This is a genomic window from Paenibacillus selenitireducens, assembly GCF_002021565.1.
GTDB lineage: Bacteria > Bacillota > Bacilli > Paenibacillales > Paenibacillaceae > Paenibacillus_K > Paenibacillus_K selenitireducens.
Genome location: NZ_MSZX01000014.1, coordinates 114,183 through 155,309, shown reverse-complemented (window position 1 = coordinate 155,309; position 41,127 = coordinate 114,183). Strand labels below are relative to the sequence as shown.

General features: G+C 40.9%; 53 protein-coding genes and 2 pseudogenes (1 of these 55 cut by a window edge). 47 read left to right on the top strand and 8 right to left on the bottom strand.

The annotated features are described in order from the left end of the window. Positions 1-30: 30 nt before the first annotated feature. From BVG16_RS27550 to ku, 3 genes are all read right to left on the bottom strand, one after another. On the bottom strand, positions 31-894 hold the full coding sequence (locus BVG16_RS27550) for an IS3 family transposase (RefSeq protein ID WP_233146885.1): 864 nt from the start codon (positions 892-894) through the stop codon (positions 31-33). Between the two features lie 11 nt (positions 895-905). Beyond that, on the bottom strand, positions 906-1,223 hold the full coding sequence (locus BVG16_RS27545) for a transposase (RefSeq protein ID WP_078497227.1): 318 nt from the start codon (positions 1,221-1,223) through the stop codon (positions 906-908). A 454-nt stretch (positions 1,224-1,677) separates the two neighbouring features. Further along, a complete protein-coding gene (ku, locus tag BVG16_RS27540) occupies positions 1,678-2,538 on the bottom strand; it encodes a non-homologous end joining protein Ku (RefSeq protein ID WP_078502402.1) in 861 nt (286 codons plus the stop codon). A 118-nt stretch (positions 2,539-2,656) separates the two neighbouring features. On the opposite strand from ku, the gene BVG16_RS27535 reads away from it, so the two are divergent. Beyond that, positions 2,657-3,160, top strand: a complete 504-nt coding sequence (locus BVG16_RS27535) for an HAD-IIIA family hydrolase (RefSeq protein ID WP_078502401.1) — start codon at positions 2,657-2,659, stop codon at positions 3,158-3,160. Between the two features lie 59 nt (positions 3,161-3,219). On the opposite strand, the gene BVG16_RS27530 is transcribed toward BVG16_RS27535, so the two are convergent. From BVG16_RS27530 to BVG16_RS27515, 4 genes are all read right to left on the bottom strand, one after another. Next, positions 3,220-3,891, bottom strand: a complete 672-nt coding sequence (locus BVG16_RS27530) for a GNAT family acetyltransferase (RefSeq protein ID WP_078502400.1) — start codon at positions 3,889-3,891, stop codon at positions 3,220-3,222. A 17-nt stretch (positions 3,892-3,908) separates the two neighbouring features. Beyond that, on the bottom strand, positions 3,909-4,589 hold the full coding sequence (locus tag BVG16_RS27525) for a GNAT family N-acetyltransferase (RefSeq protein ID WP_078502399.1): 681 nt from the start codon (positions 4,587-4,589) through the stop codon (positions 3,909-3,911). A gap of 9 nt (positions 4,590-4,598) precedes the next feature. Further along, a complete protein-coding gene (locus tag BVG16_RS27520) occupies positions 4,599-5,453 on the bottom strand; it encodes a carbon-nitrogen hydrolase family protein (RefSeq protein ID WP_078502398.1) in 855 nt (284 codons plus the stop codon). Positions 5,454-5,624: 171 nt separating this feature from the next. Beyond that, positions 5,625-6,830 carry an MFS transporter gene (locus BVG16_RS27515; protein ID WP_078502397.1) on the bottom strand — a complete coding sequence of 402 codons (1,206 nt, stop codon included), beginning with the start codon at positions 6,828-6,830 and terminating at the stop codon, positions 5,625-5,627. Positions 6,831-7,205: 375 nt separating this feature from the next. Between BVG16_RS27515 and BVG16_RS32565 the strand changes: the two genes are divergently transcribed. The 31 genes and pseudogenes from BVG16_RS32565 (at position 7,206) to BVG16_RS27350 (ending at position 29,534) form a co-directional block, all read left to right on the top strand. Continuing rightward, positions 7,206-7,502: a hypothetical protein gene (locus BVG16_RS32565; protein ID WP_144027507.1), complete on the top strand. Its 297-nt coding sequence runs from the start codon at positions 7,206-7,208 to the stop codon at positions 7,500-7,502. Positions 7,503-7,664: 162 nt separating this feature from the next. Then, positions 7,665-7,928 carry a spore germination protein gene (locus BVG16_RS34100; RefSeq protein WP_078502395.1) on the top strand — a complete coding sequence of 88 codons (264 nt, stop codon included), beginning with the start codon at positions 7,665-7,667 and terminating at the stop codon, positions 7,926-7,928. A 193-nt stretch (positions 7,929-8,121) separates the two neighbouring features. Further along, the gene (locus BVG16_RS27500) at positions 8,122-8,418 is read left to right on the top strand and encodes an antibiotic biosynthesis monooxygenase family protein (RefSeq protein ID WP_078502394.1); all 297 of its coding nucleotides are present in this window, start codon (positions 8,122-8,124) and stop codon (positions 8,416-8,418) included. Positions 8,419-9,246: 828 nt separating this feature from the next. Beyond that, positions 9,247-9,699, top strand: a complete 453-nt coding sequence (locus BVG16_RS27495; RefSeq protein ID WP_078502393.1) for a GNAT family N-acetyltransferase — start codon at positions 9,247-9,249, stop codon at positions 9,697-9,699. A 271-nt stretch (positions 9,700-9,970) separates the two neighbouring features. Beyond that, complete coding sequence (locus tag BVG16_RS27490) at positions 9,971-10,486, top strand: GNAT family N-acetyltransferase (RefSeq protein WP_078502392.1); 516 nt, start codon at positions 9,971-9,973, stop codon at positions 10,484-10,486. A gap of 470 nt (positions 10,487-10,956) precedes the next feature. Next, positions 10,957-11,307: a VOC family protein gene (locus tag BVG16_RS27480; protein ID WP_078502390.1), complete on the top strand. Its 351-nt coding sequence runs from the start codon at positions 10,957-10,959 to the stop codon at positions 11,305-11,307. Positions 11,308-11,483: 176 nt separating this feature from the next. Beyond that, positions 11,484-11,615 (top strand): GNAT family N-acetyltransferase, encoded by a 132-nt coding sequence (locus tag BVG16_RS34095; protein ID WP_078502389.1) that lies wholly within the window; start codon positions 11,484-11,486, stop codon positions 11,613-11,615. Between the two features lie 46 nt (positions 11,616-11,661). Further along, positions 11,662-12,168, top strand: a complete 507-nt coding sequence (locus BVG16_RS27470) for a DinB family protein (protein ID WP_078502388.1) — start codon at positions 11,662-11,664, stop codon at positions 12,166-12,168. Positions 12,169-12,488: 320 nt separating this feature from the next. Beyond that, a complete protein-coding gene (locus BVG16_RS33210) occupies positions 12,489-13,247 on the top strand; it encodes a hypothetical protein (RefSeq protein ID WP_078502387.1) in 759 nt (252 codons plus the stop codon). Between the two features lie 169 nt (positions 13,248-13,416). Next, positions 13,417-14,544, top strand: coding sequence for an NAD(P)/FAD-dependent oxidoreductase (locus BVG16_RS27460; protein WP_078502386.1), 1,128 nt, complete (start codon positions 13,417-13,419; stop codon positions 14,542-14,544). Between the two features lie 20 nt (positions 14,545-14,564). Then, positions 14,565-14,669, top strand: a pseudogene (locus BVG16_RS27455) (helix-turn-helix domain-containing protein); the annotation flags it as partial. A 551-nt stretch (positions 14,670-15,220) separates the two neighbouring features. Further along, positions 15,221-16,255 (top strand): Gfo/Idh/MocA family protein, encoded by a 1,035-nt coding sequence (locus tag BVG16_RS27450; RefSeq protein WP_078502385.1) that lies wholly within the window; start codon positions 15,221-15,223, stop codon positions 16,253-16,255. Between the two features lie 409 nt (positions 16,256-16,664). Next, positions 16,665-17,195 carry a hypothetical protein gene (locus BVG16_RS27445; RefSeq protein WP_078502384.1) on the top strand — a complete coding sequence of 177 codons (531 nt, stop codon included), beginning with the start codon at positions 16,665-16,667 and terminating at the stop codon, positions 17,193-17,195. Positions 17,196-17,264: 69 nt separating this feature from the next. Further along, positions 17,265-17,771, top strand: coding sequence for a hypothetical protein (locus tag BVG16_RS27440; protein WP_078502383.1), 507 nt, complete (start codon positions 17,265-17,267; stop codon positions 17,769-17,771). A 58-nt stretch (positions 17,772-17,829) separates the two neighbouring features. Next, positions 17,830-18,396, top strand: a complete 567-nt coding sequence (locus BVG16_RS27435) for an HAD-IA family hydrolase (RefSeq protein ID WP_078502382.1) — start codon at positions 17,830-17,832, stop codon at positions 18,394-18,396. Positions 18,397-18,530: 134 nt separating this feature from the next. Next, a complete protein-coding gene (yqeK, locus tag BVG16_RS27430) occupies positions 18,531-19,160 on the top strand; it encodes a bis(5'-nucleosyl)-tetraphosphatase (symmetrical) YqeK (protein WP_078502381.1) in 630 nt (209 codons plus the stop codon). 73 nt (positions 19,161-19,233) lie between these two features. Continuing rightward, positions 19,234-20,400, top strand: coding sequence for a purple acid phosphatase family protein (locus BVG16_RS27425; protein WP_078502380.1), 1,167 nt, complete (start codon positions 19,234-19,236; stop codon positions 20,398-20,400). A gap of 12 nt (positions 20,401-20,412) precedes the next feature. Beyond that, positions 20,413-20,907, top strand: coding sequence for a GNAT family N-acetyltransferase (locus BVG16_RS27420; protein ID WP_078502379.1), 495 nt, complete (start codon positions 20,413-20,415; stop codon positions 20,905-20,907). Positions 20,908-20,920: 13 nt separating this feature from the next. Then, a complete protein-coding gene (locus BVG16_RS27415; protein ID WP_078502378.1) occupies positions 20,921-21,613 on the top strand; it encodes an HAD-IA family hydrolase in 693 nt (230 codons plus the stop codon). A gap of 38 nt (positions 21,614-21,651) precedes the next feature. Next, positions 21,652-22,149: an NUDIX domain-containing protein gene (locus BVG16_RS27410; RefSeq protein WP_078502377.1), complete on the top strand. Its 498-nt coding sequence runs from the start codon at positions 21,652-21,654 to the stop codon at positions 22,147-22,149. A gap of 38 nt (positions 22,150-22,187) precedes the next feature. Beyond that, on the top strand, positions 22,188-22,718 hold the full coding sequence (locus BVG16_RS27405) for a cysteine hydrolase family protein (protein ID WP_078502376.1): 531 nt from the start codon (positions 22,188-22,190) through the stop codon (positions 22,716-22,718). Between the two features lie 76 nt (positions 22,719-22,794). Next, positions 22,795-23,232, top strand: coding sequence for an NUDIX hydrolase (locus BVG16_RS27400; RefSeq protein WP_332888817.1), 438 nt, complete (start codon positions 22,795-22,797; stop codon positions 23,230-23,232). A 132-nt stretch (positions 23,233-23,364) separates the two neighbouring features. Next, on the top strand, positions 23,365-23,790 hold the full coding sequence (locus BVG16_RS27395) for an NUDIX hydrolase (protein ID WP_078502375.1): 426 nt from the start codon (positions 23,365-23,367) through the stop codon (positions 23,788-23,790). 57 nt (positions 23,791-23,847) lie between these two features. After that, complete coding sequence (locus BVG16_RS27390; protein ID WP_078502374.1) at positions 23,848-24,384, top strand: hypothetical protein; 537 nt, start codon at positions 23,848-23,850, stop codon at positions 24,382-24,384. A 64-nt stretch (positions 24,385-24,448) separates the two neighbouring features. Further along, positions 24,449-25,435 carry a phosphotransferase enzyme family protein gene (locus BVG16_RS27385; protein WP_078502373.1) on the top strand — a complete coding sequence of 329 codons (987 nt, stop codon included), beginning with the start codon at positions 24,449-24,451 and terminating at the stop codon, positions 25,433-25,435. A 44-nt stretch (positions 25,436-25,479) separates the two neighbouring features. After that, on the top strand, positions 25,480-26,031 hold the full coding sequence (locus BVG16_RS27380) for a DNA topology modulation protein (protein ID WP_078502372.1): 552 nt from the start codon (positions 25,480-25,482) through the stop codon (positions 26,029-26,031). A 286-nt stretch (positions 26,032-26,317) separates the two neighbouring features. Next, entirely contained in the window at positions 26,318-27,100 is a 783-nt protein-coding gene (locus tag BVG16_RS27370; protein ID WP_078502371.1) for an RCC1 domain-containing protein, read from the top strand. A gap of 141 nt (positions 27,101-27,241) precedes the next feature. After that, the gene (locus BVG16_RS27365; RefSeq protein WP_078502370.1) at positions 27,242-27,760 is read left to right on the top strand and encodes a DNA topology modulation protein; all 519 of its coding nucleotides are present in this window, start codon (positions 27,242-27,244) and stop codon (positions 27,758-27,760) included. A gap of 5 nt (positions 27,761-27,765) precedes the next feature. Then, on the top strand, positions 27,766-28,224 hold the full coding sequence (locus BVG16_RS27360; RefSeq protein WP_158081813.1) for a GNAT family N-acetyltransferase: 459 nt from the start codon (positions 27,766-27,768) through the stop codon (positions 28,222-28,224). A gap of 101 nt (positions 28,225-28,325) precedes the next feature. Then, complete coding sequence (locus BVG16_RS27355; RefSeq protein ID WP_078502368.1) at positions 28,326-28,847, top strand: GNAT family N-acetyltransferase; 522 nt, start codon at positions 28,326-28,328, stop codon at positions 28,845-28,847. 54 nt (positions 28,848-28,901) lie between these two features. Next, positions 28,902-29,534: a hypothetical protein gene (locus BVG16_RS27350; RefSeq protein WP_078502367.1), complete on the top strand. Its 633-nt coding sequence runs from the start codon at positions 28,902-28,904 to the stop codon at positions 29,532-29,534. 60 nt (positions 29,535-29,594) lie between these two features. Here BVG16_RS27350 and BVG16_RS27345 read toward each other — a convergent pair whose 3' ends face one another. Further along, entirely contained in the window at positions 29,595-30,479 is an 885-nt protein-coding gene (locus BVG16_RS27345) for a helix-turn-helix transcriptional regulator (protein WP_233147189.1), read from the bottom strand. A gap of 132 nt (positions 30,480-30,611) precedes the next feature. On the opposite strand from BVG16_RS27345, the gene BVG16_RS27340 reads away from it, so the two are divergent. From BVG16_RS27340 to BVG16_RS27275, 15 genes and pseudogenes are all read left to right on the top strand, one after another. Further along, positions 30,612-32,171, top strand: coding sequence for a HEAT repeat domain-containing protein (locus tag BVG16_RS27340; RefSeq protein ID WP_078502365.1), 1,560 nt, complete (start codon positions 30,612-30,614; stop codon positions 32,169-32,171). Between the two features lie 177 nt (positions 32,172-32,348). After that, the gene (locus BVG16_RS27335; protein ID WP_078502364.1) at positions 32,349-32,825 is read left to right on the top strand and encodes a DinB family protein; all 477 of its coding nucleotides are present in this window, start codon (positions 32,349-32,351) and stop codon (positions 32,823-32,825) included. 15 nt (positions 32,826-32,840) lie between these two features. Continuing rightward, on the top strand, positions 32,841-33,338 hold the full coding sequence (locus BVG16_RS27330) for an AAA family ATPase (protein ID WP_078502363.1): 498 nt from the start codon (positions 32,841-32,843) through the stop codon (positions 33,336-33,338). 60 nt (positions 33,339-33,398) lie between these two features. Then, complete coding sequence (locus BVG16_RS27325) at positions 33,399-33,905, top strand: DUF4188 domain-containing protein (protein WP_078502362.1); 507 nt, start codon at positions 33,399-33,401, stop codon at positions 33,903-33,905. A 34-nt stretch (positions 33,906-33,939) separates the two neighbouring features. Further along, positions 33,940-34,638, top strand: a complete 699-nt coding sequence (locus BVG16_RS27320; protein ID WP_078502361.1) for a Type 1 glutamine amidotransferase-like domain-containing protein — start codon at positions 33,940-33,942, stop codon at positions 34,636-34,638. A gap of 42 nt (positions 34,639-34,680) precedes the next feature. Next, positions 34,681-35,343, top strand: a complete 663-nt coding sequence (locus BVG16_RS27315; RefSeq protein WP_078502360.1) for an HD domain-containing protein — start codon at positions 34,681-34,683, stop codon at positions 35,341-35,343. Next, entirely contained in the window at positions 35,325-35,807 is a 483-nt protein-coding gene (locus BVG16_RS27310) for an NUDIX domain-containing protein (RefSeq protein WP_078502359.1), read from the top strand. The genes BVG16_RS27315 and BVG16_RS27310 overlap by 19 nt, the downstream gene beginning before the upstream one ends. Before the next feature lie 112 nt (positions 35,808-35,919). Then, on the top strand, positions 35,920-36,525 hold the full coding sequence (locus tag BVG16_RS27305) for a hypothetical protein (RefSeq protein ID WP_144027506.1): 606 nt from the start codon (positions 35,920-35,922) through the stop codon (positions 36,523-36,525). Between the two features lie 33 nt (positions 36,526-36,558). Then, positions 36,559-37,323 (top strand): DUF4184 family protein, encoded by a 765-nt coding sequence (locus tag BVG16_RS27300; protein WP_158081812.1) that lies wholly within the window; start codon positions 36,559-36,561, stop codon positions 37,321-37,323. Positions 37,324-37,354: 31 nt separating this feature from the next. Continuing rightward, entirely contained in the window at positions 37,355-37,813 is a 459-nt protein-coding gene (locus tag BVG16_RS27295) for an NUDIX domain-containing protein (RefSeq protein ID WP_078502356.1), read from the top strand. Between the two features lie 267 nt (positions 37,814-38,080). Beyond that, a complete protein-coding gene (locus tag BVG16_RS27290) occupies positions 38,081-38,647 on the top strand; it encodes a pyridoxamine 5'-phosphate oxidase family protein (RefSeq protein WP_078502355.1) in 567 nt (188 codons plus the stop codon). Positions 38,648-38,681: 34 nt separating this feature from the next. Beyond that, positions 38,682-39,545: an alpha/beta hydrolase gene (locus BVG16_RS27285; RefSeq protein WP_078502354.1), complete on the top strand. Its 864-nt coding sequence runs from the start codon at positions 38,682-38,684 to the stop codon at positions 39,543-39,545. A 38-nt stretch (positions 39,546-39,583) separates the two neighbouring features. Beyond that, positions 39,584-40,012, top strand: a pseudogene (locus tag BVG16_RS33535) (GNAT family N-acetyltransferase); the annotation flags it as partial. A gap of 66 nt (positions 40,013-40,078) precedes the next feature. Then, complete coding sequence (locus tag BVG16_RS33530; RefSeq protein WP_233147193.1) at positions 40,079-40,963, top strand: methyltransferase domain-containing protein; 885 nt, start codon at positions 40,079-40,081, stop codon at positions 40,961-40,963. A gap of 75 nt (positions 40,964-41,038) precedes the next feature. Then, positions 41,039-41,127, top strand: partial view of a type 1 glutamine amidotransferase family protein gene (locus tag BVG16_RS27275; protein ID WP_332888816.1) — the 5' portion only. It continues 250 nt past the right edge of the window; 89 of the gene's 339 nt are visible here — the first part of the coding sequence; the start codon lies at positions 41,039-41,041; its stop codon lies off the right edge, out of view.

The window sequence follows — 41,127 nt, the reverse complement described above, 5'->3', positions numbered from 1 at the left end:
TGCTCTTCTGTCAATAAAGTGGACACAAAATTAAGCTGAATTTCGCTCATAATAGAGCTGCTCGAAGCGAACCGGCGACATGTATCCCAGCGTGCTATTGGAGCGTTTCCGGTTATAAAAGAATTCTAAGTATCGATATAGTTTCTCTTGCGCTTCTTGCTTGGTTTTAAACTTTGGTTTGCAGTAGATCAACTCGCGCTTCAAAATGCTGTGAAACGCCTCAATACAAGCGTTATCGTAGCAGTTTCCTTTCCGACTCATACTGGGTTTCATATCGTACTTTTTAAGTTGTTCACGGTAATCTTTTGACGCATACTGCGAACCGCGATCAGAGTGGTGGATTAGTCCCTTTCCCGGTCTTTTCGCTGTATGGGCTTGCTTCAGCGCATCCAAAACCAAATCTGTTGTCATATAGTCGCCCAATTTCCATCCTACGATCTGTTTCGTGTACAGATCCAAGATACTGGCTAGATACAGCTTTCCTTGGCGACAAGGAATGTAAGTGATGTCCGCCACCCATTTTTCATTCGGCTTAGTTGCTGAAAAATCTTGTTGCAGCTCATTGGGTGCGATAGGTAGTTCGTGTTTGGAATCTGTCGTGCTTATTCTGAATTTACGTGACATACAGGAACGAAGCCCTTCTTCGCGCATAATGAGGCCAACCGTTCGTTCCGATACGGTCCAGCCTTCCTTCTTAAGATCCCGATGAATTCTTGGGCTTCCATAGCGTTCTTCGGAGTCATGGAAGTGCCAAATAATACGCTTTTTGAGCTTCTCCTTTCGTTGGAGCTGCTCAGAAGGCGCTGCCGTACGCCATTTGTAATAACCACTCCTGGATACGCGTAGTACGCTGCACATCTTCTCCACGCGAAACTCGGAGAGATGATCTTCAATAAATTGAAATCTTAGTTCTTTTCTTTGCTGAAGATGTGCAGCGCCTTTTTTAGAATGGCTAACTCTTCTTTTAATTCATTAATTTCACGCTCTTTACGGCGGTTCTCCTCCTCATTGTTCTTTAGCACTTGCTCGAGTTGTTTAATCTTCTCCGGATGATTGACCGCTTCCTGATCGAATTGCCGATATTGCGCGATCCATTGGTGTACGGTGCTTTTCGGAATGCTAAGTTCATCACATATTTCGGATAGAGACTTCGTTTGCTCTTGAATGTATTTCACTGTTTGCATTTTAAATTCTTCGTTATACCTTTGCCGTTGTTCCCCCACAATTGGACACCTCTTCTTTCGTTAAGTTTATTATCTTTTGTTCCTTAACGTCGTGTCCACTTTTTATTCTAGTTGCACAGGAGCCCTTATTTATGCAAAAAGCATTCAAAATGCTGGTTGAACGGACACAGGAGCCCTTATTCTCCTATAAATAGGGTATATACTCATTATTAGTATAGAATAAGGGCTCCTGTGTCCACAAAAGCCGCTAATCTGTGAGTATAGCAAAGAATAAGGTCTCTCATGTCCGCATTTGCTCCCAGATTTCTACAACAGTTGATTTGAAACACCAACTCACCTCTCCTATCGACCAACGTATAGGTTTACACAATAAAGAACCGTCGAGTGATTATCCTTGACGGTTTTTCTCATATGCACATAAAAAAACGAATTCTTTATCATAAATTCAAGGAGCTGATGAACAGCCCCTTGATTTACCTTGTACTTAAGCCTGTTAGGAAGCTGTTTCTTTGGCTTTTTTACGACCGCGAGGTTTCGGTGTTGTTGGCTTGGTCGGCTTCGTACCACTGTCAGCGGCGACGATCGGTTTGACCACGTCTAAGCTTGCTTGCAATGCGGACATGAGGTCGATAACATTCGTCTTCTGCGCCGCCGGCGCGACATTGATTTCCTCTCCTGCGATCTTATGCTCGATGGCCTCAAGTAACGCAGTGCGGTACGTATCTTTATATTTCTCGGGTTCGAAAGGTGTCGTGAGCTGGTCGATGAGCATTTTGGCCATCGTTAATTCTTTCTCATCCACGCTAAAAGGCGACTGTGGTAAGTTGGGAACTTGGCTTACGGGACGAATCTCATCGGGATAGAAGATCGTCTCCATGGCAATGCAGTTATCAATCACGCGAATCGCGGCAAGACTGCTTTTAGAACGGATGGATACCTGAGATATCCCGATTTTTTCGGATTGTTTCATGGATTCAAGCAGCAAGTTGTAGGCATGCGCACCTGTCTCAATCGGCGATAAATAGTACGTTTTCTGAAAATAAATGGGGTCGATATCGTTGAGATGCACGAAATCAAGGATTTTGATTTCTTTGGTAATTTCACCTGACAGCTTCTCAAGTTCTTCCTTCTCAAACACAACAAATTTACCCGGCTCGTACTCATATCCCCGAGTAATATCTTCCCATTCGACTTCAGCATCGCATGTTTTGCATTTTCTAACATAGGATAAGGGCGTATTGCACTTCTTATGAATGTATTTCATCGAGATATCCTTGTCTTCCGTGGCTGAGAACATCTTCACAGGGACGTTCACAAGGCCAAAGCTTATGGCACCTTTCCATACTGTATGCATGTTATCATCAACCTCCTTGAACGAATTGCGTACAAGCTTGTCGGTTGTTAGTATGGACTTGAAGCGGGAATTTTACCGCGTTGGAATAAAGAAGTAAAACGGGGGGAAGGAATGAACGATGCTTATTCTTTTTGATTTAGATGGAACATTAATCACGTCATACATGGATAATCCGGATCGAGACTATGATTCGTGGTCCGTATTGCCGCACCGTGAAGAGATGATTACTGCGCTGCGAAGTGAAGGTCATGTGATTGGGATCGTGACGAATCAGGCGGGCGTCGCATTCGGTCATGTGACAGAGAAGGAAGTACTGCAAAGAATTCAGTGCGTGCTCGAAGCATTAGACCTTCCGCATGACACTCCCGTTCAAGTTAGTTTTGGGCATCCTAAAGCTAAAATCTACCGCTATCGTAAGCAGGAAGCCATCGCACGTCGCAAACCGTCTGGTCAGATGATCCGCGATCATATCGCGAACTATCCTGAAGCTGCTGCCGAAGGCGTTGTCTATGTGGGAGATCGGCCGGAGGACGAAGCGGCGGCGAAGGATGCAGGCGTGGATTTTATCTGGGAGAAGGATTTTTTTGCCAGGGACAGCGCTACGAATAATTATTCGGAATAAATGGGAAATAAAAAAGCAGCTGAGCCTAAGCCCAACTGTTTTTTGTGTAATAATTTGAATTATAGCGGGCGTAAAGCCACGGTAGGTGTATGTTGTAAGGTATTAATCATATCAAGCCATGCTTGGGGTTTATTCGGTAATACGCGATAGTACCAAGTCAAGAAATCCACAATAAGCTGTCCTGACAGTTCTGTTAGCTCCTCATCCTTTGGCATGAAGGAGAAGTCTAAGCCGTCAACGGCTTCTCCATCATTTCCCCATGAAGGGTGAACATAAGGGAAATCTAAGCGTTGGTAGCCGATATGGGATAACACCTCACGACGAACGATCGGATTCATCGGCGCAACACCGCCGAATTCCAATTCACCGACTAGGTAAGGATTATAAATCTCAGCGAACATCCCAAGAATGTCTTGACCTGCTTCAGAAGCTAACTGATCTAGATCGCGCTCGCGGTGTTTGTATAAAAAGCGACCGATCCCTAGACCGGGTTGACCAATGATAGTGAAATCTGTCATGGCTACATTCAGCGGCTGAACGTAACGATATTCAGTAGCACCTACCACTTGACCTTCATGGACAGCGACAAAAACACGAATGTCAGGGTCTTGCAAAGGCTCGCGCCATAAATCGAAAGCAAGCACCTCTTCCGGTGGGAAAATGGATTGCATAAGCTGATGCATTTGGGTAAACAGTGGATCTTCAATGGATGTAATACGGATATATTCCATGGTGAGCAGGGCTCCTCTCAAATTGTTAATGGCATAAAGGGATTCTTCCATTCCATAAGCAAGGCATGATTGCAGGATTCTTCATCCTCTAGGTACTCTGGAACGATCGTAACTGGTAGACGTCCGCAGCGTAATAAGAATGAAATGACGGGATCACGAAGCTCTCCCTGAATCACGAGTTCAACGTACTGTTCCGGCGTTAGTCTTTCCGCGTGCAAGTGGTAACCAGGCATCCGACCTCCACCGAGCAATCGGGCTAGCTGTAAGTGTATGACAGTCTCATACATGGACTGCATGAGACATTTGCCGATGCCGAACTTGCGGTAGGTCGGACGTACGCTGATATCAACAACGTATAACGAGTCACCTTGTGGATTATGATTACGAATATAACCATGATCTGTGATTTCGGCCCATGTGTGTTGCGGATGTTCCGATTCAAAAGCGACGATCAGACCCGTCATCGATCCGATTAAACGGCCGTCATATTCTGCACAGAGGGCACCTTCAGGAAAGTTATTAATATGGTTAAGTAATTGTGCTTCATTCCACCACAATTCAGATGGAAAGGGAGGAGGGAAGCATTCCCGTTGAATATCAATTAATGCCGGAATGTCTTGCTTGGTATAATTCCGAATGGTGATTTGCTTCGGCTTATCACCTAGGAACACAAAAAAGGTTTTGCAATAGTTTGTCATAGGTCAATCTTACCAATCCGGATAAAGATCGGTGCGCCGATCACGCCAAGTGGTAACGGAACCGCTCTCACGTACTTGGTGCAGCAAAGATAGATCCAAATCCGCTGTAATGATCATATCGCTGTTCAGCTCACCTTCAGCCACGATGCCGCGCGGTGGGAACGGAATATCGTTTGGTGAAATGATTGCGGCTTGGCCGAAGTTCGCGCGCATAAAATCAACGGTTGGCAGCGAACCGATGGTGCCTGTGGTGACGACATACATTTGATTCTCAATCGTACGAGCATGACAGCTATAACGAACACGATGGAACCCGTGACGATCGTCGGTACAGGATGGACAGAAGATCACATCGGCGCCTTTCGCTCGAACCATACGTACGATCTCGGGGAATTCGATATCGTAACAGGTTAATAGACTGATGGTTCCTTTATCCGTCTCGAACACCTCGACACCTTCGCCAGCAGACATATTCCATTCAGTAACTTCCGTAGGTGTAATATGAAGTTTCGCTTGTTCAGCAACGCGGCCGTCTGGATAGAAGAGATGTGCAACGTTATATAGCTTGTTGTTGCGGCGAATGACGTGTGTACCGCCGATCAGATGCATCCCTGTTTTTTTGGCAAGTGAAGTGAAGAGACTGCAATAAGCATCCGTAAAGTCCGGCAAATCCTGAATAGATAACGCTTCACCTTTGTCATTTCCAATCGACATCAGTTGTGTTGTCATAAATTCAGGAAAGAGGACAAAGTCTGCGTTGAATTCTTCAGCCGTCTTCACGTAATGTTCGACTTGATCCGCAAATTCTTGAAATTTCGAAATGGTGTGTAAATGATATTGTACGGCAGATACCCGTAATTTCATGAGATGACCTCCCTTTATTTCCCTAACTGAAAACAATAACCCTATTATGCAGGATGGAAGCCTCTAGAACAAGACTAAGATTTGGGACAATACAATAAACGCCTACGTTGTCCTTAAAGGGATAACGTAGGCGTTTGTTCCGTCTTTTAATATCATAAGTAAGAATAGGGGCTAAGCCAGCTTGTTTAACGATTGTTGGGCACGTTTTCGGTCTTGCATGCGTATCATTACTGCGGTGATTAACAATAGAATACCGTTCAAGACGAACACGAACGGAATAGATATCACGCCACCTAATGCACCACCGGCAATTGGACCAACCATCGTACCTAACTGGTTCGCAGATTGGTTTAGACTAAACGCTCTACCGCGGAAATCGGGTGTTGTGTACTGAACAATTAATGCATTCAGAGCCGGATATACCGCTGCGAAGAATAAACCATACACGAAACGTAATATACCGAAGCCCACCAAATTATGAAAGAATATCTGCAAGATATTCCCGATTCCGCCCCCAATCAGACCAATCATGAGCGTCTTGCGATATCCGTACTTCGCACCGATCTTACCCCATTGAGGTGCGGCCAGGACGGTAGCAACACCCACGGCGGAGAAGATGATGCCCGAACTGAATGACGCATCTCCATGCGAGACACCCATATCTAAGACATATAGCGTCAAAAGAGGTTCAAGTACCATAACAGATCCGCTGACGATAAGGACGGTAATTAATTGGCTGAAGAAAGGTCGATTGCTAACCGCTTGCTTCAAATCATCTCGAACATGGGAACGTGCGTTGTTGCGATTGAATTTCTCTTCTTTAATACCGACCCAAGCGATCAGCGCAGAGATCAAGACCACAACCGCCGATAACAAGAAGGTCTCGCGATACCCGAAAAAACGGCTCATCGTTCCGCCAATCATGGGTCCTATGATGCTGCCAGCTGCGCTAGCCGTAGACATAATACCAAGGGCGTAGCCCACTTTCTTCTCGGGTGTATTCGTACCCACGAGTGCGATGGCTGCAGGAACATACCCAGCCAAGAGTCCTGAGAGGACGCGTACGGCAAGTAACTGGTATGGATTCTGTACGAACGCGGTCAGAATATAGATGGCACACAGTGCAAAGCCAGATCTTAGGAGCATAGGTTTACGCCCGTATTTATCAGCTAAGGATCCCCAGAATGGTGCTATCAGAGCACTTGCCAGAAACGTGATACCGAACGCAAGGCCTGACCAGAGGGATAAATGAGAGGTAACATGCAAGTCACTGCTAATAAAGAGCGATAGAAATGGGACAGACATTGAGAATGCTGTACTACAGAAAAAGACGCCGAGCCAGAGGACGTACAGATTTTTCTTCCATGAACTATCCATTGATTCACATCCTTTTCCATATGCAATTGTCACGTACATGGGTTTGAAAGTTCATTGTATCATGAACGTACTGCACAAGCTCCCTAGGAACCTGTGAAATGAAGCCAAATATGACCATAATCGGTGAAGAGGAGAAGTTAGAAGGATCTGAACAGACTTTCTCGGAATATTATGACTAAATAAAGCCATTAGATAGTAAGGTCGGTAATAAGAAGGAAACTCGAAGATAGGAGTCAAATGGTCGGAGTTATCAGACAATTCGAGCAATTATGACGTGTTAGGACGTATTTTCACCATAGAACTCGAAATCTGCGCTTTCCCGAGAAATATTTCTGAGGGAGGGAGCGTTGAATCGTAATCTGGAGGTTGATGAAAATGAGTAAACGAGCAAAAAATTTAGGGTTTGTCCTATGGAATGTACTGCTTGGGGTTCTTGGGACGTTCGTTTTGATCTATTGTATCTTCGGGTTCTATGGATTTATAAGTCCACCGAATTCTATCGAAAGGTTTCGCGCTGCATGCGCTCTGTTCGGGTATCTTCTATTATGGATTTTCGGGAATGTTCTGCTGATTCGTGGACGAAGCGTTCGAGAGCAAATCCTGCTGTGGTTGGGTAGTCTGTTGATTATTATTCTGGTCTTGATTCTTGTTCTGAGATTGTTGATTCGGTAACCACTTCTTCCATACAGAGGAGGTTAAATCTAGAACCAGAAGCGTCGTAAATAAGATCAAGATGATGATTTCCGAAGCATCCATGACGCGGAAGGTACCGATCATATTTATGAAGCGATTGCTTCACGGAGAATCCTCCTAATAAGTCGAGCGAGAAAGTAAATGCTGCTAATAGCACGAATAGGGTGGGTCTGTGCCGCAACGTTTGGTTTCTATGGGATTATTCTGATGCTTATCATCATTACTTCACACCTCTGCAGCTTGAGATCGTTCGGTATTCCGTATATGTCTCCATATACAACATCCATGCAATCCCCGTCTGATTATGAGATCGTACCAAGATGGATCGCTCATTTTAAACCGAAACTAATAATGAGTCCATCAACCGAAGGAGATATTCTGCCTGAAGAGTCCGTTGAAAAATAAAGGTATCAAAATGGTGGTATCGTCGATTGTGCTGCTGGCGCTAATAACGGGGTGCTGGAATAAAACATTAATCGAGAACATTGGAAAATAAGAGGGTAAGTTGCTTTCATGGGAGAAATCAGATTATCTTCGTCATCGCAAAAAGAAGGGATTTGACACGCAGAATCGAAGTACATCGTAGGAGGGGAAGCCGATGATCCTAGAAGTTGCGATGTTACATGTTAGACCTCATCTTGTTGAAGAATTTGAAGATAGCTTTAGACAAGCTTCCAAGATCATTACTCAGATGAAAGGGTATATCCAGCATCAACTGCAGAAATGTCTTGAAGAAGAGAGTAAATATATTCTCTTGGTACAGTGGGAGACACTAGAGGACCATACCGAGGGGTTTCGAGGCTCAGAGGAGTATCAGGCGTGGAAAAAGCTTTTGCACCATTATTACGATCCATTCCCTGTGGTAGAGCATTATGAGAATGTAGAGCTGGGATAATAAATAATTAGTTCATGAGATTAAATAATTAGGGACCGCTATTGTGAAGAGCAGGTCTCTTTTTTGTGCTTGGAAATAGTGGGATGTAAAAGGATTTCCCTCCTTTAGAGTTGATGAGGGAGGAATTCCTAGGTTTGGATCGAATGTTAGAATTATGTAATAGAGACGAGGTAGAGGGTGAAAAGATATAGGGGCAGGGGATCTAGGATTAAAGAGTTATATGAAAGAGATGCAGAATATTAAAATCATTAGATAAACAAATATAAATTTATGAGAACGCTTGTGCGCAGATGGAAAGATAGGTAAAATATAGATAACAATTGAATCTTGGGTGGGCATGGTTTCCCTTCGAAGGGAGGTGAAGCCATGGAAGTAAAAGATGCAATAACAAAAAGAAAAAGTAAAATCCCACCCAAAGGTTAACCGCCGAAGGTGGGATTTTATTCCTATAAGACTTAGAAGGGAATATACCATCCAAGCCAATTGTACTGACCAAGTGTTCGCCGCACTTGGTCTTTATTAAATATATAATAACACAATGGAAAACATGTATCAAAGAAGAAATTGAATAAAAATTTAATATTAAAGTGCACTGTGTATGCAAACTCGAAGAAGGCATCTCCATCATATAACACCGTTTTCCTGCTGCGTCGCGTCCGCACCTTGGTCTGTCGGAGGGTTTTTGAAGGAGTGTAATCAGGCAGACAATCCTGTGAGGACAAGTGAAGAAGCCACTCAGTCGCATTCGCTCCTTTAAGCCTCTCGGGTTCAGGAACACAACAACGTTATATGCAATTACCGATAGAACATTAGAAAGAAGGCGATCTCGTGGAAGTTTTATTAAAGGACATAGATGAAACTAACTGGCTAGAATGTATTTTTCTAACGACTGATCCTGATAAAAATCATTACCTTGTAGAGAAATTTGTAGCTTCAAATGCAGTTTCGATTGCACAATCAAAGATAGAAAAAGGATGGATAACAAAAGCGATTTATAGTGAAGATACAATGTTGGGTTTTACAATGTATGGATATTCAGAGGAGGATAATCGTTTTGAATTATGCCGTATTATGATTGACTATAAATTTCAACGTCAAGGTTTCGGTAGAAAGGCACTAAGTCTAATCATTAAAGAGATGAGTAAGAACAAGGAATGCTCAGAAATATACTTATCGTTTGATCCAGAAAACCATTCTGCAAAAAAACTATATGAAGAATTTGGATTTGGAAAAACAGGTAAAATCGTAGACGACGAAGTTCTTTATTGCTTGAAATTATAAAGGTAAATGTAGGTGAATTCGAGATGCCGGTAATTACAGACAACAAAACATTCACGCATCGGACCCTGATAGTTCCTTGGTCCGCAAGAAGCATTTTGGCAACGTGAATTCAGCGGACAACCCTGCACCGACTAAGCGCATGGCGCCCAGCCTGACGGCCTTAAGTCGGTGAGGATTCGTGAATGTACAAACGTTATATGAAAGACCTGCAAATAAAAGTAACTAATCTTTAAAACACATTAAAACACAGAGGAAAAGGATGTTGTTATAGATGAGCGTAGAGCCAATTACTACAGAAAGACTATTTTTGATACCATTTACAAGAAAGATAGCTACCGCTATTTTAGATGGAGATTTTGAAGAACTATTAAATATGGGCTTTTGTTTAGGGGAAGGATGGCCTGATGAAGATGCGATTGAGACTATTCCTAAGATACTAAGAAATTTGGATTTGGTAAAAGAACCAACAGGGTTTGAGTCGTGGATGATAATCAAGAAAGATAGAATGACTATCATTGGTGATACAGGATTTAAAGGGGTACCTAATTCGAAGGGCGAGATAGATATTGGTTATGGACTAATAGAGCAAGAACGAAAGAAAGGCTATGGAATTGAAGCAGCCCAGAGCCTAACTGACTGGGCATTTTCAAAACCTGAAGTAACAGCAATTACTGCAAAAAGTTTAATAAATAATAACGACTCCGCAAGAATATTAGAAAAAATGAAGTTTAAGGAATTATTAAGAGACGACGAAATGATTTATTGGCATTTAAGAAAGAAGATTTGAATTGATGCAAACCTAAACTCCATAAATTCATGAAAGGAACTGCAAATGCTGAATAAATCCATAAGTGCAAAGAGTATTTTGATTATAGTTTATATTATCATTTTAATAGTATTTGGTCTTTTACTTGTGCCTCACTATGAGGTGTGGGGACCAGAGAAGAATATTCATGGATACTCTTATCACACTATATTCTCATTGATAGATCATAAACAAACAGTTAATGGATTTGTGGTTATATATCAACTCGATTATGTAAAACAAATTTTCATTATTGGAGTATTGAGCGCTTTGTGTACTGCGGTTTGGTTATTACTAACTCAATGGGAAAAAGAAGATCATAGGAAATAAACATATTGTGAGAGTAACTCGAAGAAGGCTTGGACATTATATAACAAATAAAAACCATTTACACAAGAACAAACATTCGTTAATATAGGATACGTAATCCAATTTATGGGAGGTAATATAGTATGGGTAGAGTTGTTTTATTCGAAATGAATAGTCAAGATCCGAAACGTGCTGCAGAGTTCTATTCAACTGTTTTTGGGTGGAAGATTGCGGATCCAAACTGGGGGTATCAGCCTGTAACTACAGGTGATAATGATAAACCAGGAATTGATGGCGGTATTTCGATGGGACCAAGCGATTATCCACATGGAACAAGAATTCAAATAGAAGTAGAAGATATAGAACAAGCAATAAGTAAGTCTAAAGAATTAGGTGCTCAAATAGTTAGAGATAAGATGGAATTTGATGATTTTTATTTAGCATATTTAGTTGATCCTGTAGGGATAGGATTTGGATTAATTCAGAATAAATAAGGTCTGCTGTCGCAGGCCTTTTTAAGTACCTATTAATACATATCAGTCATATTGAAAGTAAATCAGAGTATTCTTTCATAGAAGAGGTCAAATGAATATTAAGTTAAGAATTACATACATACAATGATACACAAGGAAGTAACTGAGCTAAGAGAAAAGGTTAAAAAATAAGTGAAATGGATCGAAGTTTATTTCAAGCTGATGGGCGCTTTTTAGAAATATTCAATTTATGGATTGATCCAGATTACCGTAGACAAGGACTAGGAACTCTTCTTAAGAGAGGGATTGAGGATGAAGCTTATGAATGATGTTATAGGAAATAACCGCATAAAAAATTAAAGAAAGGGAGATTCCATGGAACTTCAAGATATCAATCAAAAATTAAAAGAAACAAGAGACGAATTACTAGGAATTCTTAATGGATTGAGTGGAGATCAACTAAACAAACGGAAAGACCCATCCAGTTGGAGTATTAGCCAGGTATGTCAACACTTAATTAAGACAGAAGAATTATATGTCGTAGCAATAAAGAAAGGATTAAAGAGCAAGGAAGATTCATTCATAGAGAATAAACCATTAGAATTTCTACTTGATAGAAGTAAAAAGTTAGAAGCTCCTGACATTGCTAAACCAACTGACGAAATTTTAGAATATCAAGAAATCATTGAAAAACTAAACAATTCAAGAGAGAAGTTATACGAAATATTAAACACAGTAGAAGACCCATCAGTGCTGAGTAAGAGACATTTTATACACCCAGTTTTTAAAGAGATGTTATTAATTGAATGGGTTAGATCACTGTACTTGCATGAACAAAGACATATTAAACAAATTAATGAAATTAAAGATGGATTTAAGTAAGGCTCTTTGCATATTCGAAGAGGAACAAATGATCGAAATTTTTAATGCAGCGGTGAAAAAATAAAATTTTGAGTCAGTCATAGCTCTTGTGCACAAGCCCATGCAGTAAGAATTAGGGTTCTTTTTTGACCATGATCCGCAGGCGATGCGGGTCATTTTTGCATTTAACAAATCCAATGCGGACAACCCGTTGACGAAAGAAGATCTGATTAAACTCGCGGAATCGATGATCGTAAGAAAATAATTTAATTCATGTCACAAATGCCTCGATTGATATTGTTATATAAAATGAGCACTACCCAGGAGAGGAGAAGTAATAAATGAAAACAAGAGTGAAAGTAACCATTGCTGCGTTAAGCAGTGTACTGCTGCTTGGTTCCATGAATTTTGCTGCGGAGGCGGCCCCATCCAAGTCTGTAAAAACGGTAGCCGCGAAGCCGCAGGCTGTGAATAAAGCGGAACAACTGGAGAAAGAGGAAATAGCCAGAATTAACAAATTGCTAGAGGAAAACCCGGATGATTCTTATATGGTATATGTCAGCAATGAATTGACGAAAGGAAAAGGTCTTGAAACTTTCGCTATGGGGAACATTTCCCCCGAATACACGACATATGAGGATTACTGGATTAAAGCCTCTACTTTAAAAGAACCGATACCGAAACAACCAGACGGCCTGCCTGAAGGTTATAGCTTTGCGGAGGGGAAAATTATCGGTCCAAACAGCGGCAATTATCAGAAAGAAATGAAGGCTGAGGCCAAAAAGCTCGGGAAACAGATTTATTCCAAAAAAATTAACTGGACAACCACGAACTTGATTACATTAAAATACAAGAACGGAGATAATTATATCCAATTGCAGAGCACACGACTTGATGCGAAGGATAACAAGCAAAAAGGATATACCTATCTTACCGCTGAGGAAATGAAAAAGAAAAATCCAAAAATTTCAGCGGAATTTATATCAACCACGCTTTCCTGGATCGAAAATGACAAAGCATTTGCCATCACAACCAATCCGGGAAATCCGTCGACGAAGGATGATCTGATCAAACTGGCTAAAACGGCTGTCAAAAAATAGAGCGCACTATTTAATTTATCTTATGATCCCATTATTAAGTCCAAAAAAGCCTGATTCTAAGGGCTTTTTTTATTTTCATGCGGTTCCCGCTGTCTGTAACAAGTAAATACTATAAATTCATGCTGTGTTCGCTATAATTAGGTACAGAGATTAAGAAAGGGGTGTAGTCATGAAGAAATTAATCGTCATTGGATCAGGAATTCTTGGGGCATCGACAGCATATCAGTTAGCAAAAATGGGAGCGGATGTTCTTATAATAGACCGTAAAGATAAAGGACAGGCTACAGATGCCGCTGCCGGCATTATCTGCCCCTGGCTGTCACAACGGCGCAATCAGGCATGGTACCGGCTCGCTAAGGCTGGCGCACGTTTTTACCCCGGGTTAATTGAAGAACTTCAAAGGGAAGGAGAAACCGAAACAGGTTATGCTCAAGTTGGAGCACTTAGTATTCACCATGATTTGGAGAGAATCAGAAAGATGGAGGAGCGGGCACAACTGCGAAAAGCGGATGCACCGGAAATCGGAGAAATTACCCGCCTTCATGAAAAAGAAACCCATGAGCTTTTCCCCTTGCTAGAAGAAGGTTATCAATCTGTTCGAATTAGCGGTGCCGCCCGTATAGATGGCCGCGCGCTGCGTGATGCATTGGTCCGGTCAGCACAGAGAAATGGAGCCATCCTTATCCAGGGGGATGCTTCGCTTATGTATCAGTCGAACCGCGTAACAGGAGTAACTATAGGCAGTGACACCTTCTCGGCTGACAAAACTATTGTTTGTGCAGGGGCTTGGGCAGGTCAACTGCTGCAGCCTTTAGGCATTCACTTTAACGTAAGTTTTCAAAAAGCACAAATCATGCATTTACAGGTTCATGATCGACAAGATACAGGCACCTGGCCTGTCATCATGCCGCCTTCGGATCAATACCTGCTCGCATTCGATAAGCAAAAGATTGTTATAGGAGCGACCCACGAAAACGAAATCGAAGGCTACGATACAAGGATAACAGCAGGCGGAATGCAGGAGATTTTGAATAAAGGGCTAGCCTTGGCACCTGGTTTAGCAGATAGCACTTTTCAAGAAGTAAGAGTTGGTTTCCGCCCATTTACACCCGGTTTTCTGCCGGTGATCGGTGCTGTTCCTGACTGGGAGGGTCTTATAGCGGCAAATGGGCTCGGAGCGTCCGGTTTAACGATGGGCCCTTTTATAGGGAGTCAACTTGCAAAGTTGGCACTGGGAATGAATTTAGATATCGATATCGATGATTATGACATTCGAAAAGCAATGGATGAAAGTTGATAAGCAGTTTTCGCAAACTCGTGACTTCAGTCGTGAGTAAAGCCTATAAGCTCCGAATCTACCCAACCACAAAGCGGTCAACACGCATCAATAAAACGATTGGTTGCGCAAGGTTCGTATTCAATAGCCCAGAGACTTACTTTGGAACGACTAAATCATATATCGCCATAAATGGACTTAAAAACATTAACGTTGATTTTGATCATAGTAACCACCTAAATGAATTAGATACTATTATTACATAGTGAAAAAAGGTATAATTTCCCTATAGTATAAGGTATTATACCTTTTTTACTTTAAGGAGACTTTTTCAGAATCATATTCCGTATTTATGAAAGAAAATGCCGATTCTCAAAATTTACATTTACCGGAAACGGTAGGTTGTTTAGTCAAGCACATTTCAAGGCGTGGTGAATACTGGGAATGCAGATGACAATTGCATAAAGATATCACTGGAAACCAAAAAAATACGGAATGAACAAAAAACAATTACGGTCAAAAAAAATTGAAGTACGCGGTTTGAATATTTCATGCCAGTTCCATGATCCAAATGACTATACGCAGGCGTATGCGATGCCGAACCTCATCGTATGTTGATCGACGATCCGTTCACGAAATATGAATGCCTTTAACAAGACGCTGAAAAAATAAAATCTATAAGAAACCAGGTGAAACTATGGAACCGATTGGTATTGCGGTAATCGGATGCGGTTCGATTTCCGGTGTACATTTACAGGCTATTTCAAAGATCGAATCAGCAAAACTGCTCGCGGTTGTTGACATCGACAAAAGTTTGGCTGAGAAGTCGGCACAGCTGTATGGCTGTACAGCTTATACGGACTACCATGAAGTGCTGCAGCGTGAGGATATCGAAGTAGTACATATTTGCACGGGTCATTATTTGCATGCTCCAATGGCAGTGGATGCGCTTAAAGCAGGCAAGCATGTACTGACAGAGAAGCCGATGGCCGAATCCGACGCGGCGGCGCGAATCATGCTGGAAGCGGCAGAGACTCACCCGGATGTCCAACTCGGCGTGATATTCCAGAACCGGTATAACCCGGCATCCGTCATGATGAAGAAATACGTCGATTCGGGAGAACTGGGTCGTTTGATATGCTTGAAAGGGATGGTCACCTGGTTCCGCGACCCCGATTATTACGAAACGGAATGGAAAGGCAAATGGGCGACCGAAGGCGGCGGCGTGCTGATCAACCAAGCGATTCATACGTTGGATTTGATGCAGTGGCTCGGTGGCGAGGTCGCCAGTATCAAAGGTAGCATTTCTACAGACTCACTTGAAGGTGTAATTGAGGTTGAGGATACGGCCCATGCGCATTTGGAGTTCCAGAGTGGAGCAACGGGGATTTTTTATGCGACGAATTCCTATAAGACCAACTCACCGGTAGAGCTGGAATTGATTTTTGAAAAGGGCATGATTCAGCTTAAAGGGGAACATCTTTATTTGGAGCAGGACGGGACTTTATCCCTGCTTTCCGAGCCGACGGCGAGCCACCTCGACGCGAAATCGTACTGGGGTTTAAGCCACGGCGCACAAATCGAAGATTTTTACGTTCATGTCAGGGAAGGTCGGCTTTTTTGGCTTAACGGACCTGAAGGGTACAAAGCTTTCAAGCTGGTTATGGACATTTATGAATCTTCGAGAACGGGGAAACGGATTACTTACCGCGAACCGGCTGTTAGAAATTGATGATCCGGTTACAGAATAGGGTAACTTTTAGTAAAAGTGCATAAATTGAAAAATGCTCTTCCTTAGCCGTTACAGCTTGGGAAGGGCTTTTTTTTGAAAAGGCCAGCTGATTTTTATGTGTGTATAAGGAAGAAAACGATAAAGAAAGTGGGGTTATAAGGAAAGAAATGTTGAGAATAATAAACAATCAAATACTCATTTGTGAGGAATTCTAAGAGGTTAGACGTTTTTGACAGGAATGCAGGATGCAATCCGAAAAAATAATATATAATAACATACAGGAAAAGATGTATCAAAGCAGAAATGAATTGATATGGATTTAAATAATGACAGACATTGGGCCTACATTTTGAGCGTGAACGCTTTATAGTAAATCTTCCAAATATAAAAAGAATAAGAGCGTGGTAGCATGGATAATCAGTTATTAAGAGCCAAGGAATTATTTACTTCATATCATGGAAGTACGCTGCATATGTATCGTGAAGGCGATTTAGAAGAATATAGGGAATATAACATTCCGAAAGACATGGAAATTGAATGGTTTAAGGAAATGATTGATCAATATACTCGAGAATTATCAATTAGAGATTGGAACGCCGTCGAGCATCTAGATTTAATAGCAGATCATTATCCAGACGCCAGTATTCTGAAGAATATTGAGTCTTTTGCTTCAAGAAATGTGATGAGTTCTGACAGCATTGTTAAGCTCATGTTTGCCGAAAAGATGATTGATATCATTAAAAAAACCAAAAAACATATACCGGAAGAACTTTTGATTGAAGCATATAAAACAACATATATTATTCTAAATGAGATCATGAATAAGCCGCTTATTATTGATCCAGGTCATGAATTGGAGCAATACAACTTAAAGGATAAAAAATCATTAAATAATCGAGCGAAACGAAGTATTGAAAATCTAAAGAATGAACTAAATTGACGCATTAGGACGGAAGACTTCTGAGACGTTAAGAGAAATCCTTGCAAGTGAAAATGAGAGGAGAATTCAATGCTTACTAAATTGAAGCAAGAAGATTTGTTAAAAGAAAACCTTAGCTGGTTATGTATTGAACCCATGTTACTCAGCGTTCGAGGCAAGAATTTAGAAATAAAGGCAAATCTGTATGCTCAATTAAATGAAGGACAAAGATCATTATATATGTTTTATGCTTTCCACAATCATGTACATTCGATTTTCGACTTTTATTGGTATGCAGCTTTCTATATGAATGAAATAAAAGCTTGGGATGGAGTAAAGAGAGGCGTACTTTTTTTCAAAGATCAGGAGTTATTAAATGTACTTGAACACTTGGAAATATTAATAGAACAAAAGAATAAAGGAACTAATGGGATATGGAATGAAATAACGATTTCAGATCTAGAGCAAGACCCCAGTCTACATGAATCCGTAAGTAAGCTCTTCAATGATTACCAATCCATGGCACCGATGACGATTAATCAGATGAATTTATATATTAGAAAGAATCAAGCGGAATTTTTAGAGATTGAAGTGTAACAAAACTATTGCTAAATGAAAATAATGAGATGTAACGATATAGGGAGTGAAATGATATTTGAATATATTATGGGATTTTGATGGCACGTTGTTTAATACATATCCAGCGTATACGGATATTTTATATGAAGTTTTGGGTAGTAGAGTATCTAAAGAAGAAATCTTATCTCACTTAAAAATTTCTTTCACACATGCGGTAAAACATTTTGGTATAGATGAAGAACAAGTTCAGAGAATACTTGCAAAAGAACAAGATTTACATCCTGCGAATACACCGCCATTTCCATATGTCGAGAATATATTAAAGTTCTCAGATATAAATGTAATCATGACGCATAAACCTCGTAAAGAAGTTGTGTATATTCTAGATTATTATGGTTGGATGAAATATTTCAAAGAAATAGTTGCGGGTGACGATGGGTATCCAAAGAAACCTGATCCGTCATCATATATATATCTACATAACAAATATGGAGTAGATCTAGTCATTGGAGATCGTGAAATTGATATCATGCCAGCTAAGGTCATCGGGATCAAAACATGTTTGTTTCAGAATAATACACCAGGAGCAGATATGTATTTGACGACGTATGAGGACTTTTTTAAGAACCTTATTGAGGTTTGATTCAGTCAGGCAGACACCCCTATGAGCTACGTAGCCGAGCTACTCAGTCTTTGCGTTCTCTTACCCCCTAAGGGATCGGGAATATAACAACGTTAGTTGAAATAATCAATATAAAAAAGTGAGAGTGATCAAAGATGCATCCTATTTTTGAAGACCTTACTAAACACATTGAATTTTCGAGTGACCTTCAGAGCAATATCCGATTATTTTTAAAAGCAAATAACTGTCCCCAAACGGCAGAACATTGTATGAACGTTGGAACGGAAGCGAGAAGAATCGCATTCATGTTCGATGCCAATCCGGATGCGGCAGAAATTGCAGGTTGGTTACATGATATTAGCGCTGTTTATCCTAGTCATGTAAGAATAGATATATCAAGAAAATTAAAGATCGATATATTACATGAGGAAGAGTTATTTCCGATGATCATTCACCAAAAAATATCAAAAGTGATGGCTAGAGATATTTTTAACATAGAAGATCCTGAAATTTTAGACGCGATCGGCTGCCATACGACATTAAGATCAAACGCTACATTACTTGATCAAGTGCTATTTGTAGCAGATAAGATTGCTTGGGATCAGTCAGGCGAACCTCCGTATCTTGAAGAACTCAACAGAAATATAAATATAAATAAATCATTAGTCCGCGGCGCATTTGCATATATCAATTACCTGTGGGAACGGAAAGATACTTTAAAAGTGGTTCATCCATGGTTGAGTGAAGCTTATATAGATCTAAAAGATAAGGTAAGTTCGTCTTAGATGGGCTACACAAATTCAAAAGTTGAAGCGGAAAGCAAAATCAAATCAATGAACGAAAGTGAGGGATGGGAATATGCTTACGATCGTGAAGGGGCCCTACTTGCAATGGCCCACGACGGATTCGATGACGATCATGTGGGAGACTTCGGAGCCAGCTTCTTCAAAAGTGCAAGTATTGGTAGCAGAGCGAATACATAGTGGGTATCAAGGGAATTACAAGAAACCGGATCAAATACATTCAACCTATTCCCAAGAAGGATATTCGACGATTCATCAACTTACGGTGAGAGATTTGGACGCTAGTACGATATATTTTTATAAGATTTACTCAGAGAATGAGCAAGGTGAAGTTGAATCCGGACCGTATCCACTCAAGACGGCAGTGAAGAAGGGAGAACCCTTTTCTTTTACTGTGACTAGCGAAACGGGAGGATATAGCGGCTTTGATCCGTCAAATGGTCAAATTAATAAAAACATCTTTCATCAAATGCAAAGATATCGCCCGGATTTCACCTTATTCGTCGGTGATGTTGTGAATGATGGCGAGAATTATGAAGACTGGGAGAAGTATTTCTTTGGTCCTGGTAAGGAATTTATGGTGAATACGCCGTTTTATAGCTGCTTGGGTAACCACGAAAATAATGCTTCATGGTATTATGATTTTTTTGCTTTTGCTCCCCCTAAAAATTACTATTCATTTGATTATGGAGATGTTCATTTTCTCTGCTTAGACAGTACTGATTTCATTAAGTTCGAAAATTATCCACACAGTACAGGTGAGATGAGTCCAGGGAATACGCAATATGATTTCTTGATCGACGATTTGAAATCTACTTCTGCAAAATGGAAAATGGTGTTCTTTCATTATCCACCCTATGTATCAGGCGGTTATCAGGTGGAGGACTTGCGACAACTATGCCCCATCTTGGAACAGTATGGAGTGGATCTCGTGTTTAACTCACATACGATTGTATATGAACGCAGTCATCCGTTACGTGCGGGCAAGATCGATTTTGACGAGGGTATTGTCTATATCGTGGCTGGCGGAGCAGGCGCTATGCCTCAATGGCTGCTTCCGAAGCGAGATTGGCATACATCTCAATCGTTGGCCGTGCCACATTTTGTTCAGGTTGTCGTGACTTCGGACCATTTGGAAATGCGTGCAATTGACGAAGAGGGTAGGCTTTTTGATACCTTTCGGTTAAGGAAAGATTCAGACAGTAAAAAAGAATTTTACTAAGGAGAAAACGATATGATTGCAATCCAACAAGTTGAATATGAACAAAAATCGATATTACGAAATCTACTAGAACTTTATCAATATGATTCTAGCGAGTTTGATCCAGAAGATGATTTAAATGCAAATGGATTATATGAATACAAATATTTAGATCACTACTGGACAGAAGACGGAAGATTTCCTTTCTTTATTAAAGTTGATGAAAAGCTAGCTGGTTTTGCACTTGTAAGAGATGTGGGAACGGATGAGTTTAATCAGACCGTGTATTCGATGGCAGAATTTTTTGTCATGAAAAAATACAGAAACTTGAAAGTCGGGCAACTTGTTGCACACGAGCTATTTAATAAGTTCCCGGGTTTGTGGAAGGTTGGACAGATTGAAACAAATATACCTGCTCAAGCTTTTTGGAGAAAAACGATTGCTAGATATACAAATGGAAATTATTCGGAGATACGTGAAGCGCATTGGGATGGACCAATTCAGACATTTTCGTCGGTTGGTCGATAAGGCGGGTGGTTCTTTGAGCAAAGTTTTACTGTGGGATTTTGATGGTACATTAGGTTATCGCCAAGGCGGGATGTGGGGAGCATCGATGTTAGAAGCTTTGAAGGAATACGACCCTACTACAAATCTAAAAGCCCCGGATTTCCGTGATTTCTTGAAAAGCGGATTCCCGTGGCATCATCCCGAAAAATCATATACTCACATTAAAAGTTCTGAGGAATGGTGGGAACCCATCTTATATAAATTTTTTCAAGGGTATGTTCATTATGGAATAGCAGAGGCTGATGCAAAAAAGCTTGCAGTGAATGCAAAGGAGCGTTTCATAGATACGAGTTGTTGGACAGTATATGATGATACATTGGTAACTTTAGAAAGACTATCCGATCTTGGGTGGAGACATGCGATCGTATCCAATCACATTCCTGAACTTAGTAAAATAGTGCAAACACTTGGAGTGATGGATTATATGAATTACTTTTTTAACTCAGCTCTTGTCGGTTATGAAAAGCCCAATCCCCTAATATTTAAATATGTTTTACGTGAGACGGGAAATCCTGAAATTGTTTGGATGATTGGTGATAATTTTGAAGCTGATTACCGGGGAGCAGAAGCAGTAGGGATACAGGCGATATTAGTTAGAAATATAGATACAAGAGCTGCAAGAAATTGTAGAGATATTAATGATGTAATAAAGATAATCGAGAGATAATCATTAGCCGCTTACTTGGATAGGAGTTGATTTGCAAGATGTCGAGCAATTGGAAAGAGTCGTATACAGGGAAACTCCGGGCCATTGTAGGAAATCAGAAATTAATAATTCCATCCATAAGAGCAGTGATCTATGATGACAAAAATAGAATTCTTTTTATTGAGCGAAGGGGAAACGGGAAATGGGCTTTACCTACTGGTGGAATTGAGCTTAATGAATCGATATTCGAATGTTTGCAACGCGAAGTGCGAGAAGAAACGGGATTAGATGTCATACATGCAACACTTATAGCCATGTATACTGGAGAAAATTATTCAGTTAAGAACAGATTTGGCGATGAATACCAAGGTTTTGAATTGTTATTTCGAGTAGACACGTGGACTGGGACCATTGTACAGACAACCGATGAGACAACGAATATTGGATTTTTCGCATTAGATGATCTTCCTCCATTTGAAACGGGGTATTGGGAAAACCATGAGAAAGAGGTATTAGAGGATCTGATAGATTTTAAAGGAACACCAATTATGAAGTAATTTTTGATTAATACTAATCGATTACTTAGGAGGCTCTTATGAAAGAATCGAATAAAGCACTACTCGTGATTGATGTACAAAACGGAATGTTCTTAGATTCAGATCCTGTGTTCCAAGGTGAGGAATTACTTACAAAGATTCAAATGCTTATCTCAAAGGCTAGGTCGAAAAACATCCCGATTTTTTATGTGCAGCATAATGAAGGAAAAGATGAAATTTTAGAACCAGGAACGCAGGGTTGGTTGATCCATCCATCTATTCTGCCCAATGATCTGGATACCATTATTCAAAAGAAAACGCCAGATTCTTTTTTTGAGACGACCTTAAAGCAGGAACTTGATAAGAAAAAGATAGAAGAAATCATACTCACGGGTATTCAAACCGATCTATGTGTTGATACCACATGTAGAAGAGCATTTAGTCTCGGATATAAGGTCACACTTGTGAAGGATGCACATAGCACATGGGGTTCACAAGATCTCACAGCCATCCAGATAATCAATCATCATAATAGCATCTTGAGATGGTTTTCGAGTGTTAAGCATAGTGACGAAATACAATTTGAATAAGAACAACTAAAGATGAGGTGGTCATCCATTTGCCCAAAGTAGAAATGACAAACATGTGTATGATTTATGATCTGAACTGCCTACAGATAAGAAAATCGCTGGAGTTCATTGTGTGCCTGTACTTAGCAGTGGGAATTTGATTATGGTGTGGGATCGAGAGGAACAAGGGTTAACGACGATTGGAGGCAGGATAGAAGGAAATGAATCATTAGATGAAGCACTAGATCGGGAAGTGATGGAAGAAGCAGGCCTCGTATTAGATCGTGAGAGAATTCCATTTGCTTGTTGGTATTGGGAGAGTACAGATACCTACACGGTATGGTTTTTAGTGAAAGTACATAAATTTGTGCAAATGCCTGGAGGTTACGAGAAAACAGGTTATGTGATTATGAATTTTGAAACTGCAATTCAGATGATTATGAGATTAGAAGGCAGCGGACAAAGAGTTGAAATCATTAGGAGAGCAGGTATTCTATCTGGACAGCTTGATGAAAAAAGTAACAACGTTATGTGAAATTTCGTGCATTTAATTAGTATAAAAATATGAATTCAGACAATCAATGTGTCCTTAGTTTATTCGTGATTTGCGAGACTTTATATCTCAAATATGTAATAATTGTATAATATTCGGAAGGGGTTTTTTTCAATGAAGAGAGTTGATGTTTCGTACGCATTGATCTTAGATGAAACGAAATCCAAAGTCCTCATGGTAAAAAATAAAGGAAATGCGAGTTGGTCTCTTCCCGGTGGTGCGGTTGAAAAAGGAGAAACATTAGAACAAGCGGCAATTAGAGAGACGAAAGAAGAGACCGGCCTATGTGTACAAGTTTTTGAGGTCGTTGCATTAAATGAATGTGTTTTTGAAAAGACACAAGAACATGCATTATTTATCACATTCAAAGCTGAGATTATAGGCGGAAAAGAAGAAATCATCAGACCGAATGAAATCCTAGAAATCGCTTGGATGGACATGGATAAAGCTGATGAACTCATGCCTTATTATAAGAATGGGATAACGAAATTAATAGAAGGCAATGGAATTCGTTATTTTGACCAAGGAAGAGTGCAATAGTAGATACGTAAAATGTTATGCGGACCATTTGAATGATGGACACTAGGGAGAATTTTCATGAGCTATGATCTGTACCATTACTTTGAGAAGGATGTTGGACCCTTTAAGAATTTATCTAGTCTTTCAATAGAGGAAGCAACACGTGTCTCCAATGCGATCAAGCATAAGGGGAGGATATTTGCGAGTAAACGGAGTGATGATTATCATACTATTCGAAGAGATCTGGAGAAGCAAGCTAGAGATCAGTTCCTCCTTAAAGGTGGTAACCCCGAGAACTTATATCCTCATTACATGACGCTTGAAGCATGTAGTTGGCTCGGAACCTGGTATGAAAACCCGAGTAGCATCCGAATGGATTGGAACGAGTTTTCTGCGGATTCCATTAGTTTTACGTATGGAGATCTGTTTCCTACGATGCGATACGAAGATCATAAACCATATCGAAAACAAGTATATACGAAAGACGAAATCATACCTATTATCGAGCAATTTGGGGTCCCGCAAGATTGGAATCTCAATGGTGACAAAGGACCAGAAAGATACATAGAAGTTCAGATATGGGATGAAAATATCATTAAAAGATATCGTGAATAAGAGTGAATTCCGAAAGTTTATGTACATCACGTTAGTATCATCTTAACTGGGAGTGGTAAATTCTATGGTAAGTCAAGACCAATTGAAAAGTGCGGCAGCATCCTTCCAATTTGATGCCGATACGTTAGTTTTTATTAGCAACTCTTGTAATGAAGTGTACCGGTTCACCAAAAATCATCAGAATTACATCTTGCGATTCTCTGAGAAACCGCTTGAATTTGTTGGGAAAATCAAGGCGGAAGTGGATTGGGTATCCTATTTAGCTCAACATAGTGTAGGCGTATCGTTACCCATTGAAACTATCAATCATCAATTAACCGACGTTTTCAGCGTGGGGGATAAGTGGTATATTGCAACTGCTTTTCATATGGCACCTGGAGAAGTGTTCAATACAACAAACCCACGATTGTGGGGGCCTGACATATTCCGCAAGTGGGGAGAAACCATGGGAAGGATGCATTTGATTACCAAATCTTATGATGATGCACATGTTGCTGTCAAAAGAGATCACTGGAGCATATGGAACATTGAGAATCCCCATCTACATCAGGGGTCTTATCAAATCCTTCTAGATAAATTAAAGTCTCTTGAAAATTCGATCACTGCGCTTCCCAAAGATCGCCATTCGTACGGATTAATCCATAATGACTTTCATCCTTACAATTTTCATATAGAAAATGGAGACATCACGGTTTTTGATTTTGATGATTCGATATATGGCTGGTTTGCGTTGGACATTGCTATAGCAGCAACCCATGCCGTATGGTGGGGTTCTCCACAAGATGATCGTGAATCAAAAAATGAGTTCGCCAGACGTTTCTTGGATGAATTTTTACAAGGCTACTTCAAACACAACCAACTTGATCGTTATTGGATTGAGCAGATTCCTATGTTTATGGATTATCGAAATATTTGTTCTTTCTTTTGGTGGCTAAACGGTTGGGATGGAGATGACAGCAAGCTGAATACATTTCAGCAAAAAGCAATTGTCGATGCAGTCGAGCTCATACAAAAGGGTCTACCATTTGATGGCTGCGATATACGAATGTAGCGGAATTTCTGAACGTATTATCTCGAAAGAAAAGGACATTCGTGATGAAAATAATGATAATCGGTTCGAGCGGCTCGGGCAAATCAACATTTTCACGACAACTTGGAGATCTGCTAGATTTACCTGTGTATCATCTGGATGTTTACTTTTGGAAGCCAGGATGGGTACAGACGCCAGATGTTGAATGGGTTGAATTTAATAAAAACTTAGTAGCCAAAGATGAATGGATCATTGATGGTTACTATGGAAGGACTATGGACATTCGAGTGCAGGCAGCGGATGTGATTTTTTTTCTTGATTTACCCCCATGGATTACAATATATCGAGTAATAAAGAGAAGAATTCAATATCATGGTAAGACAAGGCCTGACTTAAATGAAGGGTGCCCTGAGTCATTAGATTGGCAATTTATTAAGTATGCTTGGAGGTTTAGGCAAGACAAAAAACCAGCTATTATTGAGAAACTTGAGAAGCATGCAGAGAAAACAAAGATCATTATGATGAAGTCCCCTAAGGAAGTAAAAAGATTATTAAATACCTTACAAAGTAATGGGATAGGTTATTTCGAACATATAGAGAAGCATCATGAATGTTAATTATCAGGTGGATTAGTTTTACGTATGGAGATCTGTTTCCTACGATGCGATACGAAGATAATAAACCATATCGAAAACAAGTGTATACAAAAGACGAGATCATGCTTATTATAAGCAACTTGGGCTTCCTCAAGATTGGAATCAAAGTGGTGACAAAGGACCGGAAAGATACATAGAAGTTCAGATATGGGATGAAAATATCATCAAGAGGTATCGTGAATAAGAATGAAATCCGAAAATTTATGTAGATCTCGTTAATATCATCTAGACTAGGAGGAGGAAAGACATGGATTACATTTCTCCGAAAGAAGCGACGTTAAAGGTGAAACGCTGGCCTAAAGATACCATAGCGGCGGGTCGCCGTCATACCGTTGGGCTTAAATCTGACGGCACGGTGACGGCTGTGGGTGATAATAAATTTGGCCAATGTGATGTAAGCGGTTGGCGCGATATTGTGGCGATCGCGGCTGGTAATGTTCATATGGCGACGAACACGGGTAATGCTCATACAATCGGTCTTAAATCTGACAGTACTGTGGCGGCTGTGGGTTGGAATAAGCATGACCAATGCGATGTAAACGACTGGCGCGATATTGTAGCGGTTGCGGCGGGTTGGTGTCGTACCATTGGGCTTAAATCGGATGGCACGGTGGTAGCAGTGGGCCGAAATAATGAAGGTGAATGCAATGTAAGCGGCTGGCATGATATTGTGGCGGTCGCGGCGGGTTATCTTCATACCATCGGTCTTAAATCGGACGGTACGGTGACGGCTGTGGGTTTGAATAAACATGACCAATGCGATGTAAGCGGCTGGCGCGGTATTGTGGCGATAGCGGTGGGTAGTAATCATACCATCGGCCTTAAATCGGACGGTACTGTGGCGGCTGTGGGTTGGAATAAGTATATCCAATGTAATGTAAGTGATTGGCGCGATATTGTGGCGATTGCGGCGGGTTGTGCCCATACCGTCGGGCTTAAATCGGACGGCACGGTGGTTGCTGTGGGTGATAATGAATATGGCCAATGCGATGTAAGCGGCTGGCGCGGCATCCAACTGCCCGGTAAATAGTTTTCAATATTAATAACTCAACTTTCCACAACGGTGAAATCTGGTCCAAATCCATATTTTTTTATCGAAGAAGGTATGACAACGGAATATTGATTTGGCAATGCTAAAACCTCGTATTACATGAAACAGGAGACACCCATTATGAAAAAAATCGTCATCATAGGTTCCGGGGGCTCAGGGAAATCCACATTTTCTCATAAACTCGGAGAACTTACGCAATTGCCGGTGTATCATTTAGATGCATTATATTGGAAACCGGGGTGGATCCCTACTCCCAAAGATGAATGGGATACCTTTCAAAAAGAATTAATCCTTAAAAATGAATGGATTATTGATGGTAACTATGGTCGAACATTAGAGATTCGAATGTCTGAAGCGGATACAATCATATTTTTTGATTTATCACGCTGGGTAACAACCTACAGAATTATTAAACGTAGAATCATGTACCATGGAAAAACGAGGCCTGATTTGACAGAAGGATGCCCAGAACGATTAGACTTCAAGTTTATCAAGTGGGTATGGAATTTCAGACGAGATAGTCGACCCGGAATTATGGATAAATTGAATAAATACGCTCAAAGTAAGAAAATCATTATGTTAAGAACGACTGCAGAAGTTAACTCATTATTGGATCACATCAGCAAAAACAAGGAGTGAATACGTTGTCCAACGTAACAGTGAAGTTAAAGCCTATTACAGATGATAATAGAAAAGAGTGTCTTGACCTTAAGCCACATGCCTATCAGGAGAAATTTGTGGCTCCCAATTCGGATTCATTAAAAAAGGCAGAAAAAGAACCTTCTTCAAAGCCTTATGGCATCTATAGTCATGAGGAAATGGTTGGTTTTGCTTTGTTCGATGAAGAGCCGTATCCCGATGACGGTTATTTTTGGATTATTAGATTTATGGTGGATGGAAGATTTCAAAAAATGGGGTACGGAAGAGCTGCGCTTGGGGAAATCATACGTATGATTAGGAGCAAACAAAGCAATGCAAAGATCAGAATTTCCCATGTCCCAGACAATAGTGTCGTCAATAAATTGTATAAGGAATTCGGTTTTGTTGAAACCGGCGAGATTATTCATGGCGAGACTGTACTCGATTTAATAGTTGAATCTTAACTTGAAGAGTAGTGTTTTCAATACTAGACTGCGTCGTCATTATCAAAACGTTATCTAGAATGTCTCTTCATATCCTTTAAAATAGGAGGATTTGATAATTCATGAATATAAGGATCGCTTCATTACATGACGCTGCTGATCTAGCATACGTTCACGTTCATAGTTGGTTAACGACCTATGCAGGCATAATTTCAAATACATATTTATCTAAAATGAAGGTTGCGGATCGGCAAGTAAGATGGGAGAGAATATTAAGTCATCCCCATAACGATGAAGTGACTTACGTGGCTGTTGAGCATGGTAGAATCATCGGTTTTATAAATGGTGGAATGGCCAGAGAAGTAGAAGACGGATACGATGCGGAAATCTATGCCATATATTTACTTGAAGAAGCCCAAAGGAAACGTTACGGCAAGCAAATGGTAGAGACACTTATGAACCATTTTAAATCAAGAGATTATGCGTCGGTTATGGTATGGGTTCTTGAGGAAAATCCATCATTACAATTTTACATCAAATTGGGTGGACAGATCATAAGAAAAAAAGCGATAAAAATTGGGGAAGAAATGCTAATAGAAGTAGCGATTGGATGGAAAGATATCAATACTATGAGATCTGATTGATTTATTATTTTAAGGAACTTACCGCGTGATATTTAAAAATAGGAGGTTATCGATGTGCCTTGGCCTATGGTTCACTTCGCAACAGCGATACATACTTCGATTACTGACCCATCGCCAAGCTTTCTGTTAGGGAGTATCGCGCCGGATGCCATTCATATGCGGGACAATATAACGAGGAAAGATAAGGGTATGACTCACCTCGTGTATGAAGATAAATTACCTAACATAGAGAAGCTTACAAAGCATTGTTTAGATTATTTGCACCAGAATCCAGACCCGGACTGGAAAGCGTATGTATGGGGGTATTTTGCTCATATTTATACAGATGGAAGGTGGACAGATACGGTCTATGCTGACTTTGAGAAGGATTATAGCGGTGATATGAAAGATCTAAGAAGTACATACAATCAAGAGGCTGGCCAAGTCGAGTTCCATATTATGAGATCCGGGCAATGGTCCGAAAATGTCTTTACCAAATTGAAAAGTGCTAGAGCTTTTTCGATCGACCCGTTCGTTACAGAGACAGAAGTTAGTAAATACAGAGATTCCAAGCTGCATTGGCTTCAAGATGAGAAGAATGAACCAAAGATTGAACCGATCTACTTTCATGAAAAGGTAGTGAATGATTTTATAATAAATACATCCAATGAATTGAAAGAGATATTTAAAGTATGGGGAAAAGAGTAATGGCGAAATCTCTGTCATTACTAGATTTGTGAAGGTATTCATTCTAAAGTGTGCACATCATTATAGGAAATCATTTCGATCTTCCCGGTACTTCCGTGGAGACTGACCGTTCAATTGACGGAAAAGCTTAGAGAAGTAATGTACGGAAGAGAAGCCGTGTTTATAGGCGATCTCCGTGATGCTGATATTTGTATTGCGTAAATCATCCATCGTACGATGGATGCGGAATCGGTTAATATACTGCGTGGGCGGCAAGCCCGTTGCATTCTTGAACAGCTCAAAGAAATAGCCGCGGCTTATTCGGAGTTCCTTGTAGTAGGATTCCAAGGGCTGCAAATGGCCATGCACCAGATCCTGATCTAGTCGTTCCAAAAGCTTATACATCCGCTGGTCCGGAAATTGGTCGTCTTTGAGGACGAAAGTAAGGAAAAACTCAATAAACTGTAGAAAATAGCTTTGGTTCTTAACATTGCGAATGTAGGTGTGTTCGTTCGGGTATTGGTTTTCGGTATAAAATTTTTGGAAAAAGTCTTTCCATACCTGAAGCTTCTCTACTTTGACATGCTCAGGAATCATCAAAGGGAAAGCGGGACCGATTAAGGCTGGTACCAGTTGAGTGGCATCATAACAAATCACGCTGGGATGGCTGAAATATGCCCGGCGATCCACGTGAACCCAATCGAAATAACAGCAAACATGAACCATCGGATCATGGCTGTCGGCTATCCAATCGTGAGGCTGACCTGCCGGAATATACACGAGGGACCCCGGAACGGTTGGGTATGTGCGGTCGCAGGTGCGTACCAGTCCATATCCCTCACTGATTAAATAGAGTGATGAAGAGTAACAATGACGATTTAAGCTCTCTTGTCCTTTGGAAAATGGGTAACGTGTGGCATAACTCACATAGGGATGAAAAGCTGCGAAATCCATTTTCTTATTCAACTTCCTTTCGCATATAGGAATGGTCAGTAACATGACGATTGTACAAAACACGGACATTTATGTAAATACATCAATGAGATGAATTGTTACAATAATTACCGAAAGAAGTTGAAATGAAGAGAGTGAGTGATCATGTTGGATCGTAAAAATTTGTTGACAGATGAACAAATGATGCAATTCATAACCAAGGGCTACCTGGTATTGCAGAATGACTTGCCAACACAGCTTCATCAAGACACCATGGATCAGATCTATCATGTTTTACATGAAGAAGGCAATCCAGGCAATAACATATTACCTCGGGTTCCTTCGATAATGGAGTTTTTCGATACGCCGGTGGTAAAGGGTGCCTTAACGAGCGTTCTGGGACCCGACTACTATATGCATCCGCATCGGCACTGTCATTATAACCAACCTGGAAACCAACTACCGGGTGGGGGGCAATGGCACAAAGATGGCTACTGGTCCTCCATGCGAAACCACCGGCCTTGGTGGGCGATGATTTTCTATTATACACAAGACATAACCGAGGATATGGGACCTACCGCGATCATGCCCGGCACGCAATATTACGAGAAATTTATCGGCGATCGCGGAGAGACGCTGTTGCCAACCGGCAAAGCGGGTACCATGGTCTTGGTGCATTTCGATTTGTGGCATAAAGCTTCGCTCAACGTGTCTGACTTGGATCGTTACATGCTCAAGTTCCAGTTTGTCCGACTGCGTGCACCGGAATATCCAAGCTGGAATCATCAAAGCCAGGAAATGGTCGTGCCTGCTGGAACACCGTCTGTCCATTTGAATCTATGGAAGGACGTATGGGACTGGTTGCGAGGAGAACGCACTTTATGTCAAGATAATTCACCTGTGGATGATGCGAAATTATCCGAATTGAAACAAGGGCTGCTGTCCGACAAGGAGTCCGTTCGTGCGCAGGCAGCTGACGAATTAGGGCTGTTAGGGGAAACGGGAGATTCTTTGGTGCCTGCGCTGGGGCTTCTATTGAACGATATAGAAACGACGGCGTTGAACGCTGCTTATGCACTCGGGCATATGGGGACAAAAGGCGTTGAGGAGTTGCTCGAGCATCTCACAAAAGGGACGACGCAGGTAGCCGAGAGAGCTGCATACGGTTTGCAAGGCACATCAACCCATGCGATTCCCGGGTTGCTTCAGGTATTGGAGCATGCAGACGAGAAGCGAAGAGCGCTAGCTGCTTTCGTGCTCGGTATGATTGGATCGGCAGAAAACGATGCTGTACCAGCGCTAATAGTGCGATTGCAGGATGAGAGCGATTGGGTTCGTCGGAATGCAATCGAAGCACTGGGTATGATTGGAAATGTAGGAGGCGAAGCCGTTCCGGCCTTGTCGAGAGCATTAGTAGATTCTCTGTGCGACGAAACGGATGATCAGACCAAATCGAATGATATGTATGAAAACATGCAAAGCTATATCACAAATAAGCTTGGTTATACGGCAGCGCTGTCTCTGCTGCGCATCGGTAAAGAAGGGGATGCATTACAAGTTGTCCGATCTTTGGAGAAAGCGCTTAACAGCAAAGATCGTTATGTAAGAGCCTACGCGTCAGAGGCGCTTACCCATCTTCGGACAGCAGAAGCGGTTGATGCTTTGATCCGGTATTACCGTACTTCCAGATGGTGTCCAGATACAAGTAAAGCGAGCACGTTCTAACTAGATTTGATTGCTATTATGAGGCTCCGCTCTTTCGATGATAAAGGAAGAGCGGAGCTTTTCTGTTTATAAGGGCGAATTCGTTGAGAAATTTTAACAATTCGCCACAGGGAAATGGTCTTTTCTGGAGAATATCTTACATACCAAAGATCTATTTGAATAGTGAAGGAGATATACATGATGCCTAATACGATAGAAATGATAGAAGAATTCAAATCGTTTATTCCCTATGTCATGACACTGAATGATCTGGATGAAGCTCATTGGAATTCATCATTAGAAGAAGGGAAATGGTCATTAAAAGATGTTATTAGCCATATTATGCTGTGGGATAAATATTTTTACGAGGAAGCCATTGAAAAGATTAAACAGAAAAAGCCTTTAACAGTAAGGCATTTGAATTTTGACGAGTTTAATGCGAATGCTAGAGAGTATGCGAAGACCCAAACAAAAGAGGGAATTGTTCAGCAATTCGTAGATTACAGAACGAAGATTATCCATGATATCTCCGGATTAAGTGAAGAGGAGTACGTACAAGAATATCTGGATGGCGATCAGAATAAATTTAGCATTCGGGAGTACTTAATAGGATTTGTTCCGCACGACGAGCACCATAAAAAACAGATCGAGAACTATGTACAACGTAATTCTTGATAAGGACGGGATGAAGTGAATCAAACACCGTTATTTCTAATCACCGGTGCCTCCGGTTCAGGTAAGACTAGAGTGATAACAGAATTATACAGGGAATGCCCTGAACATGTTGTTCTGGATCTAGATGCGTTATGGGGTCCCGTAGATGATTGGGATAAAATCAAAAACATATGGATCCATGTCGCACACCAAATGGCTCTAAACCAGCGAATGACGATATTGTGTGGTACCTTTTTGCCATGGGAGTTTGACAAAGTTGACCTTAAGGATCATTTTAGAGTCTATTATATTGGTTTGCATTGTAGTGATGAAGTTCGCGAGACTCGCTTGAGAGCTAGAGGGTGGGATGATCAATCCATCCAAGATCATCAAGAATTTAATCATTGGATTGTGATGAATGCAGAGCAATCCTTTGATCCCGCAATGCCTTTAATAGATACGAGTGTGTTATCTCCTGAGGAGGTTGCATTACGGATCAAGGCGTACATTAAGCAAATCTGCGTGAGCTCATAAACTAATATTTCTAATCTTTGAGACATGATATGGAGATTTAATAAAATAGGAGAGATTGCGATGGCGAAAGTATTCCCTGGTCGTTTTTCAGCAGAAATGGATGGTTCATTTGTCGTGTTTATTATTGGCATGAGGGTGAATCGGTTGATGGCATTTCATAAATGGATACCTGTGGCCAAAGCAATGGGTCCTATGGTTAAAGAGCTATATCAAAACCCGGACATTGGGTTTATTAGTACGGAGTTTTCATGGAATTGGAGAGGCGTTACGTTAATACAGTATTGGAAAACCTATGAGCAGCTAGAGAAGTATGCAAGGGGTGGAATTCATCTAGAGGCTTGGAAGAAATTCAACAAATCCGTGGGAACCGACGGGACGGTGGGTATTTTCCATGAGACCTATAAGATACAACCCGGTCAATATGAATGTATCTATGGGAACATGCCTGCATTTGGGTTAGCAAAAGCTGGAAAACATGTCCCTGCAGTAGGCAGGATGGAGACATCACGAAGACGTATGGGCGGAGATAATAATCCTGCAGTACCAACGCCTAAAAATCCGACTTAATGTAAGTGATTGATTTCTTAAGGAGATGATCCATTTGAAGCAAATCATTGCCATGGGGGGCGGAGGGTTTTCCCAGGAACCAGAGAATCCGCTGCTAGATACGTATATTTTACAACAATCGCATTCTGCACGTCCCAAAGTGTGCTTTATTCCAACAGCAAGTGGAGATGCAGAAGGTTATATTCAAGGGTTTTATAAAGCTTTCAGCGCATATGATTGTGTTCCGTCGCATCTATCACTTTTTCAAAACACACCCAAGGACCTTGAAGATTACCTATTGGATAAGGACATTCTGTATGTGGGTGGCGGGAACACAAAGAATATGCTGCTTCTATGGAAAGCGTGGAAAGTAGATCAATACATCCGAAAAGCATGGGAAAATGACGTGGTATTAGCAGGGTTAAGTGCGGGTTCGATCTGTTGGTTTCAAGAAGGGGTAACAGATTCAATACCTGGTGAACTTACGCGGCTCGAATGTCTGGGTTTTCTAAAGGGAAGTAGTTGTCCTCATTATGATGAAGAGGTGGATAGAAGATCGAGTTATCATCGATTATTACAGGAGCAAAAAATAGGGAATGGCATTGCGATGGATGATGGTGTAGCGGTACATTATCAGGAGGATCAGATCTTCAAAGTGATTAGTTCAAGAGCGTTAGCGAAGGCCTATCAAGTGTCTTATGTGAATCAGCAAGTTACCGAAACAGAAATTACACCCATCTTTTTAGGAAATTAAAAGATTGTTCGAGACGATAACTCGTTCAGCGGAGGTAATCTCATGAATTCAATTCTGCAACCCTATTGTGAAGGGTTTAAGCTAACAGGAACTGTTCAGGATGATGTGACGGTTTTCTTCACTTTGCATCAGGATATAAGAACACTGGATCATACCCTACAGGTAGCTCGTGAAGCCCAGCGAATTGCGGAGCTCTATGATGCGAGTATTGCTGATATAGTCGTACAAGCGGCTCTTCTTCATGATATTAGTAATGTCATTCCTGTCCCTAGAATGTTGCAGTTGGCTGAAGGTCTTTCAATTGAAATTCTTGATGATGAACGTCAATATGCAAGGAGTGTTCACCAGAAACTTTCCAAGGCTATGGCTGAGGAAATATTTGAAATCACAAACCCTGACATCCTGAATGCGATCGAAAGTCATACAACGCATAAACCTCAGGCAAGCATGGTAGATAAGATTTTATTTGTATCGGATAAGATCTCATGGAATTTACCAGGGGAACATGCCTATTTACAGGAAATGAGAGATAAGGTGAATGCACTTGAGATGGATCAAGCCATTCTGATCTATTTAGACACAATCTGGGAACAACGAGAAAAATTGAAATTAGTTCATCCTTGGTTAATTGGGGCAAGAGAAGAGCTTATGGTGAAAGTGACCCCAAACAATAAGGAGAATTACATATGTACCATATTCGTGTAAGACCTACGGCATTAGTTATTCAAGATAATCGAGTGCTATGCATTGAATATAAAGATGAGGCAGGGGTGCACTACAATTTACCGGGCGGTGGTGCAGAACCTGGAGAGACTTTAGAAGATGGAGTCGTAAGAGAAATGCTGGAAGAAACCGGAGCAGCCGTTGTAGTCGGTCCTATCGCAATGGTATATGAATACGCACCCCATCAGCAATCTGGAGATTATGACACAGACACACATATCCTAAACATCATATTCGATTGTACGCTCAAAGAAAATGCAGTGCCCAAACTACCCGATAAGCCCGATCCGTATCAATCAGAAGTTAGGTGGATTTCTGTATCGGAATTAGATGATGTTATTTTATACCCCAATATTAAAAATCAGATCAAAGAATATATCAGAACCCGAAAAAATATAGAACTGATTCGTGATGACATGCTCGAAAGTTATTCAAAAGTGAAGTAGAGAACGAAAACGATTATTGAGACGGGGATCCGGTATTACCGGGTCTTGTTGTTGTTTCAAGGGAGTTCATATTGAACAATAAACTCATTGAAGATTCAGGAAAGGAGAAATAATGTATAAACTAATCCTCTTATGTTGTTCATTGATTCTACTTACTGCTTGTAGTGGGAAGACAGTAGAAACAAAAATATACACAGCGCACATTCAAGATATCCATTGGAGTGAGAGCTTGGAACGTCTGGTATCTAAAATTCATGAAGATCCACAACATATGATGATTAGCGATCTGATGATCGATTGGAGCGGGAGTACCCTTTCTAATATGCATTATTCTATGTTTTCGTCGTTAACGAATGAAGCTTATCAAATATCCTACGATTCAAAGGGTTCGGGGAATACCTATATGATGAAGCTCGGAGATATCGGTAGTACGAGTGGCGTCCATGGGATCGATCTGTTCGAGATCTTAGATCATCATAAGGATAATTTATTTGTGAATGATGACTTCTTAATGATGAATATGACATTTGGCAATATAGGCTATGCGAATAAGGATGACATGAAAGATCGATTATTTAAACTTAACAAAGAAGCGTTCACACCATTTGATAATGAAGAATCAATGACTGTACAAGGGAGAACGGTATCATTTACCTTACATCGAGGGATGGTTATTCTGGACGGTTTTTCGGATGTCGTGAAAGATGGTAAGATGTAATTCTTAACCAATATTCACACAGAGAGGCGTGGTGTGTTGCCTTTTACATTTGCTCATCCCTTATACGCATTACCCATCCAATGGATCAAACCGCGATATGTTAGTATTGCAGGTCTTGTTCTGGGAAGTATGTCCCCAGATTTTGAGTATTTCCTAGCTTTAGAGCCCTATCAGCTCATCGGTCATACCCACAAGGGGCTGCTGTTACAGGCACTTCCTTTATGTGTACTAATCATGCTTCTGCTCCAGATCATTATGAAGCCTGTGGCACTTCATTTGCCTTCTATCTTTCATTTGGATACCAAGTCATATGCGCTCATCCGTTACTTTGATGTTCGAGACGTAACGAAGTGGGTAATATTTTTGAGTTCTGTAATTATCGGCTTCTATAGTCATATATTTATTGATTCGTTCACACATAAGACAGGTTATTTCGTTGAAAATTCTACTTTCTTACAACGTTCCTATTTTACGCTTCCGGTGTATAAGCTGCTTCAATATTCACTCTCGATCATGGGAGTGCTGGTTCAGATGTGCCTAATTGTCATGCTATTCATGAGAATACCTCATTCTGCACTGGCGATTACAAAGATTCATTGGAAAAGAAAATGCGTGTACTGGCTCATCGTTCTAATCACATTGATTAGCCTAGTGACGCTAAAACTGATTTTCACATCAAGTACGAATGTTCTTGGAATACTTGTGGTTTCGCCAATATCAGGATTTCTATTGGGTATCGTCATCGCTAGCATTCTGTTTCGCAAAGCAACGATCAATACGCACGAACTTCATGAATGATGAACTACGAATAAAGGGGAATCGAGTTGTTATGAAAATGCTGAATCAAAAATATCATGTACTCGCAAGAGGCGTCATTTTATCAGAGGGTCATATCTTAGTTGCGCATTGCAAAGGGATGGATAATACGTTTCTACCTGGAGGCCATGTCGAGTTCAAAGAGGGGATACGTGCTACACTTTCGAGAGAAATCAAAGAAGAGTTCGGCCAAGAATCTACTGTTCAAAAATATATAGGGTGTGTCGAGGCAGATTATGAAACGGATGATACATATCATCAGGAAATAAACCATATGTTTCGTGTTGAATTATCAGAGTTGAACTATCCTGCAGAGGCTGTGTCTAACGAAAGTCATCTGGAATTTTATTGGATTCCAATACACGAAATGGAACGGCATAATGTACTTCCTGCTGCTGTGCGTGATGTGATCCGAAGATATATCGATCAAGAAGACGGCCCTTTTTGGGAAAGTGAGATGGAGTCAAAATAACACCTAAGGTATGGTCATCTTTGAACATTAAAAAGGAAGGCGGATCATCAAGGTTCCTCAACCTCCTCCAATTTACATCAAGGGGCTTACGTTTATTATGTATTAATTGTATAATTGTGGAAGATATTTTGCGATCCATGACCCGGTCTAAGTTAGAGATTTCTAAGGGCCGGGTTTTCGTGTTTTTATTGTTTTATGGATAAAAGATACCTATTACTTCATATTGCAGTTACATAATATCAAATACATTTCACGGAGGGGATAACATTGGGTACCAGCTATGATAGCTTATTGCCTGAGCATGAGTCATTTATCCATGCGCAGCATATGTTTTTTGTGGGGTCTGCTGCGACGAAGGGGCATGTTAATATTTCACCCAAAGGTCACGATGTATTTCGAATCCTATCACCTAACAAAGTTGCCTATCTGGATTTGACGGGAAGTGGCAACGAAACAAGTGCTCATTTGATGGAAACCAATCGGATGACATATATGTTCATGGCGTTACAAGGTAAGCCGCTTATTCTGCGTCTCTATGGAGATGGAAGGGTTGTGCTTCCAGGTTCCGAGGAATGGAGTGAATTGGCAGTTCATTTTAATCTTTACCCAGGTTACAGACAGATCATCGTCTCAGAAATTCATAGTGTCAAAACATCCTGTGGATTTAGTGTTCCGTTGTATAGCTATGAAGGGGATCGAGAAGTATTGATGAATTGGGCCATAAATAAAGGCGACGAGAAACTAGTAGCGTATCGTAAGGAGAAGAATTCCGTAAGCATGGATGGAATCTTAACGCCCATTGGCGAAGCATTCAATCAAGAATTAGGAAAGTGACTAGGGGGATCAAAAGTCAGGAGGAATGGCTCGGATGAAACAAACCAGAATATATAAAGAGCTGGAGAATTGCAGCCTGTATGCCGATGTGTTTGATCAGGGCAGAAGTACGCCGGTAATCGTATATTTCCATGGGGGAGCTTTAATATTCGGAAGTAAATCTTGGTTGCCGCAGGAACAAATCGAGTTTTTCACAAATGCGGGTTTCAGTGTGATTAGTATAGATTACCGATTAGCTCCTGAGACGAAGATGGAATGGATTATCGAAGATATTCGTGATGCCTTGACCTGGGTAAAAAATACGGCGATACAATGGTATGATTTTGATGCGAGTCAGATTATCTTGATGGGGAGTTCCGCAGGAGGCTATCTGAGCTTATTAGCTGGAACGATGGGATTCAAAGCGAAAGCGATCGTCTCTTTTTATGGCTATGGTGATATTCTCGGTGATTGGTTAGCGAATCCAAGTGAGCATTATTGCAGCAGACCCATGGTTCATAGAAGTAATGCTTACGAGTTGCTAGGAGACCGAGAGATAACGGATGGGTCGTGGGATCGTTTTAATTATTACCTATTTTGCCGGCAGCAAGGGAATTGGGTTTCCGAGGTAACAGGGTACGATCGTATTCGCGACAAGGCGAAATTAACGAGGATGAATCCGATTCAAAATTTGACTTCGGAGTTTCCGCCTACCTTATTGTTGCACGGGAATCAAGATACCGATGTACCCTACGAACAATCTGTAATCATGAACGAGAAACTTCAGGAGTATGGTGTCGATACGAGACTGATCACGATCGAGGGTGGGGATCATGGGTTTGATCAGCATTTCCATGAGCCATCTGTACAGCGGGCATTTCATAATGTTGTTGACTTCTTAAGAAGACATCTGGCTTAGGCTTTGACCAACATTTTTGCGGGGAGATATGAACGCAGATGAGTGATTTCGAGATTCAAGAAATAGTCCAATTAGACCGTACTGTATTAAATGAAATACTTGAAGAGAGCAATCGTGCAGGGTATCGACATATGCAAAGATTAATGAATGACTTTATAGAAGGTCATAATCGATTTGATCACACTGGAGAAGTGCTTCTTGGAGCATTTAAAGGCAAGGAACTCATTGGGATTTGTGGCTTAAACCAAGATCCTTATCATTTTGAACCAGGTGTAGGTCGGTTACGGAGAATGTACGTGTTAGAAGCCTACCGACGAATGGGAGTTGGCAGAGAGTTAGTCCATGAAATTATTCGAAGAGCGCAGGCTCATTATCGAATGCTCGTATTACATACGGATAGCTATGATGCGGATGTTTTCTATCGTTCTATAGGTTTCGTGAGGGCTGATCAAGCTGATCGAATAAGCCATATTTTACATCTGCATCATTACAACGAAACTTGCACCTGCAAGAATGAAGAAAGGATCATCAACATGGAAGAATATTATTGGGATACGAAAATCGAGTATTTAAAGAATACGAGAAATCTCTATTACAATGATGATTATCTTGAGTTCTTGGTTAAGCAGGTTTGGAAAATTCAATCGCCAGTTCATATCGTAGACTATGGGTGCGGATACGGTTATTTAGGGTTGAAACTGCTGCCTTTACTTCCGCCTGGCTCATCCTATACGGGAATGGATCAAGGGGAGAAGTTAATCGATAAAGCGAAGGAAATCTATAAAAACCTTCCCTATAAAACAACATTCATCGTACGTAACATCGAAGAATTGCAAGCAGAACCGCAATACGATATTGCGATATGCCATGCTTTTTTGTTGCATATGACAGACCCGCAAGCAATCCTTGGCAAAATGATTCGTTCGGTCGTGGATGGTGGGATGATTATCTGCATGGAACCACACTGGATTTCGGCGATGTCCAATATCGTTCTGCATGGAGAAGATTCGTCCAATGTCGCTAATTTGGGAATACTTCAGAAGCTCTTTGAAAATGACCAGAAACGACTTGGGAAAGATGGGAATATCGGACTTAAGCTTCCTATTTATCTGAGTCAACTGGGTGTTCGTCATATTCAATGCAGAGTCAGTGATAAAGTGAACTTTCTGGATGTGCATATGAATGAAGCGGAGAAAGAACAATTATTTCAATCTATTCTTGAAGACGGCTTAGGTTCTCCTCCCGGCAATAGGGAAGAAGTTATTGCGAATCTAATCCAACGCGGGCTGACTCGGAGTGATGCAGAGCGACAATATGAAATTGAACTGAATCTATCTCAAATATTATCGATCGATTCCTATTTGGTGAGTGCCCCGAATATGAAAATTACATTTGGAACGGTGATTGGCAATTCGTAGAACTTTCAAGCGAGAGAATACACCAGGGACGACTAAATCGTAACAAGATAACGCCTGTATAAGGAGCATGCTGGAATGAAAATAGCATTTATTTTATTCAATGGCATCACATTTCTTGATTTTGTGGGGTTTTATGATGTCATTACACGATTGCAGTATTTTGA

What these genes read in the sequence shown, in the direction of transcription:
- BVG16_RS34095 (WP_078502389.1), top strand. Translation starts at nt 11,484, where the DNA reads ATGGATCGAAGTTTATTTCAAGCTGATGGGCGCTTTTTAGAAATATTC.
- BVG16_RS27535 (WP_078502401.1), top strand. Translation starts at nt 2,657, where the DNA reads ATGCTTATTCTTTTTGATTTAGATGGAACATTAATCACGTCATACATG.
- BVG16_RS27500 (WP_078502394.1), top strand. Translation starts at nt 8,122, where the DNA reads ATGATCCTAGAAGTTGCGATGTTACATGTTAGACCTCATCTTGTTGAA.
- yqeK (WP_078502381.1), top strand. Translation starts at nt 18,531, where the DNA reads ATGCATCCTATTTTTGAAGACCTTACTAAACACATTGAATTTTCGAGT.
- BVG16_RS27490 (WP_078502392.1), top strand. Translation starts at nt 9,971, where the DNA reads ATGAGCGTAGAGCCAATTACTACAGAAAGACTATTTTTGATACCATTT.
- BVG16_RS27460 (WP_078502386.1), top strand. Translation starts at nt 13,417, where the DNA reads ATGAAGAAATTAATCGTCATTGGATCAGGAATTCTTGGGGCATCGACA.
- BVG16_RS27425 (WP_078502380.1), top strand. Translation starts at nt 19,234, where the DNA reads ATGCTTACGATCGTGAAGGGGCCCTACTTGCAATGGCCCACGACGGAT.
- BVG16_RS27310 (WP_078502359.1), top strand. Translation starts at nt 35,325, where the DNA reads ATGTACCATATTCGTGTAAGACCTACGGCATTAGTTATTCAAGATAAT.
- BVG16_RS27355 (WP_078502368.1), top strand. Translation starts at nt 28,326, where the DNA reads ATGAATATAAGGATCGCTTCATTACATGACGCTGCTGATCTAGCATAC.
- BVG16_RS27340 (WP_078502365.1), top strand. Translation starts at nt 30,612, where the DNA reads ATGTTGGATCGTAAAAATTTGTTGACAGATGAACAAATGATGCAATTC.
- BVG16_RS27445 (WP_078502384.1), top strand. Translation starts at nt 16,665, where the DNA reads ATGGATAATCAGTTATTAAGAGCCAAGGAATTATTTACTTCATATCAT.
- BVG16_RS27370 (WP_078502371.1), top strand. Translation starts at nt 26,318, where the DNA reads ATGGATTACATTTCTCCGAAAGAAGCGACGTTAAAGGTGAAACGCTGG.
- BVG16_RS33530 (WP_233147193.1), top strand. Translation starts at nt 40,079, where the DNA reads ATGGAAGAATATTATTGGGATACGAAAATCGAGTATTTAAAGAATACG.
- BVG16_RS27390 (WP_078502374.1), top strand. Translation starts at nt 23,848, where the DNA reads ATGAGCTATGATCTGTACCATTACTTTGAGAAGGATGTTGGACCCTTT.
- BVG16_RS27325 (WP_078502362.1), top strand. Translation starts at nt 33,399, where the DNA reads ATGGCGAAAGTATTCCCTGGTCGTTTTTCAGCAGAAATGGATGGTTCA.
- BVG16_RS27440 (WP_078502383.1), top strand. Translation starts at nt 17,265, where the DNA reads ATGCTTACTAAATTGAAGCAAGAAGATTTGTTAAAAGAAAACCTTAGC.
- BVG16_RS32565 (WP_144027507.1), top strand. Translation starts at nt 7,206, where the DNA reads ATGAGTAAACGAGCAAAAAATTTAGGGTTTGTCCTATGGAATGTACTG.
- BVG16_RS27335 (WP_078502364.1), top strand. Translation starts at nt 32,349, where the DNA reads ATGATGCCTAATACGATAGAAATGATAGAAGAATTCAAATCGTTTATT.
- BVG16_RS34100 (WP_078502395.1), top strand. Translation starts at nt 7,665, where the DNA reads ATGCTGCTAATAGCACGAATAGGGTGGGTCTGTGCCGCAACGTTTGGT.
- BVG16_RS27295 (WP_078502356.1), top strand. Translation starts at nt 37,355, where the DNA reads ATGAAAATGCTGAATCAAAAATATCATGTACTCGCAAGAGGCGTCATT.
- BVG16_RS27470 (WP_078502388.1), top strand. Translation starts at nt 11,662, where the DNA reads ATGGAACTTCAAGATATCAATCAAAAATTAAAAGAAACAAGAGACGAA.
- BVG16_RS27515 (WP_078502397.1), bottom strand. Translation starts at nt 6,830, where the DNA reads ATGGATAGTTCATGGAAGAAAAATCTGTACGTCCTCTGGCTCGGCGTC.
- BVG16_RS27520 (WP_078502398.1), bottom strand. Translation starts at nt 5,453, where the DNA reads ATGAAATTACGGGTATCTGCCGTACAATATCATTTACACACCATTTCG.
- BVG16_RS27380 (WP_078502372.1), top strand. Translation starts at nt 25,480, where the DNA reads ATGAAAATAATGATAATCGGTTCGAGCGGCTCGGGCAAATCAACATTT.
- BVG16_RS27385 (WP_078502373.1), top strand. Translation starts at nt 24,449, where the DNA reads ATGGTAAGTCAAGACCAATTGAAAAGTGCGGCAGCATCCTTCCAATTT.
- BVG16_RS27365 (WP_078502370.1), top strand. Translation starts at nt 27,242, where the DNA reads ATGAAAAAAATCGTCATCATAGGTTCCGGGGGCTCAGGGAAATCCACA.
- BVG16_RS27410 (WP_078502377.1), top strand. Translation starts at nt 21,652, where the DNA reads ATGTCGAGCAATTGGAAAGAGTCGTATACAGGGAAACTCCGGGCCATT.
- BVG16_RS27315 (WP_078502360.1), top strand. Translation starts at nt 34,681, where the DNA reads ATGAATTCAATTCTGCAACCCTATTGTGAAGGGTTTAAGCTAACAGGA.
- BVG16_RS27420 (WP_078502379.1), top strand. Translation starts at nt 20,413, where the DNA reads ATGATTGCAATCCAACAAGTTGAATATGAACAAAAATCGATATTACGA.
- BVG16_RS27395 (WP_078502375.1), top strand. Translation starts at nt 23,365, where the DNA reads ATGAAGAGAGTTGATGTTTCGTACGCATTGATCTTAGATGAAACGAAA.
- BVG16_RS27480 (WP_078502390.1), top strand. Translation starts at nt 10,957, where the DNA reads ATGGGTAGAGTTGTTTTATTCGAAATGAATAGTCAAGATCCGAAACGT.
- BVG16_RS27525 (WP_078502399.1), bottom strand. Translation starts at nt 4,589, where the DNA reads ATGACAAACTATTGCAAAACCTTTTTTGTGTTCCTAGGTGATAAGCCG.
- BVG16_RS27450 (WP_078502385.1), top strand. Translation starts at nt 15,221, where the DNA reads ATGGAACCGATTGGTATTGCGGTAATCGGATGCGGTTCGATTTCCGGT.
- BVG16_RS27405 (WP_078502376.1), top strand. Translation starts at nt 22,188, where the DNA reads ATGAAAGAATCGAATAAAGCACTACTCGTGATTGATGTACAAAACGGA.
- ku (WP_078502402.1), bottom strand. Translation starts at nt 2,538, where the DNA reads ATGCATACAGTATGGAAAGGTGCCATAAGCTTTGGCCTTGTGAACGTC.
- BVG16_RS27305 (WP_144027506.1), top strand. Translation starts at nt 35,920, where the DNA reads ATGTATAAACTAATCCTCTTATGTTGTTCATTGATTCTACTTACTGCT.
- BVG16_RS27530 (WP_078502400.1), bottom strand. Translation starts at nt 3,891, where the DNA reads ATGGAATATATCCGTATTACATCCATTGAAGATCCACTGTTTACCCAA.
- BVG16_RS33210 (WP_078502387.1), top strand. Translation starts at nt 12,489, where the DNA reads ATGAAAACAAGAGTGAAAGTAACCATTGCTGCGTTAAGCAGTGTACTG.
- BVG16_RS27285 (WP_078502354.1), top strand. Translation starts at nt 38,682, where the DNA reads ATGAAACAAACCAGAATATATAAAGAGCTGGAGAATTGCAGCCTGTAT.